The sequence below is a fragment of the Gemmatimonadales bacterium genome (genome assembly GCA_036500345.1).
Classification (GTDB): Bacteria; Gemmatimonadota; Gemmatimonadetes; order Gemmatimonadales; family GWC2-71-9; genus Palsa-1233.
On sequence record DASYCE010000031.1, the window covers coordinates 1 to 57,671 of the forward strand.

The 57,671-nt window shown below is 67.3% G+C and carries 55 protein-coding genes and 2 tRNA genes (1 of these 57 running past the window's edge); 4 read left to right on the forward strand and 53 right to left on the reverse strand.

Annotated elements, in window-relative coordinates; all coding sequences use genetic code 11:
• The 17 genes from VGM20_13315 to alr all read right to left on the reverse strand — a co-directional run.
• A partial coding sequence (locus VGM20_13315; protein ID HEY4101847.1) for a hypothetical protein occupies positions 1–539 on the reverse strand: 539 nt, incomplete at its 3' end.
• The gene (purM, locus tag VGM20_13320; GenBank protein HEY4101848.1) at positions 536–1,558 is read right to left on the reverse strand and encodes a phosphoribosylformylglycinamidine cyclo-ligase; all 1,023 of its coding nucleotides are present in this window, start codon (positions 1,556–1,558) and stop codon (positions 536–538) included. The genes purM and VGM20_13315, both read right to left, overlap by 4 nt.
• Positions 1,555–2,472 carry a PfkB family carbohydrate kinase gene (locus tag VGM20_13325; protein ID HEY4101849.1) on the reverse strand — a complete coding sequence of 306 codons (918 nt, stop codon included), beginning with the start codon at positions 2,470–2,472 and terminating at the stop codon, positions 1,555–1,557. The genes purM and VGM20_13325 overlap by 4 nt, the downstream gene beginning before the upstream one ends.
• 4 nt (positions 2,473–2,476) lie before the next feature.
• Positions 2,477–4,108: an arginine--tRNA ligase gene (gene argS, locus VGM20_13330; GenBank protein ID HEY4101850.1), complete on the reverse strand. Its 1,632-nt coding sequence runs from the start codon at positions 4,106–4,108 to the stop codon at positions 2,477–2,479.
• Positions 4,105–4,443, reverse strand: coding sequence for an FmdB family zinc ribbon protein (locus VGM20_13335; GenBank protein HEY4101851.1), 339 nt, complete (start codon positions 4,441–4,443; stop codon positions 4,105–4,107). The genes argS and VGM20_13335 overlap by 4 nt, the downstream gene beginning before the upstream one ends.
• Before the next feature lie 83 nt (positions 4,444–4,526).
• Complete coding sequence (locus tag VGM20_13340) at positions 4,527–5,189, reverse strand: hypothetical protein (protein HEY4101852.1); 663 nt, start codon at positions 5,187–5,189, stop codon at positions 4,527–4,529.
• Positions 5,170–6,735: a methylmalonyl-CoA mutase family protein gene (locus tag VGM20_13345; GenBank protein ID HEY4101853.1), complete on the reverse strand. Its 1,566-nt coding sequence runs from the start codon at positions 6,733–6,735 to the stop codon at positions 5,170–5,172. Before VGM20_13345 ends, VGM20_13340 begins: the two co-directional genes overlap by 20 nt.
• Positions 6,732–7,751, reverse strand: coding sequence for a class 1 fructose-bisphosphatase (fbp, locus tag VGM20_13350; GenBank protein ID HEY4101854.1), 1,020 nt, complete (start codon positions 7,749–7,751; stop codon positions 6,732–6,734). Before fbp ends, VGM20_13345 begins: the two co-directional genes overlap by 4 nt.
• Before the next feature lie 19 nt (positions 7,752–7,770).
• Entirely contained in the window at positions 7,771–10,011 is a 2,241-nt protein-coding gene (locus tag VGM20_13355) for a DNA internalization-related competence protein ComEC/Rec2 (protein HEY4101855.1), read from the reverse strand.
• 5 nt (positions 10,012–10,016) lie between these two features.
• Complete coding sequence (locus VGM20_13360; protein HEY4101856.1) at positions 10,017–10,283, reverse strand: late competence development ComFB family protein; 267 nt, start codon at positions 10,281–10,283, stop codon at positions 10,017–10,019.
• Positions 10,280–11,590, reverse strand: coding sequence for a tRNA (N6-isopentenyl adenosine(37)-C2)-methylthiotransferase MiaB (miaB, locus tag VGM20_13365; GenBank protein ID HEY4101857.1), 1,311 nt, complete (start codon positions 11,588–11,590; stop codon positions 10,280–10,282). The genes VGM20_13360 and miaB overlap by 4 nt, the downstream gene beginning before the upstream one ends.
• Before the next feature lie 44 nt (positions 11,591–11,634).
• Complete coding sequence (locus VGM20_13370) at positions 11,635–12,828, reverse strand: hypothetical protein (GenBank protein ID HEY4101858.1); 1,194 nt, start codon at positions 12,826–12,828, stop codon at positions 11,635–11,637.
• Positions 12,829–14,022 carry a hypothetical protein gene (locus VGM20_13375; protein ID HEY4101859.1) on the reverse strand — a complete coding sequence of 398 codons (1,194 nt, stop codon included), beginning with the start codon at positions 14,020–14,022 and terminating at the stop codon, positions 12,829–12,831.
• A complete protein-coding gene (locus tag VGM20_13380) occupies positions 14,019–14,402 on the reverse strand; it encodes a cytidine deaminase (protein HEY4101860.1) in 384 nt (127 codons plus the stop codon). The genes VGM20_13375 and VGM20_13380 overlap by 4 nt, the downstream gene beginning before the upstream one ends.
• Positions 14,399–15,565 (reverse strand): phosphopentomutase, encoded by a 1,167-nt coding sequence (locus VGM20_13385; GenBank protein HEY4101861.1) that lies wholly within the window; start codon positions 15,563–15,565, stop codon positions 14,399–14,401. The genes VGM20_13380 and VGM20_13385 overlap by 4 nt, the downstream gene beginning before the upstream one ends.
• Positions 15,562–15,813: a DUF1844 domain-containing protein gene (locus VGM20_13390; protein ID HEY4101862.1), complete on the reverse strand. Its 252-nt coding sequence runs from the start codon at positions 15,811–15,813 to the stop codon at positions 15,562–15,564. The genes VGM20_13385 and VGM20_13390 overlap by 4 nt, the downstream gene beginning before the upstream one ends.
• Positions 15,810–16,892, reverse strand: coding sequence for an alanine racemase (gene alr / locus VGM20_13395; GenBank protein HEY4101863.1), 1,083 nt, complete (start codon positions 16,890–16,892; stop codon positions 15,810–15,812). The genes VGM20_13390 and alr overlap by 4 nt, the downstream gene beginning before the upstream one ends.
• Positions 16,893–16,921: 29 nt before the next feature.
• Between alr and mazG the strand changes: the two genes are divergently transcribed.
• Complete coding sequence (gene mazG, locus VGM20_13400) at positions 16,922–17,686, forward strand: nucleoside triphosphate pyrophosphohydrolase (GenBank protein ID HEY4101864.1); 765 nt, start codon at positions 16,922–16,924, stop codon at positions 17,684–17,686.
• Between the two features lie 19 nt (positions 17,687–17,705).
• Here the strand turns inward: mazG and asnS are convergent, their stop codons facing one another.
• From asnS to VGM20_13415, 3 genes are all read right to left on the reverse strand, one after another.
• Positions 17,706–19,007: an asparagine--tRNA ligase gene (asnS, locus tag VGM20_13405; GenBank protein HEY4101865.1), complete on the reverse strand. Its 1,302-nt coding sequence runs from the start codon at positions 19,005–19,007 to the stop codon at positions 17,706–17,708.
• A 12-nt stretch (positions 19,008–19,019) separates the two neighbouring features.
• Entirely contained in the window at positions 19,020–20,021 is a 1,002-nt protein-coding gene (locus VGM20_13410) for a hypothetical protein (GenBank protein HEY4101866.1), read from the reverse strand.
• 109 nt (positions 20,022–20,130) lie between these two features.
• Positions 20,131–20,445 carry a DUF3175 domain-containing protein gene (locus VGM20_13415; GenBank protein HEY4101867.1) on the reverse strand — a complete coding sequence of 105 codons (315 nt, stop codon included), beginning with the start codon at positions 20,443–20,445 and terminating at the stop codon, positions 20,131–20,133.
• A gap of 223 nt (positions 20,446–20,668) precedes the next feature.
• Between VGM20_13415 and VGM20_13420 the strand changes: the two genes are divergently transcribed.
• Complete coding sequence (locus VGM20_13420; GenBank protein ID HEY4101868.1) at positions 20,669–21,172, forward strand: ferritin-like domain-containing protein; 504 nt, start codon at positions 20,669–20,671, stop codon at positions 21,170–21,172.
• Between the two features lie 40 nt (positions 21,173–21,212).
• Here the strand turns inward: VGM20_13420 and VGM20_13425 are convergent, their stop codons facing one another.
• Complete coding sequence (locus VGM20_13425; GenBank protein HEY4101869.1) at positions 21,213–22,244, reverse strand: hypothetical protein; 1,032 nt, start codon at positions 22,242–22,244, stop codon at positions 21,213–21,215.
• Between the two features lie 170 nt (positions 22,245–22,414).
• Entirely contained in the window at positions 22,415–24,478 is a 2,064-nt protein-coding gene (gene recG / locus VGM20_13430; GenBank protein ID HEY4101870.1) for an ATP-dependent DNA helicase RecG, read from the reverse strand.
• An 84-nt stretch (positions 24,479–24,562) separates the two neighbouring features.
• Here recG and VGM20_13435 point away from each other — a divergent pair, with 84 nt between their 5' ends.
• Both VGM20_13435 and VGM20_13440 read left to right on the forward strand, forming a co-directional pair.
• The gene (locus VGM20_13435; protein HEY4101871.1) at positions 24,563–25,000 is read left to right on the forward strand and encodes an antitoxin Xre/MbcA/ParS toxin-binding domain-containing protein; all 438 of its coding nucleotides are present in this window, start codon (positions 24,563–24,565) and stop codon (positions 24,998–25,000) included.
• Positions 25,001–25,004: 4 nt separating this feature from the next.
• Entirely contained in the window at positions 25,005–25,460 is a 456-nt protein-coding gene (locus VGM20_13440) for an RES family NAD+ phosphorylase (protein ID HEY4101872.1), read from the forward strand.
• A gap of 13 nt (positions 25,461–25,473) precedes the next feature.
• Here VGM20_13440 and VGM20_13445 read toward each other — a convergent pair whose 3' ends face one another.
• The 31 genes from VGM20_13445 to VGM20_13595 all read right to left on the reverse strand — a co-directional run.
• Complete coding sequence (locus VGM20_13445; protein ID HEY4101873.1) at positions 25,474–26,991, reverse strand: hypothetical protein; 1,518 nt, start codon at positions 26,989–26,991, stop codon at positions 25,474–25,476.
• Entirely contained in the window at positions 26,991–27,458 is a 468-nt protein-coding gene (locus tag VGM20_13450) for a hypothetical protein (protein ID HEY4101874.1), read from the reverse strand. The genes VGM20_13445 and VGM20_13450 overlap by 1 nt, the downstream gene beginning before the upstream one ends.
• Entirely contained in the window at positions 27,455–28,375 is a 921-nt protein-coding gene (gene ftsY / locus VGM20_13455) for a signal recognition particle-docking protein FtsY (protein HEY4101875.1), read from the reverse strand. The genes VGM20_13450 and ftsY overlap by 4 nt, the downstream gene beginning before the upstream one ends.
• Positions 28,375–30,141, reverse strand: a complete 1,767-nt coding sequence (locus VGM20_13460) for a hypothetical protein (GenBank protein ID HEY4101876.1) — start codon at positions 30,139–30,141, stop codon at positions 28,375–28,377. Before VGM20_13460 ends, ftsY begins: the two co-directional genes overlap by 1 nt.
• A 15-nt stretch (positions 30,142–30,156) precedes the next feature.
• On the reverse strand, positions 30,157–31,416 hold the full coding sequence (locus tag VGM20_13465; protein HEY4101877.1) for a M23 family metallopeptidase: 1,260 nt from the start codon (positions 31,414–31,416) through the stop codon (positions 30,157–30,159).
• On the reverse strand, positions 31,416–32,621 hold the full coding sequence (ftsZ, locus tag VGM20_13470) for a cell division protein FtsZ (GenBank protein ID HEY4101878.1): 1,206 nt from the start codon (positions 32,619–32,621) through the stop codon (positions 31,416–31,418). Before ftsZ ends, VGM20_13465 begins: the two co-directional genes overlap by 1 nt.
• A gap of 22 nt (positions 32,622–32,643) precedes the next feature.
• Entirely contained in the window at positions 32,644–33,900 is a 1,257-nt protein-coding gene (ftsA, locus tag VGM20_13475; GenBank protein ID HEY4101879.1) for a cell division protein FtsA, read from the reverse strand.
• Positions 33,897–34,583: an FtsQ-type POTRA domain-containing protein gene (locus tag VGM20_13480; protein HEY4101880.1), complete on the reverse strand. Its 687-nt coding sequence runs from the start codon at positions 34,581–34,583 to the stop codon at positions 33,897–33,899. The genes ftsA and VGM20_13480 overlap by 4 nt, the downstream gene beginning before the upstream one ends.
• Positions 34,580–35,953: a UDP-N-acetylmuramate--L-alanine ligase gene (gene murC / locus VGM20_13485; protein HEY4101881.1), complete on the reverse strand. Its 1,374-nt coding sequence runs from the start codon at positions 35,951–35,953 to the stop codon at positions 34,580–34,582. Before murC ends, VGM20_13480 begins: the two co-directional genes overlap by 4 nt.
• Positions 35,954–35,997: 44 nt before the next feature.
• Complete coding sequence (locus tag VGM20_13490) at positions 35,998–37,092, reverse strand: UDP-N-acetylglucosamine--N-acetylmuramyl-(pentapeptide) pyrophosphoryl-undecaprenol N-acetylglucosamine transferase (protein HEY4101882.1); 1,095 nt, start codon at positions 37,090–37,092, stop codon at positions 35,998–36,000.
• The gene (locus VGM20_13495) at positions 37,089–38,243 is read right to left on the reverse strand and encodes an FtsW/RodA/SpoVE family cell cycle protein (GenBank protein HEY4101883.1); all 1,155 of its coding nucleotides are present in this window, start codon (positions 38,241–38,243) and stop codon (positions 37,089–37,091) included. The genes VGM20_13490 and VGM20_13495 overlap by 4 nt, the downstream gene beginning before the upstream one ends.
• The gene (gene murD / locus VGM20_13500) at positions 38,240–39,604 is read right to left on the reverse strand and encodes a UDP-N-acetylmuramoyl-L-alanine--D-glutamate ligase (protein HEY4101884.1); all 1,365 of its coding nucleotides are present in this window, start codon (positions 39,602–39,604) and stop codon (positions 38,240–38,242) included. Before murD ends, VGM20_13495 begins: the two co-directional genes overlap by 4 nt.
• On the reverse strand, positions 39,601–40,728 hold the full coding sequence (gene mraY, locus VGM20_13505; protein ID HEY4101885.1) for a phospho-N-acetylmuramoyl-pentapeptide-transferase: 1,128 nt from the start codon (positions 40,726–40,728) through the stop codon (positions 39,601–39,603). The genes murD and mraY overlap by 4 nt, the downstream gene beginning before the upstream one ends.
• Before the next feature lie 6 nt (positions 40,729–40,734).
• Complete coding sequence (gene murF, locus VGM20_13510) at positions 40,735–42,087, reverse strand: UDP-N-acetylmuramoyl-tripeptide--D-alanyl-D-alanine ligase (protein HEY4101886.1); 1,353 nt, start codon at positions 42,085–42,087, stop codon at positions 40,735–40,737.
• A complete protein-coding gene (locus VGM20_13515) occupies positions 42,084–43,529 on the reverse strand; it encodes a UDP-N-acetylmuramoyl-L-alanyl-D-glutamate--2,6-diaminopimelate ligase (protein HEY4101887.1) in 1,446 nt (481 codons plus the stop codon). The genes murF and VGM20_13515 overlap by 4 nt, the downstream gene beginning before the upstream one ends.
• Positions 43,526–45,463 carry a penicillin-binding transpeptidase domain-containing protein gene (locus VGM20_13520; GenBank protein ID HEY4101888.1) on the reverse strand — a complete coding sequence of 646 codons (1,938 nt, stop codon included), beginning with the start codon at positions 45,461–45,463 and terminating at the stop codon, positions 43,526–43,528. Before VGM20_13520 ends, VGM20_13515 begins: the two co-directional genes overlap by 4 nt.
• Positions 45,463–45,744, reverse strand: coding sequence for a hypothetical protein (locus VGM20_13525; protein HEY4101889.1), 282 nt, complete (start codon positions 45,742–45,744; stop codon positions 45,463–45,465). The genes VGM20_13520 and VGM20_13525 overlap by 1 nt, the downstream gene beginning before the upstream one ends.
• Entirely contained in the window at positions 45,734–46,648 is a 915-nt protein-coding gene (rsmH, locus tag VGM20_13530; protein HEY4101890.1) for a 16S rRNA (cytosine(1402)-N(4))-methyltransferase RsmH, read from the reverse strand. Before rsmH ends, VGM20_13525 begins: the two co-directional genes overlap by 11 nt.
• Before the next feature lie 49 nt (positions 46,649–46,697).
• Positions 46,698–46,772: transfer RNA gene (locus VGM20_13535), tRNA-Asp, on the reverse strand.
• Between the two features lie 49 nt (positions 46,773–46,821).
• On the reverse strand, positions 46,822–48,633 hold the full coding sequence (locus VGM20_13540) for a hypothetical protein (protein ID HEY4101891.1): 1,812 nt from the start codon (positions 48,631–48,633) through the stop codon (positions 46,822–46,824).
• Between the two features lie 61 nt (positions 48,634–48,694).
• Positions 48,695–48,768, reverse strand: a tRNA-Val gene (locus VGM20_13545).
• A gap of 235 nt (positions 48,769–49,003) precedes the next feature.
• On the reverse strand, positions 49,004–49,855 hold the full coding sequence (locus VGM20_13550; GenBank protein ID HEY4101892.1) for a hypothetical protein: 852 nt from the start codon (positions 49,853–49,855) through the stop codon (positions 49,004–49,006).
• A gap of 38 nt (positions 49,856–49,893) precedes the next feature.
• Positions 49,894–50,727 (reverse strand): tetratricopeptide repeat protein, encoded by an 834-nt coding sequence (locus tag VGM20_13555; GenBank protein HEY4101893.1) that lies wholly within the window; start codon positions 50,725–50,727, stop codon positions 49,894–49,896.
• Complete coding sequence (locus tag VGM20_13560) at positions 50,724–52,346, reverse strand: tetratricopeptide repeat protein (GenBank protein ID HEY4101894.1); 1,623 nt, start codon at positions 52,344–52,346, stop codon at positions 50,724–50,726. Before VGM20_13560 ends, VGM20_13555 begins: the two co-directional genes overlap by 4 nt.
• Positions 52,346–54,352: a DnaA/Hda family protein gene (locus VGM20_13565; protein ID HEY4101895.1), complete on the reverse strand. Its 2,007-nt coding sequence runs from the start codon at positions 54,350–54,352 to the stop codon at positions 52,346–52,348. Before VGM20_13565 ends, VGM20_13560 begins: the two co-directional genes overlap by 1 nt.
• 7 nt (positions 54,353–54,359) lie before the next feature.
• Positions 54,360–54,965, reverse strand: a complete 606-nt coding sequence (locus VGM20_13570) for a GTPase domain-containing protein (protein ID HEY4101896.1) — start codon at positions 54,963–54,965, stop codon at positions 54,360–54,362.
• Position 54,966: 1 nt separating this feature from the next.
• A complete protein-coding gene (locus tag VGM20_13575; GenBank protein HEY4101897.1) occupies positions 54,967–55,434 on the reverse strand; it encodes a hypothetical protein in 468 nt (155 codons plus the stop codon).
• Positions 55,434–55,787 (reverse strand): roadblock/LC7 domain-containing protein, encoded by a 354-nt coding sequence (locus VGM20_13580; protein HEY4101898.1) that lies wholly within the window; start codon positions 55,785–55,787, stop codon positions 55,434–55,436. Before VGM20_13580 ends, VGM20_13575 begins: the two co-directional genes overlap by 1 nt.
• Positions 55,784–56,542 carry a hypothetical protein gene (locus VGM20_13585; GenBank protein ID HEY4101899.1) on the reverse strand — a complete coding sequence of 253 codons (759 nt, stop codon included), beginning with the start codon at positions 56,540–56,542 and terminating at the stop codon, positions 55,784–55,786. The genes VGM20_13580 and VGM20_13585 overlap by 4 nt, the downstream gene beginning before the upstream one ends.
• Positions 56,535–57,461 (reverse strand): DUF4388 domain-containing protein, encoded by a 927-nt coding sequence (locus VGM20_13590; GenBank protein ID HEY4101900.1) that lies wholly within the window; start codon positions 57,459–57,461, stop codon positions 56,535–56,537. Before VGM20_13590 ends, VGM20_13585 begins: the two co-directional genes overlap by 8 nt.
• A protein-coding gene (locus tag VGM20_13595) for a tetratricopeptide repeat protein (protein HEY4101901.1) crosses the window boundary here: on the reverse strand, positions 57,461–57,671 show its end. It continues 929 nt past the right edge of the window; only the last 211 of its 1,140 coding nucleotides appear in the window; the start codon falls outside the window, past its right edge; it ends in the stop codon at positions 57,461–57,463. Before VGM20_13595 ends, VGM20_13590 begins: the two co-directional genes overlap by 1 nt.

The window sequence follows — 57,671 nt, forward strand, 5'->3', positions numbered from 1 at the left end:
CGCCCGCCAATGCCGAAACCGAGCGCGATCGTGCCGATCTTGTTGGCGTTGACGTCGATGTGCACATCGTGGATCAACGTTGTCGGAAGGAGTTGGGCCGACCCCAGAAGGTCAACAGCAAACTGGCCGCGATGAATTCCGGGAAAGATTCCCAGCGCACCCTCAACCAGCGGCGCCGGCGCGAACAGCTTCTGCTGCGAACCGACCGTCGTTCCTTCGCCGTTGTACGAGAAGTCGGGAATGACAACCGTCGTCGCATTGGCGCGGATCGTGACGTCGAGGTGTCCGAAACCGCCGAGCCCGTTGGTGGCGCCGAGGAACGGATTGCCACCGGTGATCAGCACGCCAGCTACCGGCGTGAAGAGCGACGCGCCATCAACCGCCGCGTTGCAGACGCGTTCGGCCTGTCCGCTGCCGAATAGCCCGGAGCCGTATGCGGCACATTGGGCGTTTCCCTGCGCGCGCATCGGGCCGGCACCAACAGCGGCCGCCGCGGCTGCCAGCGCGATGATTCCGGCTATCGAACGAAGACGTGTCACGCAAACCTCGCGGCACCGGAACCGGCGACGATCGCTCCGCATCGCCAGGTCGGGACGTCCGCAGCTCGCGCAGCGGATTCCACCGCCGCGACTGCATCGGCCGGAATGACGGCGATCATCCCCACTCCGAGATTGAAGACATCACGCATTTCGGATTCACTGATGTTGCCGCCGTCCCCGATGAGACGGAACAACGCCGGCCACTCCCACGAGTTGGGGTCCACGACGGCATCGCACGTCGCCGGAAGAACCCGCGACAGATTCCCCGCAATGCCGCCGCCGGTGATGTGCGCCATCCCGTGGATCCGGTCGAGCACCGGCGCAAGCGCCGCGACGTAGCTGCGATGCACGGCAAGAAGCGCCTCGGCCAATGTCTGCCGCAACTCGGGAACGGTCTGCTGGAGGAGGAGTCCCATCTCGTCGAGCAGCACGCGGCGCGCCAGCGTATAGCCGTTGGTATGCAGTCCCGTTGATGCATACGCGAGAAGTACGTCGCCGGCCGCGACGGCGTCGCCATGAATAGCGGCGTCTTCCTCCACCACGCCGATGATCGTCCCGGCGAGATCGAACGTTCCCTCCGGATAGACTCCAGGCATCTGGGCGGTTTCTCCACCGGCGAGCGCCATACCATGATTGACGCACCCGCGCGCGATGCCGGCAACAATCCCCTCGATCATGTCGACCGGAAGACGGTGCCCCGCCACGTAATCCATGAACGCGATCGCCCGCGCCCCGTGCACCAGGATGTCGTTCACGGAATGATTCACCAGGTCTTCGCCTACGGTGTCGAATACCCCCGCCGCCTCGGCCACAAGCACCTTGGTCCCCACACCGTCCGTGCTCATCACGAGGAGTGGGTGTCGCATCCCCTCGGGTACCCGGACCATCCCGCCGAACGCACCAACTCTTCCGGCTGACAGCGGCGTCCGCGTCGCGGCAACCAGTTCGCCGATCCGCGCCTTGGCGTCGTCCGCGGCCGCGAGATCCACGCCCGCCGCTGCGTATCTCGAACCGGTCATCCGTCGCTCCCCGCAGGAATCCTGGTCAGTTCGACGAATTCACGGACCCGCGATTCGACCGCCGCGACCTCGATCCCTTCGAATCCGCGCACGCCGAACCCGGCGACAGAGTACGACCCCATCGCCGAGCCGTACACCATCGCCCGACGCAGGTGCTCGGTATCGACCGCTCCCGCTCGCGCGAGATATCCCATGAATCCGCCGGCGAACGCATCGCCTGCACCGGTCGGATCGAAGACCTCTTCGAGCGGAAATGCCGGGATGTGAAAGGTCTGGCTGCGATCGATCAGCAGCGCGCCGTATTCGCCCTGCTTGATCACCACCCGTTTCGGTCCGCGATCGAGAATCCAGCGCCCCGCGCGATGGATATTCCAGTCGCCGGAGAGTTCGCGCGCCTCCGAATCGTTGACCATCAGCATGTCGACGCGCGCGAGGAGGGCGAGGAGATCATCGCGCTTCGACTGGATCCAGTAGTTCATCGTGTCGCACGCGCAGAAGACCGGCGACTGCACCTGCTCCAGCACGCCGAGCTGCAGGACCGGATCGATATTGCCGAGGAAGACGAACCTGGCGTGCTCCGCTCCCTCGGGGAGCTTGGGACGAAAGTCGGCAAAGACGCCGAGGCGAGTCTCCAGCGTTTCCCGGCTCTGCAGGTCGTAGGAATATTTCCCCTTCCACCGGAACGACTCGCCGGGGGCGCGCTCGACGCCGCTCCAGTCGATGCCCCGACCGGCGAGACGATCGAGTTCGTGCATCGGATAATCGTCGCCGACGACGCCGACCACTCGAACCGGGTGCAGCAACGACGCTGCGACCGCGAAATGGACCGCGGACCCGCCGAGGGCATCGGCGGTGGAACCGAACGGCGTGAAGATCGAGTCGAGTGCGACACTCCCCACGACGAGCAGCGTCATCGAGTCACATCCGATCCGGCGCGGAGATGCCGAGGAGGTTGAGACCGTTGCGGAAGACCTGCCGCGCGCCCCGCGCGAGGAGGAGCCGCGCCGCTTCAATCGCCGGTGGCTCGCCGATCACCCGGCACGCGTGGTACCAGGCATGGCTTTCGCGAGCGAGCGTTTCGAGATACGTGGTGATCCGGTGCGGCTCATGCTCCGTGGCCGCGCGCTCGACCACCGACGGAAACAGCACCAGCTCCTTGACCAGGTCGATGTCTGATCCGGTCAAGACGCCGAGATCGATCGCGCCGGCGACCGACTCCGGCTCGCGCCCCGCGTTGCGGAGGATGCCGCTCATCCGGGCGTGCGCCATCTGGACATAGAAGACCGGGTTCTCGTCGGTGCGGGACTTGGCCAGCTCGATGTCGAATACCAGGTGCGAGTCGCCGCGCCGCATCATGAACCAGTAGCGCGCCGCGTCGACCCCGACCTCTTCGTAGAGATCACGGAGCGTCACGAATTCGCCCGACCGCTTCGACATCTTCACTTCTTCGCCGCCACGCACCACGCGTACCAGCTGCACCAGCGCCACGTCGAGCCATCCCTCGGGAAGGCCAAGCGCCGCAAGTGCCGCCTGCATTCGCGGGATGTACCCGTGATGATCGGCGCCCCACACATCGATCGCATGGTCGAAACCGCGCTCGAACTTGTCGAGATGATAGGCGATGTCGGGGACGAGATAGGTGAATGACCCGTCGGTCTTGCGGAGGACGCGGTCGCGATCGTCGCCGAACGCGGAGGTGCGCAGCCAGAGCGCGCCGTCTTCCGAAAAGGTCTGCCCCGCCGACCCCAGCCGCGTCACCGCGGCGTCCACCTCGCCGGCATCGTAAATCCGCTGTTCCGACGACACGACATCGAACCGCACGCCGAAGGTCGCCAGCGTCTCGTCCTGCTCAGCCCGCTGCATCGCGAGCGCGGCGCGGCGGCACCGGGCGATTCCGTCGGCGGGATCGAGGTCGGCAAACCCTTCCCCCTCGCGCTCGAGGAGTGCGGCCGCGGCTTCACGGAGATACTCGCCGTGATACCCGCCGTCCGGAATCTCTCCGGACCGACCGACCGCCTGCTGCACGCGCGCCCACAGTGACTCGGCCAGGCGGGTGATCTGCGCCCCGGCGTCGTTGACGTAGAACTCGCGAGTGACCTCGTGGCCGGTCCATTCGAGCAGTGACGCGATCCCGTCGCCCAGCGCCGCACCACGGCCGTGTCCGACGTGAAGCGGGCCGGTCGGATTGGCCGAGACGAACTCGACGTTGATTCGGCGCCCGATGCCGGTCGCGGATCGGCCGTATTGATCTCCGTCGGCGATGATCTGCGCGAACTCCCGCGCCAGCGTGTCCTGGCCGATTCGGAAATTGATGAAGCCGGGGCCGGCGATCTCGACGCCCACCACCGACGTCGCATCACGGTCGATCGCTGCGATGATCTGTTCGGCGATCGCGCGCGGATTCCCCCGCTCGCGACGCGCAACGACCATCGCGAGGTTGGTGGCGAGATCGCCGTGCGACGGGTCGCGAGGGCGTTCGAGGGTGAACTCGAATCCTCCGCCGAACCCTTCCGCCACGCGTGCCAGCTCGGCGCGCAACCGGTCGGTCACGCCGGATCCTTCTTGCCGGAGGGAGACGAGGGCTTTGCCTCCGCGCTCTTGGGCGTCGAGGTGTCCGGGCTCTTCGCCGGCGCGTTCTCGCTCTTTGAAGCGGACTTCTCCTCACCACCAGCGCTGCCTTCCGGCGCCTTCCGGGGCCCCTTCCCGTCCTTGCCGTAGTCGGTGATGTAGAAACCGCTCCCCTTGAAGATCACGCCCTGCCCACCCGAAATGACCCGCGACGCCCGCGCGCCACAGACCGGGCACCGGGTGATTGGTTTGTCGCTCATTTTCTGGACCCGCTCGAAGGCATGGCCCTTGTCACAACGGTACTCGTAGGTCGGCATTCGGCTCCATCCGGGGCTAACTCACCGCGCGGTATAAAGATAGTCGCGCCGGCCGGAGTCGATTCTCGGCGGGTGGGAAGCGCTCAGCCGGCGAAGGTCGACAGCAACGCCCGATCGATCGTGTGACCACCCTCGAAATGGTGGACCACCACGTCGAGCCCCTCGCCGCGAAGACGCTGACCGTCCGATTCGACCCGTTCCGGAGGAACCCTGGCGTCCCGGTCGCCGACGACCAGGTGGAGCGGCTGGGGACCGAGCGTCTCGCGAAGGGCCGCGCCGTGGACGTCATCGGGGATCGCACCCGCCCAGCAGACGAGTTGGGCAACCGGTCGAGCGGGCGCGATCGACCAGCGTGCCGCCACCGAGCATCCCTGGGAAAATCCATGGATATGGAGCGCCGCATCGGGAGGGACGAGTGCCGTCACGACCTGATCGAGGTATTGCCGCTGGTCCTCGATCTCGTGGTGCAGCTCCTCGCGAGTCGTCCATGACGCACCCACAGCACGTTTCCCCTCGCTCAGTTCGTTGTAGAAACGGGAGAGCCCCTCGGGAGCGATCAGCACGCGCCCCGGTCGCGCCGCCGATCGGAACCAGTGCAGGATGCCGCGCGCGAGCATTCCATACCCATGCAGGATGAGCCACGCTTCGGTCGCTGTTTCCGGATCTCCCACGACGCCGACGCGCGCGTGTCGCTGCGTGATGAAGTGGCGGTACGCGGCCTCCATCTCACCGCGTCCCTTCGGCATGGTACGTTCCCCAGGCCGCACGCAGCGTGTCGCTGATCTCCCCGAGCGTGGCGCGGGCCCGTACGGCATCGATGATCAACGGCAGCAGCGGCGTCGAACCTTTCGCCCCGGCGCTGATCGCGGCGAGGGTCGCCGTGACGGCACCCGCGTCACGACGCCGCTTCACGTCGGCGAGGCGATCGCGCTGCTCACGCTCGAGCGCGTGGTAGTCCGGAACCGGCGGTGTCACGGGGGCGGCGTTGTCGGCGAACCGATTCACACCGACCACGGTCAGCTCCCCCGATTCCTGCGCCTGCTGCGTCCGCCACGCGCTCTCGGCGATGGCGCGCTCGAAGTAGCCGGACTCGATCGCGGCCGCGGCACCCCCGATTGCGTCGATCTCCTCGATCAACGCGCGGGCATCTCCCTCGATCCGATCGGTGAGTGATTCGACGTACCAGCTTCCTGCGAGCGGGTCGATGCTGCGCGTCATGCCGCTCTCGAACGCCAGCACCTGCTGCGTGCGCAACGCGAGCGTCGCCGACTCCGTCGTCGGCAGCGCCAGCGCCTCGTCGTAGCCGTTGGTGTGCAGCGACTGCGTTCCGCCCAGAACGGCGGCGAGCGCCTGGACGGTCACGCGCACGACGTTGTTCAACGGCTGCTGCGCCTGCAATGTCACCCCGCCGGTCTGGGTGTGAAACCGCAGCCGCGCAGTGGCGTCGTCCGCCGCGAACCGCTCGCGCATCAGGCGGGCATAGAGGCGCCGGGCCGCGCGAAACTTCGCGATCTCTTCGAAGAGATCGTTGTGCGCGGCGAAAAAGAACGACATCCTCGGCCCGAACGCCGGGAGTGGCACACCGGCCGCGATCCCACGTCGCACATATTCGAGCGCGTTGGCGAGGGTGAACGCCACCTCCTGAACGGCCGTGGCACCCGCCTCCCGCATGTGGTATCCCGAGATCGAGATCGGGTTGAAATTCATCCCCTCGGATACCACGAACCGGAAGAGATCGGTGACGAGCCGCAACGACGGTTCCGCGGGGTAGATGTACGTCCCCCGAGCGATGTATTCCTTGAGGACATCGTTCTGTACCGTCCCTCCGAGCGCCGATCGTGCGACGCCCTGCTCTTCCCCGGCCACGACATACATCGCCAGCAGGATCGCGGCCGTCGCGTTGATCGTCATCGACGTGGTGACCCGGTCGAGCGGAATGTCGCGGAAGAGCATGACCAGGTCGTCGACCGTATCGATCGCCACGCCGACGCGGCCAACCTCGCCCGCCGCCATCGGATGATCCGAGTCGTACCCCATCTGCGTTGGAAGATCGAATGCGGTCGAGAGTCCGGTCTGACCGGCCGCGAGCAACGCGCGGAAGCGCACATTGGTCGCCTCCGCGGTGCCGAACCCTGCATACTGGCGCATCGTCCACGGCCGCCGCGTGTACATCTCGGCGTACGGCCCGCGCGTGAACGGAAATGCGCCCGGTTCGCCGAGATCGCGCCCGGGCTCGCCGTGCCAGTCCGATGGATGTGCGAGCGGTGGCACGGTTCCGCGCGGGTCGGTCACGCCGGCCCCTCGACTTCGGCGATCACCGTGCTGACGTAGTCCACGTCCGCAGCGTTCCCGGCCACGAACGGTGTCCGCTGATGCAACGACGTGGGGACGATCTCGACGATCCGCGTTCGGCCGTCGGTCGCCTTGCCGCCGGCGGCTTCGGCAAGGAACGCCATCGGCATGCACTCGTAGAGGAGGCGGAGCTTGCCGTGCGGATTTCGTGAATCAGCGGGATAGAGATAGATCCCGCCGGCAATCAGGTTGCGATGGAAATCCGCCACCAGTGACCCGATGTAACGCGACGATTTCCCCTCGATCCGCTCCGGATCGTCGCCGTGAAAGCCGCGGACGGCGCGCTGCATCCCCTTGGACCACCGGCCAAAGTTCGATTCGTTGGCGCTGTAGTACTTGCCGTGCTTCGGCATCGTGATCGATTCATGCGAAAGGAGGAATTCGCCGATGGTTGGATCGAGCGTGAATCCATGCACACCATGCCCGATCGAATACACCATCATCACACTCGAGCCGTAGAGGATATACCCTGCACCGACCAGCTTCGTGCCCGGCTGCAGCACGTCCTGCATCGTGCCCTGTCCCTTCGTACTCACCCGCGACATGATCCCGAAGATGGTACCGACCGGGCCGTTGACGTCGATGTTGGATGAACCGTCCAGCGGGTCGAAGAGGACTGCGTAGTGCCCCGCGGGATAGCCGTCGGGGATCGGGATCAGCGATTCATCCTCTTCCGACGCCATCGTGCAGACGCGTCCGGTGTGATTCAATGCATTCTTGAGCGTTTCGTTGGCAAAGACATCGAGCTTCTGCTGCTCCTCGCCCTGGACGTTGATTGCGGATGCGCTGCCGAGAATGCTGGTGAGCCCCGCTCGCCGAATCTGTGCCGCGACGACCTTGGCGCCGAGGGCGATGTCGTACAGCAGGTTGGTGAGTTCGCCAGTGGCCTCGGAGTGCAGCTCCTGCTGCTCGAGGATGAAGCGTTCCAACGTCGTGACGATGGTGCGATCGAGCACGGTTGCTCCCCTGGGTGACTCACGGTCGAACGGTAAATGTCGCGGTGGATCGCGCGCCCTGCACCGTGAACGTCCTTCCATCGGTCGTCACGGTCACCAACCCCTGCTGGTCCGTTCGCCACACCGCGGCGCCGGCGTGGTCGAGGCGTGCCAGCGCGTCCGGCGACGGATGCCCGTAATTGTTGCGGCCGACGCTGACCACCGCAGCTTGGGGCTGCGCCGCGGCGAGGAACGCGTCGCTGCTGGCGGTCTTCGAGCCATGGTGGCCCACCTTCAGCAGATCGACCCGATGGAGCGCCGGCGCCATCGCCGATTCTGCCACGAATCCCGCGTCCCCCATCAACAGCGCATCGAACGCGTTGTAGCGCACTTCGAGCACGATCGAGTCCTCGTTCAGATCATCGCCCTGCCGCGCCCACGGCGTCGGCGGATGAAGGACATGAAATTCCACCCCATCGACCGACCACGCTGTTCCGGCGCGCGCTGCTCGCCATCGAACGTGATGCGCCGCCAGCGCGCCGAGCCAGCGGTCGTAGGCCGAATCGGAGAAGAGCTCGCCCGGTTCGAGCGCGACGTCGGTCGGGATTCGCGCCAGCACCGCGGATGCACCGCCGACGTGATCCCGATGTGCATGCGACAGCACGAACATGTCGATGCGGTGCACACCGTGGCTGGTCAGATACGGCACAATCACCCGACGGCCAGCATCCCAACGGTCGTCGGCCGGCCCCGCGTCAACTTCGATCCAGTGATTCCTCGGTGTTCGAATCAGCGCCGCGTCGCCCTGCCCGACATCGAGGAAAAGTAACGCCAGCGTCTGCCCGTCTCCCGGCGCATCGCCGGTGGTTTTTCCGAGGAGTACCACGCAGGTCCCGGCCGTGACCACCCACGACATCCGTCGAACCGCCTCGCGCAATGTCGTGGGGCCGTAGATCACCCAGGCGAACGACGCCGCGATGCCGATCCAGGGGAGCGCCGCGGCGAGCCCCGATGTACCAGATGGTGCGGAGCCGGGAAGGAGCGCGCCGCGGCGCACCAGCGCATCGAGAAGCACCAGGAAGCCGTTCCCCGACGCCGCCATTCCCTGCGCCACTCCCGCGAGGATGCCGTTCAATGCGATCGACAGCACCAGGAGCGGCAGCGCCATGGCAACCAACGGGATACCGACGAGCGACAGGACGATCCCGGCGGGCGCCACCTGGCCGAATGCCGCCGCGGCGAGCGGTGCCGTCGCGAGCAGCGCGCCGGTCGACGCGGAAAGCGACCGCACCAGGTAATGCCGGCTGATCGCACGATCGCTCCACCGGACGGCGAGGCTCACGCCGGCAAGGCCGAGAACCGACATCCATCCGCCGGGCGAGGTGATCGACCACGGATCGCCGATGAGCACCACCAGCGCACTGGCGGCCGCGAGTACGCTGAGCCGGACCTGTCGCTGTCGCCAGCGGCAGAACGCCAGCACCACCAGGAGCGCGGCGGCGCGCATGGCGGCTGGTGGCCATCCGAGCGCCGCGGCGTACGCCACCATCGCGGCAGCAGCAATCGCCTCCGCTGGGTGACGCGACACCCCCGCAAGTCGAAGAATCAGCACGATCCATCCGGCGAGACACGCCAGATGAAACCCGGAGATGGCAAGGAGGTGCATCAATCCCGCCGACGCAAACGCCGCCTTGAGATCGGGATCGAGCGCGCCGCGCCACCCCGCCACCATCGCATCGACGAGCGGCGCGCGCGGACCGTACAACGCTCGCGCCCTCCCGGCGAGCGTGTTGCGCAGCCGCTCGACCGGGATCGGTGATCCCCATGAGCTTCCGACGGTCGAGATCATGAGGATCCCGTCCGGGTGGCCCAGGGCGCCCGTCGACGGAATCCAACGCGCCACCACCCGCGCCGTGCGGCCGGCCGCGAGACTTTGGCCACGCGGCCACGCCGCCGTGATCGTACCGCCGCAGGTGAATGACACGATGCGGGCCCGCCCGGTTCCCTCTCCCGGATCGACAGCGTGGATGACGTACGAACTCGCGCCGAGCGGCATGCGAGCCGCGCACGATTGCCGCGCGTCAGTCACGCCGTGCTGCCCCACGACAATTCCCGCGGCAATTGCCGGAAGGGCCACGACCCACCATTCATCGCGCAACAGCCATGCAGCAAACAGGAGCACCACAATGACGCCGGCCAGGTCCGGAAAACGCGCGAGGCCGGTCGCAAGACCGGCCCCGTAACCTGCTGTCACCATCAGGATCCCCGGAGGTCGGGGCATCAGCGCTACACTTTCGACCGCGGCCGCGCGGCGACAAAGCGCATCGCTTCAAGAACCTTCACGTCGATTTCGGCGCGTTGCTGCGCACCATCGAGCGCGACCTCGGTCACCGCTTTCCCCGCGTCGGTGACGACGTAGCGCGGCGGCAGGCGATTGAGCGCGTAGACGATGACGTCCTCGCGATGCTCCGCCGAATCCGCGAATTCCTTGACCGAGGTCTTGAGGCGGTCGTACGCGTCGCGAACGTGCCGCTCCATCACATTGAGGATCATAGCACCGCGAGCGTGGACTGTTCCACGCTTCCCATGAAGGTTGAACCTGTCGTTCCCGTCAACCGGACGTCGTGATATTCCCCGACCGACGACGGCGGGAGATCGAGCAGCACGAGAAAGTTCTGGCGCGTCCGGGCCAACATCATGTCGCCCCGCTTTGCCGGGCGCTCTACCAGCGCTTCGTGCACCTGCCCAACTCGCGCGGCGTTGCGGCGACGGACCTGCGAGCGGACCAGATCGATCAGTCGCGCCAGGCGCTCGCTCCCCACCTCGTCGTCGACGCGATCGCGCAGGCGTTCCGCCGGCGTCCCCTCGCGCACCGAATACTTGAAGGTGTAGGCGTCGTCAAAACCAGCTTCCTCGACGAGGGTCATCGTTTCGGCGAACTGCGCGTCGGTCTCGCCCGGGAAGCCGACGATGATATCGGTCGACATGGTGATCGCCGGCATCGCCGCGCGAAGCTCGCCCGCCACGTCGAGATACCGCTCTCGTGTATACCGGCGCAGCATGCGCCGGAGCACCGCATTCGATCCGCTCTGCACCGGCAGATGGACATGGTCGCAGACCGCCGGCGTCGTGGCCATCGCCTCGATCACCGCCGGGGTGAAATCGGTCGGATACGGCGAGGTAAACCGGATGCGACGCAACCCATCCACCGCACCGACGGCGCGCAACAGTTCCGCGAAGTCGTGCTCGCCATCGTGGTACGAATTGACCGTCTGCCCGAGGAGTGTCACCTCGGTCGTCCCCGCGTCGGCCAGCTGCCGCACCTCGGCGACCACGTCGGCGAGTCGCCGGCTTCGCTCCGGACCGCGCGTCGTCGGTACGATGCAGAAGGTGCAGCGATAATCGCAGCCGCGCTGCACCGTCACGAATGCGGTCGGACCCGATTCACGCAGCTGCGGGATCTCTTCGTAATGCTCCCAGCTGCGGTACTCGACGTCGACCTGGCGTTCCCCTGTCCCGGCGTGCGCCAGAAGCTCGGGGAGATTGCGGTATCCGTCCGGACCGACGACGAGGTCGACCGCGGGGACTCGTTCGAGCAGTATCGGTCCCAGCCGCTGGGCCATGCACCCGACCACGCCGAGGACCGTGCCGGGCCGCTTGTGGCGCTGCAGCTCGCCAACCCGGCCGATCACCCGCTGTTCCGCATTGTCCCGCACGGCACAGGTGTTGACCAGGATGACGTCGGAACCTTCCGGCACGGGCGACTGGGAATAGCCGTCCCGCGCGAGGACGCCGAGCATCAGTTCGGAGTCCGCCACGTTCATCTGGCAGCCGTAGGTTTCGACGTAGATCTGCTTCATCTGGATGGGAGTATACTGCGGCGCGGTGGCAGACAGTGCCGCCGCTACTGGCCGATCGTCGGCGGGCGGACGGAGATCCCGACGGTAATCACCGTCGCGCCCTCGGTGTAACCGCTTCCCTGCGACCGCCAGATCCGCTCGATCGCGATATCAAAGCCGCCGCGATCGGCGGCAAACCGCCGGCCGGTACCGAGTGATACGCCGAACTCGTGAGGCTGCGGATCGGTGGCGAGCAGGAACGGGAGCGTGGTGTAGTGCGCGCCCAGGCGGAGCGGATACTTGAGCGGCTGGCGCGCGTTGCGGATCAGCTCGATGCCGCCATTGATCCCGACGGTATTGCGAGCGCCGGGCGCCCCTTCCGCCTGGATCGCGGAATCCGCGACCGACCAGTTCCGCGTGATCCCCGACGCCACCAGCGAAAGGCGTGATGTCACCGCGGCACGGATCCCGGCCGTGAACGTGGTCGGCATGGCGACCGATCCGACCGATGACGTCGGGAACTGCACCTGCCCAAGTCCGGTCGAATCGCGGTCAATCCCGACCGCGCCGTCGTGGCGAAACGATGCCGCGATCTCCACGCCGTGCACCGGATTCCAGAGCGCCCCGATGGAAACACCAGTGCCGCTGTAGGACAGTTCCGCTGTTTCCGCCGGCGAGAGATAGGTCGTGTCTTCCCAGAAGCGCCTCGATACCAACCGGTTCGACCCGGTGAGGAAGTGCACCGCGGCGCCGACCGCCAGCCTGGTGTTGACCACCCACGCGCCACCGATGCGCAGATCATCGATCCCGCCGCGCGACGACAACGTGTCATGCACCTCGACCGGCACGCCGCGTGGCGACGCCTGTCCGTCGCTGACCACCGTGAAATCGCGGTCGGTATAGAGCGAGTAGCTCACCCCGAGGGCAATGCGCCGATGAGCGACCGGACCGCCGATGAGAATCTGGGGAAAGCGGGTGTCACGCGTCGACAGCGTGCCGGCCGGATTGGTGCTGCTCCGCCAGTCGCCGCTCGAGGTGAACAGCGCCGTCGCCGTGGAGAGGGTCCCCAGCGCCGCCGGGTTGGTTGACGACTGGCCGTCGAAGATCGACTCCGCGCCTCCCAGGCCCAGCGAATACGCCGATGCCTCGCGCCCCGGAAGTCCCAGTCCGCGGATGCCAAACTGCGACGCCTGCGCGAACGCGCGCCCGGTGATACCGAGCAGGCCGAAGACAGCGAGCGTCGCAATCCGTTGCCTCATCTAGAAGCCTCCGAAGGCAAACGGCGGACGATAGGTGATCCGGAGCGTCGGCGCCCCCACCGCGGCTCGCGTCGACCGGAAGAGCGGGAAGATGAACGTGCCGCCTTCCTGCGCGAGCGACAACCGGATGACGGATGGCGTCGGTGTCTTCCCCTGCCATGCCTGTATCAGCGGGGCGATTTCGAGCGAGACGTCCTGCGTCCCGGGGAGGAGCGGTACTGCCGCGGTGAGACCGATGATCAGCGGCGATTTTGCCCCGAAATCGGTGAGCTCCGTTCCCGCCACCAGCTGCGCGGTGTCAGCCGGTATGCCGATGACCGGCGCATCGGCGTGCAGCTCCAGCGTGGCGCGGATGATCGTGGCCGAGTCCCGGAGATACTCGGGAAGTGCGAAGCGAATGAAGCTCCGCGATACCGGAATCCCGCCCACCGCCAGCAGCGTTGCCGGCGGCGGAGGGTTGGGCGCCGAGATCGTGAAGAAGTCGCTCGCAATGCGCCCCAACGCTTGCGGCTTGAGCGAGTCAACAACACCGTTCGCTTCGACATACGTGGTGAGGAGCGGCGCAAAGGCCCCCGACGCCGGAGTCCCGATCCGCGCCGCGGTAGCGGAGTCGGCGCGGACGCGTATGCCGATTTCGAGGATCGTGCTGTCGGACGGCACGAATCCCAGGCTCGCGAGCGAGTCGCCCGAGAACGTGATATGGACGATCCCGTTCGCGGCCGACACCCCCTCGGGGACCGAGGCGATCAGGTTGGCCGGCGTCATCTGGGCGTCGACATCGGCCAGCGAGGCAGTGGAGTCGAGCTTCGGCGAGAGACGGTAGATCTCGAGGACGAAATTGTTGGTCGTCGTGTCCCGTGCCTGGAGGCCGACTTCGAGCGCCACCGAATCAACCGTGAAGGTCCGGCTCGTGTCCGACACCAGCACCGAGTCGGTTCGCGGGAAGAAGCGAATGACGGCGCGATTCTCTCCGTAGACGCCGCCGCTCGATGTGAGCAGCGAGGTCAGGTTCGACTGCTCGATGAACCCGGTGAAGCTGGAATCGCCATTGGGGATCGGCGACAGTGTCGTGTCACGGAACACCGATTGGCCGCCCGGGCAGAACGACGGGCAGGTCCCGGGAGTGGTCAGGTGCTCGGTACAGGCAGCAGCGACCACTGCGGTGAGGACGACGGCAGCGATGCGCCACTTCACTTGAGCATCTCCGCCGTGAATCCGGCCGGGAGCAGCTCGCGCATCGTCCATTGCTGGCTGAGCTCGCCGGCGCAACTTTCGACGACGAGATCGGGGGCGAATTCCGACAGGACCTGGCGGCACGCGCCGCAGGGCGCCACCGGCTCCGCGGCGTCGCTCACCAGTACCATCCGGCGGAAGCGCTGGTGCCCGGCGGAGACCGCGGCGACAACCGCGCTTCGTTCGGCGCAGATCGTCAACCCGTACGACGCATTCTCGACGTTGCAGCCGGCGAAGACGGTGCCATCGTCGGTTTCGAGTGCCGCCCCGACGCGAAAATGCGAAAAGGGAGCATACGCCCGGTCGCGGGCCGCTTCGGCCACAGCTCGCAACGACGTCACGCTACCCAGATATCGCTCAGGAATGACTGCCCAGCGGCAAGCGCGGGTACGCCCAGGAACTCGGCAATGGTCTGGCCGACGTCGGCGAACGTCCGGCGTTCGCCGAGATCGATGGCGCGGACGCGCGGACCGGTCGCGAGGATGGGGACGCACTCCCGCGCGTGGTCCGTCGAAGCGGTGGTGGGATCGTTGCCATGGTCGGCTGTGAAGATAATCAGGTCCTCATCACGGGCTTCCCGCAAAAACTGAGGAACCCAGCGATCGAGATCGATGAGTCCGCCCGCGAAGCCGGCCACGTCATTGCGATGTCCCCAGCTCTGATCGAACTCGATGACGTTGGCGAAGAGGAAGCCGTGGTCGAGCGCGGCCATCTTCTGATCGATCAAGGCATACGCGTCCGGATTCGTCGCCGCGTGGGTGCTGGTGATCCCCCGCCCCGCAAAGAGATCGTCGACCTTCCCCACGCCCACAACTGGAACGCCCGCAGTGGCGAGATGGTCGAGCAGCGTCGGCCGGGGCGGCTCAAGCGAAAAGTCCTTGCGGTTGGCGGTCCGCACCCAATGCCCCGGAGTCCCGCGAAACGGCCTCGCGATCACGCGCGAGACGCTGTGCGGGCCGGTGAGAAGTTCTCGCGCCGTGCGGCACGCGGCGTACAATTCGTCGAGCGGCACGACATCCTCGTGCGCCGCGATCTGGAACACGGAGTCCGCCGACGTGTAGACGATCCACTGCCCCGTTGCGAGATGCTCCGATCCCAGTTCGTCCAGAATCGCTGTTCCCGACGCGGCCTTGTTCCCGATCACCGCGCGCCCGGTGCGGCCGCCAAATTCGGCCAGCAGCGCCGGGGGAAATCCTTGCGGATAGGTGGGGAATGGCGTCTCCAGCACGACGCCGCAGAGTTCCCAATGCCCCGTGGTGCTGTCCTTCCCGGCGCTGGTGGGCTGGGCCCAGCCATGTGCCGCCCGCGGATGCGGCGTCTCGGGAATCCCGCTGTCGCCACAGTGCCCGAGCCCGAGGGACTGCAGGTGCTGGAGATGCAACTCCGGCCGTGCCCGCATCACATGCCCCAGGGTGGCGCTTCCTGCATCGCCGTACACCGCCGCGTCGTGCGCCAGCCCCACACCGACTCCGTCGAGCACGATCAGTGCAGCGCGGCGCGTCACATGACCTTCCCGGTGGCGAAGCGGAAGCGCAGTGCGGTCAGTGCCTGCTCCACCAGGCGGCTCTCATCGGCGTCGAGATTCCCGCGCGTCTTCTCCTGGAGAGCCGCCAGCGTGTCGATCAAGGTCTGCGCGAGCTGCCGCGCGTTGGTCGCGCCGGCTTCTTCGGCTCCCGGCGGCAGCTGGCCGTCGAGCGCCGCGTTAGCCTGGCCGGCAATTCCGAGGACCAGCGATGCGAAGTGCGGATTCATTCGTGCCTGTGGTAGCGGCGTGGCAGCCGCGGACTGAGTGCGGTGAGAAGTTCGTAGCCGACCGTCCCCGCGAGCGCAGCCTGTTCTTCGAGCGTCACCAAACCGCCGAAGAGCGTCGCGACATCACCGATTGCGACCGGCAAGTCTCCCGCGTCGACGAGGATGTGATCCATCATGACGCGCCCGACGATTCGCACCCGCTGTCCGAGGAGTTCCGCCGCACCCGCATTCGACAGCTGTCGATGGATCCCGTCAGCGTATCCGATCGCGATCGTCGCGATCGTCGTCTGATTGGGAGCGCGCCAGGTGCCGTCATAGCCGATCGGCGTCCCCGCCGGGACGCGACGGATCGCCACCACCCGCGCTCGCACCGCGACAACCGGGATGCTGTCGAGTCCGGGCACGCGCCCTCCGTACAGATGGATCCCCGGTCGCGTCACATCCCCCGCGTAGGCTGTTCCGTATGCGCCAGCGCCGGACGACGCCGCATGCAGTACCGCCGGGCGCCTTCCCAGCAACGCAATCGCCTGCTGGAATCGTTTCCATTGCTGCGCCGTCCCTTCCGCATCGTGGCCGGCCGAATGGAACATGGTAAAGATGCCCTCCCATCCGGCAGCGTCGCTGAGCAGATTGCGGACCTGGGCGAGCATCTTGCCGTCGTTCCACACGAAGCCCGAGCGCCCCATGCCGGTGTCGATCTCCAGATGGAACGGGCCGCCACCGTGGGAGAGCCAGGCGTCGAGGGCGTCGAGATCACCGATGCTGGGCCGGGCGGCCACGGCGTTGACGAACTCGATCATCGACGGCACCAGCGGCGTGAAGATCACGATCGGCCGGACGATGCCGTTGACGTGCAGTTCGCGGGCCTCGTCAACCGTGGCGACGCCATATCCCCACGGTTCGACTTCGGCCAGTGCTCTCGCGACCATGAGCGCGCCAAGGCCGTAACCGTCGGCCTTCACCATCGGCAGCAGCGGAACCCGTGTCGCGGCACGGAAGGACTGGGCGTTGCGGACCAGGGCGTCCAGGTCGATATCGACCCAGGCGCGCGCGGTGTCAGGAGTCAGTCGTTTGCGCACGATGGGAGACTAGGACCCCGGGGGATTGGATGCAAGATGATTCGGCGCTTCAGCGCGCCGTGGCGATGGTGGCAGACCTGCGCGCGCGTTGCGATTGGGATCGGGTGCAGACGCGGGAGACCCTCCGGCCCTATCTCATCGAGGAAGTGCACGAACTCGATGCCGCGCTGGCGGCGAATCAGCGCGACGCGATCCGCGACGAAGTCGCCGACCTCATGCTTCACCTCGCCTGGCAGCTCGCCCTGGGCGCGGAACTGGGTGAATTCACTCCCGACGACATCGCCGACCAGCTGGTGGCGAAGATGCGTCGGCGCCATCCGCACCTCTTTGCCCAGGGCGACCGGGAAGCGTGGCAGCAGCTCAAGGCGCGTGAACGACCCCCGGGAACCGGCACCCTCGACGGCCTTCCCGCAACGCTGCCGGCGCTCCTCCTCGCCTTCCGCCTGCAGGAGCGCGCCGCCGGCGTTGGTTTTGACTGGCCCGATACCGCCGGACCGGCGAACAAGGTGCGCGAAGAACTCGGCGAGGTCGAAGCCGAACTCGGGGCGACGGCGACCGGAACCCCTCCCGATGCGCTGGTCGACGAGGTCGGCGATCTCCTCTTCGCCGTCGTCAACCTCGCGCGGAAGGCCGGCGTCCATCCGAGCCTCGCGCTCGATCGCGCCAATCGAAAATTCCGGACGCGATTCGAACAGGTCGAAGGCCTCGCCCGCGAACGAGCGATCGCCCTGGACACGGCAGGGATCGACCGACTCGATGAGCTCTGGGATGAAGTGAAACGCCGATCGCCTTGAGCGGCGATCGGCTCGGCCGTCAGGGATAGAGCCGGTGAATCTGGCGCGGGAAGGCGATCGCTTCCCGGATATGAGGAATGCCGCAGATCCATGCGACGGTGCGTTCGAGGCCGAGGCCAAATCCCGAGTGCATGAACCCGCCATACTTTCGCAGGTCGAGATACCACTCGTACGTCTTCGGATCGAGCCCCTGCTCGCCGATGCGCGCAAGGAGACGGTCGTAGTCGTCTTCGCGCTGCGACCCGCCGATGATCTCCCCGTACCCCTCGGGCGCCAGGCAATCGTTGTTCAGCACCGTGCGCGGGTCGTCGGGGTTCTCCTTCATGTAGAACGCCTTGACCTGCTTCGGATAGTTCATCACGAAGAGCGGCCGGTCGAACGATTTCGCCAGCGCCGTTTCGTCGTCCGCGCCCAGGTCCGTTCCCCACTGGATGTCGCTTCCCTCGCGCTGCAACGCGGCGATCGCGTCGGTGTAGGTCATCCGCGCAAATGGTGCCTTGACCTTTTCCAGCGGCGCGATGTCGCGCTCCAGTTCGGCAAGCTCGGCACGCCGCCGCTCGAGCACGCGACCAACGAGATACGAGACGAAATCTTCCTGCAAGCGCATGTTGTCGTTGCTGTCGGCAAAGGCAACCTCGGGCTCGCACATCCAGAATTCGGTCAGGTGGCGCCGCGTCTTCGACTTCTCGGCACGGAAGGTCGGCCCGAAGCAGTAGACCCGGCCGAGCGCGGCAGCCGCCGCCTCGACGTAGAGCTGGCCCGTCTGCGCCATGTAGGCGCGCCCAAGATCGAAATAGTCCGTGGCGAAAAGCTCACCGGCATCCTCGCCGATCGACCCGGTCAGGATCGGCGTGTCGACGCGCGTGAAACCGCGATCATAGAAAAAGTCCGAGATCGCATGCTCGATTTCATTGCGGACACGCGCGACGGCAACCTGGCGGCGTGACCGGAGCCAGAGGTGCCGGTGCTCGAACAGGAATGCCGTTCCGTGTTCCTTGGGCGAAATCGGAAAGTCGACGCTCGGCGAGGTAACGGAGAGATCGGTGGCCGTCAGCTCGTAGCCACCCGGTGCACGCGCGTCGGCGCGGACGACGCCGGTCACGACGATGTTTGCTTCCTGCGTCAGCGTGCCGAGCCGCTCCCAGGCGCCTTCGATGAGCTCGTTGCGCGGGAAAACCGCCTGGACATAGCCGCTTCCGTCGCGCAGGACCACGAACGCGATCTTCCCCGACGAGCGGGTCGTCATGACCCACCCCCGGACGGACACGATGTCACCTGGATGTGCGTGGAGGTCGGCGATCGAAGCAAAGGTCGTCGGCATGGCTGATCTTACTCAGCCGCCATGCTCCAGCGCCAGTCGATCCGCGATCGCCGCCAGATCCTCGGCGTCGCGCCATTGCCGTTCGAGCAGCTTGAGTTCCCCTTCCATTGCGCGCCGCTCGGTCTCTTCATGCGCCGCCATCTCCAGTGCCAGCCTCACCTCGAACGGCACGTCGCGCAGGATGTACTGCCGCTGGGTCGCAAAGCGGAGTGGACGGCCCACCACATACTCGAGCAGCCGTTGCTCGCTCCCCGCTGTCTCGAGCAGGCGCGTCGCTTCCGCCACCTGCGCGCGGGCAGCCGCTTCGTGATCGATCGCCGGGAGGACTCGCCCCAGCGTGGGGAGCAACGCCGCCCCTGCGAAGAGTCCGAGCGTGGGGACGTCCCGGATGCTGGGCAATGCCGCGCCACCAACGTGTTCCGCACCGCTGCGGTACGGCACTTCGAGCCGCCAGTCGCCGTGACTGTTCGCGCTCAGCGACGCGAGCATGAGCGCCACGAACGGCACGTCCACCAGCTGGTCGGTCCACGGATCGCGCAGGACACAATGCTGGTGCATGGCGCGCACCGCGCCGCCGGTGACCTGGAAGAATGGAAGCGAGTCGAACGGTCCGCTCCACAGCGCCGTCATGACCCAGTTCAGCACGCCGGCCGCGTCGGTCTCGGCGCGCGGCATCCGGCGACGGCGGCGCAGCATCGACCCGTAGCGCCACGCGGCAAACTCCGGTCGCAGCGCCGGACCGATCCGGATCAGGTCGGCGCCGCTCCGGTGGGAGGCCAGGCCAATGTGATCGGTGGAAAAGCGTGCGCGGGTATCCCGGAAAACCCGCTCGCAACAATCGATCGCTTCGAGACGGGAGTCGAACGGCACGAGGTTCCACTTGACGCACGACGTGCAGATGATCCAGAGCCGGCCGCGGCCGGCGTCAAAAGCCAGCCTGGATCCCACGGGAAGCGGCTCGATCACCTCGTTCCGCCCAAGATCGGCTTCGCAGTAAAGGCAGGTGTGATACACGGCGCACCTCCTGATCGAACATCCTGCCCGGAGATATCGTGGCGCTGGCGCTCGCGTTACACATAGGTAACAGCGGGATGACAGTAGGTCGGCCGCGGCGCGCCGGCATTCAATGCCGTGGCTTCGCCTCGCGCACCGGGCGGTGGTAGAGGTCCCGGAGTTCGTCCTTGGCCCGCTCGAGGCGGCGTCGTTGCCGCGCCGCGAGCTGCGTCCCTGCGCGATTGATGTAGTAGGTGAGCATCGACATCGCCGACTGATAGGAGCCGGACTTGCGGCGCGAGCTCCGGTCGGCGGAACGCTTCAGTGACCGGGCAATAGCCCGCGGATCCGTGAGCGCAAAGACTCCCTTATCAAGATCGAGCGCGTCGCTCGTCTCGTGGACCTGCTGCGACCACCGCGCCTTGCTCGTCGTCGCTCTCGCCATGGCTCTCGCTCTCACCGTCATGACTGCCCATCCTCGTCGAGAAACGACGAGTGATATCAATGGGACCACACTCGCGCGGCATCGGGAATTCGACGCGCCGGCAAGAGGCGAGTGAGAGCGCACCTTCATTCAACTTCTGCTGTGCACCGGAACAATTTCGCCTCGTCCCATTCGCACGTGATGTGCCGCATCGACCTTCCACATTCACTACCAGGAGCCGACCATGATGGGACCGCTGCACGAGATGTTTCTCGACGAGTTGCGCGAGATGTACGACGCCGAGGAACAGCTGACCAAGGCACTGCCAAAGATGGTGAAGACGGCGACACACCCGGAGCTCCGGGACGCATTCGAAAGCCATCTCGAAGAGACGAAGGGGCACTACGAACGGCTGGAACGCGCGCTGGAAATGCTCGGCGAAAAGGCGAAGGGCGACACCTGCGAAGCGATGAAGGGATTGGTCAAGGAGGGTGGCGCCATCATCGATGAAAAGGGTGACATGCCCGACGCCGTCGTTGATGCCGGCCTGATCGCAGCCGGCCAGAAGGTCGAGCACTACGAGATCGCGTCCTACGGGACGCTGATCACCTGGGCACGGATGATGGGGCACGACGAAGTCGCCCAGCTCCTCGAACAGACCCTCTCCGAAGAGAAGGCCGCCGACGAAAAGCTCAACGCGCTGGCGGAGCACGGGATCAATCAGCAGGCGATGGCGAGCGCCGCCTGATGGACCACGGGGCCGCCGGATCCCCGGCGGCCCCTGCAGCCTACTTGCGGGCCTTCAGTGCGTCGAGCTGCGAGTCGACGCCGCCGGTCGTCAGCCCATCGGCGATCGCCGCGAGTCGATCCGCCTCGCGCCACTGACGTTCCAACAGCCGCAGCTCCCCTTCGAGCCACCGCCGCTCGGCATCCTCGTTGGCCAGCATCTCGAGTGCGAGCCGCGGCTCCGCGCTGAGCTTCGAGAGCTTGCCGAGGGCGCGTCCATGATCGCTCCATTCCAGGCGCGCCTTGGTCACCAGCGATTCGAGCGTGATGTGCCGCTCGACCAGTTCCACGGCACCGCGCACCTGGTTACGCGAGCCCGCCGTGCCGGCAATGACCGGAAGGACGTGCCCCAGTGCCGCAACGGCATCCGCATTGGTGAGGAGAATTTTCTCCTCGATCTTCTTGCCGCGAGTCCACTTGCCCTGCAGGCCGACGCGTGCCGGGACCATGAGGCCCCAGCTTGCCGGTGGACCCTCCACACGTTGCAATCGCGATTGCTTGACATCGGCCCGGGTCAGCGTGAGCGGTTCGCCACCCTCAGGGACAAATCGCGTCGCGATGCGATGGCGCTCCAGCGACTGAAACGCCCCCTGCATCAGGAACTGCAATCCTCCGACGCTCCCCGCCAGCACCTGAAGTCCGATCATGCCGCCGACAATCGCGACGCCCGCGGTGGCACCGATCACGATGTTGCGCCGCCGGCGCGACGCAAAGCGATCACCGTAGCGCCACGCCGCAAACTCCGGGCGCAGCGCGGCACCGATCCGGATCAGCTCGAGTTCACCGCGGACACGCGCGAGGCCAATGTTGTCGGTGGAGAAGCGCGTGTGCGTGTCGCGGAAGATCCGTTCACATGCATCGATCGTCTCGAGGCGATTCTCGAACGGAACGAGGTTCCACCGCGCGCACGAGGGACAGACGACCCACAATCTTCCCTGCGCCGCATCGAACGCGAGCCTGCGCCCGACCGGAAGGAGCTCCAGGACGTCGTTGGCGCCGAGCTGGTGCGTGCAGTAGAGACAGGTCGAGTACACGCAGGAAAGTAAGGCGGCGGCGCGTGAACGGCGCTACTATCCGGTCTCCTTCTCGAACCGTTCGTAAACCTCGCGCCTCGCGCTCGGTCTGATCCGCCGGCCAACCGGCAGCGTGTCCAGGACGTCGTTGCGCCCCATGTCCCGATGGCAGTACAGGCAGGTCGAATACATCAGCCGACCCGGAAGAGGATCTCGGCCCGGGGATAGCGCGCCAGTGCCCGTTCCCGCAGCGCACGGTTCTCCCGTTTCGCCAGTAGCGGGTCGTCCTCGAGCACCGCTCGCGCCAGCGCGCGTGCTTCCGCGAGGAGATCGTTGTCGTCGGGAAAGCGCGCAATGCGGAAGTCGATGGCCCCCGACTGCTGCGCGCCGAGCAGGTCGCCGTGACGCCGCTCCTCGAGATCGAGCTCGGCGATCCGGAAGCCGTCATCCGTCTGTGCGAATGCCCGCAACCGTTCCGGTACCTGCGTCGATGCGGTGAGCAGGATGCAGTGCGATTCGCGCTCGCCGCGTCCCACCCGCCCGCGCAGCTGGTGCAACTGCGCCAGCCCGAATCGCTCCGGATGTTCGATCACCATGACACTGGCGTTCGGCACGTCGATTCCGACCTCGATGACCGTCGTCGCCACCAGCACCATGACCTCGCCGTCGCGAAAGCGCCGCATCACGGCATCGCGCTCCGGTGGTTTCAGCCGGCCGTGCACCAGCCCTACGACCACGTCGGGCCATTGCGAGGTGAGCAGCGCCGCCATCGTCTCGGCAGCCCGCAAGTCGGCGCGCTCGGACTCTTCGATCACCGGAAGGACGATGTACGCCTGTCCCCCGTCGCGGACCGCCGCGCGCACGAACTCGAAAACCCGGTTGCGGTGCGCCGGCGTGCGCAGCGAGGTGCGAATCCGGCCGCGTCCCGGCGGCTTCGCCTTCAGCACCGAGGCATCGAGATCGCCGAATCGCGTCAGCGCGAGCGAGCGCGGAATCGGAGTCGCGGTCAGCAGCAGCACGTCGGGTGCATCGCCCTTGTGCATCAGCGCGGCCCGCTGCTCGACGCCGAAGCGGTGTTGTTCGTCGATGACCACCAGGCCGAGTCGCTGAAACGCCACCTGATCCTGCACCAGCGCGTGGGTGCCGATCGCGATCCGCGTCTCGCCATCGGCCAGACGCGACCGCGCCGCCCGCTTGTCCGCCGCGCCAAGCCTTCCCAGCAACAGCTCGGGCACGACGCCGAGCGGCGCCACGAGCCGCGAAATCGAGCCGTAATGCTGCTCGGCAAGGAGCTCCGTTGGCGCCATCAACGCCGCCTGATAGCCGTTCTCGAGTGCCAGGAGCATCGCGAACAGCGCCACGACCGTCTTGCCGGTCCCCACATCGCCCATCAGCAACCGGTGCATCCGCTCGTGCTTCGTCATGTCGTCGAAGATCTCGCGGATCGCCTGCTTCTGGTCGGTCGTCAACTCCCACGGAAGATGTTCGCGCAGCGGCGTCGTCAGCGTGCGGCGGATTTCGAATTGTGTGCCCCGCTGGCCGTGCCGTGCGACGGCGCGCGCCCGCGCCAGCATCAGCTGCAGATCGAGGAGCTCATCGACGGCGAGGCGGCGGCGGCCGAGTTCCGCGGCAGCCACGGTGGTGGGACGATGCACCGCGAAGAGCGCATCGCGGACCGACGGCAGCGCAAACCGCTGGCGCAACGCGTCAGGCAGGAGATCAGCCGCCAGCGCCGCCATCGCGTCAAGATGCTGCGTGATGACGGCACGAATCTGCTTGTGCGACAGCCCCTCGGTCGCGGGGTAGACCGGAATCACCCGCCCTTCGGACTCGACGTCATCCGCGTCGCCCAGCATGACAAGTTCGCGTGGCGCCATCTGCCTGCCATGGTAGAATCGCACCGGCCCGGCGACCAGGACGAGCTGCCCCGGCACGACCACCCGGTCGAGGAACGCCTGCCCCGGCCAGGCACACTCCAGTGTGCCGCTGGCGTCGCGCAGCACGGCGTGGAAGATCCGCAGCCCTTTGCGCGTCGGAAGCACGCCCGTACTGACCACGGTCCCGACGCACGCGACGTCATCGCCGACGCGGACGCGGGCGAGCGGCGTCACCGTCGATGCGTCGATGTAGCGGTGCGGCAGGTGGAAGAGGAGGTCCTGCACCGTGGCCACGCCGAGCCGTTCGAACGCGTGCGCGCGCTTCTCCCCGATCCCCTTGAGGAATTGCACCGGCGTGTCGAGACGGAGTGGGGGCACCCCGAAAACTACAGGGCCTCGCCGGGATTGCGCGGTCGCGACTCATTTGAGTAATTTCAAAGCGTCATTTGACGGGATGGCCCGATGGCGTCAACAGTAGCTTCGTTCCTCGGCGGGCGGCGGGTGCTTCGCGAATCGGTCACTTCCGACCTCCAGCTCGCCGCCCTGGTCCGCGCCGGACTCCCCGCCGGATCGCTCGACCACGTCCTCGACGAGCTCTCCCCCTCCGTCGCACCGCAGGCCGACATCTACCGCGTGGTCGGCAACGCCCGGACGCTGCAGCGGAAGCGGACGGCGAAGACCAGGCTCTCCCCCGACGAATCCGATCGTCTCGCGCGGCTGGCCCGCATCGTCCTCCGCACCGAAGCGGCACTGGGGAGCACCCCGGCGGCGCACCACTGGCTCGCCCGGCCCAATCGCGCCCTCGCGGGCAAGACCCCGCTGTCGCTGCTCGACAGCGACGCCGGCTCGCTGGCGGTCGAGCAGGTCCTCGGCCGGATCGAACACGGCGTCTACAGCTGATCCGATGCTCTGCCATCGGATCTGCCGGCGCCGGCATCGGGCCCTCGACGGCGAAGGGGCCCGCCTCTACGGCGGTCGATGGAATTCACCCGGTCTGCCGGCGCTCTACACCTCGTCGACGATCGCCCTTGCCGCCCTCGAATACCTCGTCCACCTCGACAGTGACGAGGCGCCGCACGACCTCATCGCCACTCGCATCGACGTCCCCGACGACCTCCCGGTCACGACCATCGAGCCGAAATCCCTTCCGGCACGCTGGTACCGCTACCCGGGCCCGGCGGCGTGCCGTGCGATGGGCGATGCGTGGCTTCGCGAGGGAAAGACCGCGGTCCTCTGCGTGCCGTCCGCGCCGGTACCCGAGGAGTGGAACTACCTCATCAATCCGCGCCACCCTGATTTCCCCAGAATTCGCCGCGCCGGTGCCCGCGCCTTCGCCTTCGATCAACGACTGATCCGCTGACCGATCGACACCATCACGCGTCCATCACCGCCCGGATGTCGGCATCGAGATCGGTCGCGGCGTCACTGCCTGTCACCCACGACACCACGAAGAAGGTCAACATGGAGAGGACGAGCGCGAGTCCCGACGCCGTGACGCCGACGGGAAATGAATAGATCCTGAGGACGTTGAGTGATTCGAAGAGCAGCGTGATGGTGAGACCGACGACCATCGACGCGATGGCGCCGGCACGCGTGGCACCAGGCCAGTTGAGCCCGATCGCCAGCGACGGCACCAGCGTCGACGCGAAGAGCCCCCAGCCGAAGATGCCGAGGACGGCGACCAGCGCTCCGCTCCAGAGCGCCAGCCACGCGGCAAGCGCCGCGATCACCACCGTCGCGATCCGGCCGACGAGGAGTTCATTCCGGATCCGGTGGCCAAAGGCGATCGGAAGATCGTGCGTGATCGCGGCGGCACCGACGTTGAGGAAGGCGTTGACCGTCCCCATCACCGCGGCGGCGATCCCGCTGAAGACGATCCCGGCGAGAAGCGGTGCGGTACGCTGCAGCAGAAACGCTGGTGTTGCGTCATCGGCGTGCGCCAGCGGTGCCATCGCACCGGCGAAGACGCTCGCCTTGACGCCGATGCCGATCCCGAAGAAGAGGAGCAGCGTCACCAGCAGCACGAGCGTCATCAGCAGCGGATACCAGCGCAGCTGCACCGGGTCGCGCAGCATGTAGTACTTGCTGATCACGTGCGGCTGTCCCAGGGTGCCGAGGCCGAAGACGAAGAAGAACGACAGCGCGGCGAGCGGTGCGAAATGTCCCCATGGCGCCAGGAATGCCGGGTCGTGCGTCATGATGACGCGCGACATCGCCGCAAGGCCGCCGCCGCGATGGAGTACCGAGACGAAGACGAGCACCGAGGCGAGCGCCTTGATCGTCCCCTGAAAGACATCGGTGTACACCCCGGCGAGAATCCCGCCAGTCGCGGTGTACGCCAGTACCACCAGGGTGCCGATGATCACGCCCTGCGCCAGCGTCATTCCGAAAATCGCATCGAGGACGAGGCCGAGTGCGAGGAGGTTGGTCGCCACGTAGCCGATCGTCGCGACCAGGATCGCGGCGGCACAGACTCCCTGCGCGGCAGGCGAGCGGTACCGCGCCCCCACGGCATCGGGCACGGTGATCACGCCGCGCACTTCGCGAAGCAACCGCATCCGTGTCGCCAGCGACCACGCGCTCATCGGCGTCGTGATCGAAGCGGAGAGCGAGATGAACAGCGCGCCGATTCCGCCGGCGTACAGCAGCCCGGGGCCGCCGATGAAGATGAACCCCGACAGCGTCGCGGCCATGGCGGCGAGCGTCATCGTCCAGAGGCCGATCCCCGGTCCCGCGACGAAAAAGTCTGCGGCGGTACGGGTTCGGCGCGCTGCCCACCACGCGATCCATCCGCACACGACGAAATAGATCGCCGCAATGACGACGATCGCCGGCGCGCTCGGCGCGGGGATCGCGTGGGTCTGCGGAAGCAGCGACAGGTGCGGCAGCATTACTCCTTGCGGAGTCGTGCGCAGCGCGCGCGGAAGGCCGCGAGGGAGGCCTCATCCAGCCCACCGGCGCGGAATTCCAGCGCGAAGAGTCCCGGGAGGATCACCAGCGGGAGCAGGCCGACGCCGACGACTTCGATCGCCGCGCGGCGCGGCAGCCCGAAGAGGAGCGGCTCGGGCGATGTCGCCGGAAGGAGCAGTGCTGCGCCAAAGCCGCCGACAATGACGATCAGCAGGAAGATGACTGCGACAGCAACCAGCGGGCGACGGACTCGCGACCGCGTCGCCCCGATACCGATCATTCCCGCCATCGCGCAGGCGGATCCGACGATCATGCACCACACTCCCCACGTCGGGGCGCCGCCCGGCAACCACGCTGACGCGTCGGCCAGGGCAATGAGCGCCACGCCCCCGACCAGGATCGCGAACGACATCGGCGCATGGACACTCTGCGCAGCGTGATCGCTCATTCGTCTTCGCCGAGGAGGATCGTCGCCATCCGTCGCGCATCGAACGGCTCGAAGTCGTCGACCGACTCGCCGGTCCCGATGTACCGCACGGGAATGTTCAGTTCACGGCGCAACGCCACCACGGCGCCACCGCGTGCGGTGCCGTCGAGCTTCGTCACGATCAATCCGGTTGGTGTGACAACTTCGGCAAAGAGTCTTCCCTGCTGCACGGCGTTCTGTCCCACCGACCCGTCGAGGACCAGCAGAACTTCGTGCGGTGCGCCGGCGATCTTCCGGCCAACGACGCGCACCACCTTGCCGAGTTCGGCCATCAGGCCGTCCTGCGTGTGCAATCGTCCGGCGGTGTCGATGAGCACCACGTCCATTCCGCGCGCAACGCCGGCTTCGGTCGCGTCAAATGCCACCGCCGCGGGATCGCCGCCGGCCCGCCCCGAGACACACGGAACCTTGAGTCGCTCGGCCCAGATCTCGAGCTGCGCAACCGCGCCGGCGCGCCAGGTGTCGGCGGCGCCGAGAAGGACGCGGCGTCCTTGCGTCGTGAGGCGATGCGCGAGCTTCGCCACCGACGTCGTCTTGCCGACGCCGTTGACGCCGATCACCAGAACGATCGCCGGCCCTTCCGCCGGTTGCGCCAGCGCACCCGGATCCGCCGGACCGCCGAGCATCGTGGTGAGCCGATCCATCAGGGCGGCGCGGAGATCATCTTCAGTCTTGAGCGTGCCGCGACGAACGCCGCCTTCGAGCGCCTCGACCAGATCGAGCGTCGCGGGGACGCCGAAGTCCGCTTCGATGAGCAGTCGTTCGATCTGTTCGAGGTCGGCCGCGTTGAGCCCGCGAGCCAGCGCGCGGACGTCGGTCAGCGCGAGTCGCTTGAGGCGCGACCAGAGCGACAGCTTTTTCCCGCCAAGACGATCCACTAACGCAACCCCATTCGTCGCCGCAGCATCCATTCGGTGCCAAACCCCGCGATCGCCACACCGAAGAGCCAGACCAGATCGCGCAGCGGACGTCCCGGGCCACCGGGACGCAGCGACGCCGGACGGCTGCGAAGCGTGACCGGCGAAGGGACAAGTTCGTCGGCATAGGGCTCGACCGCAAAGGTCCCGGTACCACCGCCACCGAGCGTGTAGCGATATCGCCCCACGTCGAGCGGCAACGTCGCGTCACCGGCGGCGTCGAAGCGCAACGTATCACCGCTGGCCGCGCGCGGACCCGCGAGCGTGATCGCCACCGGGACCGGCGCACCGCGTCCGATCCACCGGAAACGGACCGGGCGGCCGCGCTCCGTCACCGGATCGACGGGGCGTGCGCGCGCACTGTCGCTCTCCGGCGCAGCAAGGAGCCACGACACCATCCCGGAAACCATCGTCCGCCAGGCCTGATTCGCGACACCACCGTGCAACGGCCACCGATACCATCCGTCTGCGGCGATCGTCACCGTCCTCGATGTGTGGTCCTCTCGACCGCCGATCACCGGGACCGGTGTTCCGCGCCGGGACCGGCGGGCCGTCGCGCCGATCCAGCCGCTGGTCGAATCGACGGCAATCGGATGGATCGCGACGAGCGCCGGAAGCGAATCGGCGTCCACGCCGGCAAAGGCATCGGCGATCGGCGAACCGTTCGTGCCACCGACATACCAGTCGCCGGGCTGATCGGCCGGTGGCCAGAAGAGGCGAGCGCGGCCATCCGTTTTCCACGGTCCCGGGTCGCCGCGCACAGCAAGCAGATCGGCATGGCGGGCCGCGTCCGCGACGACGTCGGAAGTCACCGGCGACAGATCTTCCATTCTCCGCCAGCGCCCCGCCTGCAACTGCACGAAACCGCGCACTGGAAGGTTTGCCACGTCGACGAGGGAACGGTACAGCGCGCGCGCGTCAAAATCAGGGAGCGCGGCGAGCACCGCGATGCCGGGTGTGGGTGTCACGGTGAGCCGCCACCAGCGCACGTCATCGCCCGGTTCGTCGTCCGCCGTACCAACCCTGGTCACTTGCAGCCATCGCTCACCCGCGTAGCCGTGCGGAAGCGGCGTACTGAGGCGTACTTCCGCTCGGTGACTTCCGCTGAAGCGAAGCATTCCGTGCATCAGCGTCACCGTGCTGTCGCGCACGGCGATCTCGATCGAGTCGGGTGCACCTGATGTCCGAGTCGCCTCGATTGTCATCGCCAGCGTATCGCCAGCCGCCAGCCTCAGTGGGGCGCGGACCGCGGTGAGCGCGACATCGGGTCCCACAGGTCGCGGCAACGCGCGGACGCTGACCTGGTCGAGGAGATCCGCCGGAATCGTCGAGAGATCGGGGATTTCGCCGTCAGTGACGACGGTCACCGCGCGCCCCGAGCTGACCGCACCGGTGAGGACGTCGAACAACGCCGACCGATCGCCAGGGATGCCCGAAGCGAGTTCGCCAAAAGTGGTTGTGTCGCCGATCGACGCCGCGAGTCTGCCCGCCTCGGCGGCTCGGCCGCCTGCGGCATGCATCGAAATCGAATTGTCGAGGAGTACGAGTGGCCGGCGTTGCGCCTTTCCGGCACGGATCGTCGGATCGAGGAGGAGAATGACGAGCGCGACGACGCCGACCCCTCGCGCCAGTACTGCAAGTCGAGCTCGTCCATCATGCCATCGGTCGCGCCAGCTCCACCATGCCAGCGCCGTTGCCAAGGCCACGGCGAGGACGAGCTGCAGCATCGATTCTGGAACGCCTTATTCGGTAACTGGCGTTACTGCGGCGGGCGGACCACCCAGGAGTTCCAACAGAAGCGTGCGATGGCGCTCGAATTCGGCGAGTTCCGAGCGGGGAAGTGGCGCACCCGGCTCGGAATGGATCGATCGCGGGTCACGCGCCACGCCGTTGACGCGAAATTCATAGTGCAGATGCGGGCCGGTGGCGAGACCGGTCATCCCGACCAGCCCGATCTCCTCGCCCTGTGAGACGCGAATTCCCTGGTGAATGCCGAGGCCGATCTTGCTCAGGTGCCCGTAGCGGGTGACGATCCCGTCGCGATGTTCGATCTCGATCATCTTGCCGTAGCCGCCCGACCATCCTGCCACCCGGACCACGCCGTCGCCGGCGGCGCGAACCGGTGAGCCCTGCGCGGCTGCGAAGTCGATTCCCTCGTGCTTGCGAAAGAGACCAAGAATCGGATGGAACCGTGACAGCGAGAAGCCGCTGGAGATGTAGCGGAAATCGACCGGCGACATCAGGAACGCGCGCTTCAGCGCGGCGCCGTCGGCGTCGTAGTACGCGTCGTGACCCTCAGGACTCGGATACGAGAACGCCTGATAGACCTTGCCGCCAACCGTGAACCGGCTCGCCAGCACTCGCCCGAACCGGACTTCGCCGTCCTCGGAGATCTGGCGCTCGACCACCGAAGCGAACGGATCGCCTGGTTGCAGGTCGCGGGAGAAATCGACGGTGTATGCGTTGACGTCGGCGAGCTGATAGACCAGACGCGTGCGCTCGTTCTTGTCGAGCGTGAGGTCGGAGACGCTGCGATCGAGCGCGTCGTACAGATTGGTGCGAATCTCTCCGTTGACCACGATCGTGTCGGTTGCCCAGTGAATCGGAATCGCTTCGCCGGTCCAGCCGGCCGCGGTCCGCACGAAGCGCAGCCGCTGATCGGCGCTCGGCCGGAACTCGAAGTGGGTCGGCGAATCGGTCGCGGCATCACGTCGAACCGAGAAGACGAGTCCCGCCTGGATCTTTCGTGGATCGAATCGGAGGAGCGCGCCGAGGGCGCGCAGATCGAGTCCGGTAATCCCCTGGCGGCGGAGAAGTGTCGTCACGCTTTCGCCGCGCTGCAGTGTGTCGCTGATTTCGCGGAACGAGGTGGTCACCAGCACCGGGCGCGCCGTTGGCACGTCGGAGAGCCGCGCCCACGGCCAGTTGCCGCGGATCCCGAACGTCGCGGTCAGGACCAGGACCGCCAAGCCGAAAAGAAAGAACGTCGCGCGGCGAATCATCAGTCCATCTGCCGCCGGATGAAGGTGGGAATTTCCATATCGGAGACATCGGGTGACGCCGGACGACCGGGCGCGGGTGCCGGGCGAACGAACGGCTGCTGCGGTACCGGTCGCGTTGGCGGAGCGGCAGGGGCGGCCTGCATCGCCGGCGGCGTTGCAGGTGCGGCAGCGCGCCGCGGCGTGAACGGCAGCACCTGCGGGTTCGCCGCACGCTCGACCACCGGCTCGCCGGTGACGGCCCGGTCGAACCCCGTCGCGATCACCGTCACGCGGACTTCCCCTTCCATTCGCGAATCGCTCCCCGCACCAAAGATGATCTGTGCCTCGTCGCCGACGGCGTCATGAATAATCTCGCTGATCTGCGTCGCTTCGCCGAGGGTCAGGTCGTGTCCGCCGATGATGTTGATCAGGACGCCGCTGGCGCCCTGGATCGAAACATTGTCGAGCAGCGGCGACGAGATCGCCTGCTGTGCCGCCTCCAGCGCCCGGTTCTCCCCGCGGCCGATTCCTGTCCCCATCAGCGCTGCCCCACCATTCTGCATCACCGTCCGGACGTCGGCAAAGTCGACGTTGATGATCCCGGTGCTGGTGATCAGCGACGCGATGCCTCGCGTGGCGTTGAGCAGCACCTCGTCGGCCTTCTTGAGCGCATCCTGGAATGGAATCCCCTTCCCGACCACGGCCAGCAAACGCTCATTCGGTACGACGATCATGGTGTCAACGTTGCGGCGGAGCTCGGTGATCCCCATTTCGGCCTGCTTCATCCGCTTGCGGCCTTCAAAGAGGAACGGCTTGGTCACGATCCCGACCGTCAGCGCGCCGATGTCCTTGGCGATCTGCGCGATGATCGGCGCCGCCCCGGTGCCGGTACCGCCACCCATGCCGCAGGTGACGAAGACAAGATCGGCTCCCTGGAGATGCTCGAGCACCTCGTCCCGATTCTCCTCGATCGCCTGGCGCCCGATTTCGGGGCGGGCACCGGCGCCGAGACCACGGGTCAGCTTCTTCCCGATCTGGACCTTCACGTCCGATCGCGAGCCGGCCAGCGCCTGGGCATCGGTATTGACCGAGATGAATTGGACCCCGGCGAGGTATTCCTCGATCATCCGGTTGACGGCATTGCCGCCGCCGCCGCCAACGCCAACCACTTTCATCCGGGCATTCTGCCCGGGTTGTTCTTCCAGCTCGAACGTCATGTCTGACATGGTGAGCCTCCCCGAGAGGCGTTCAGAAAAAGTCCTGCAGCCAGCGCTTTACCGGTCCCAGTACACGATCAACCGCCGGCGACGCGCGGCCGCCAGCGCCAAAACCGGAGCCGGTCGCCACCTGGCGAGCGCCCCAGAGGGCAAGCCCCACCGGAACCGCGAGTCCCGGTGCTGCCACCCGGTCAACCAACCCCCGCAAACCATCGGCCGGAAATCCTACTCGAACCGGCGCCGCGAAAACATCCCGCGTCAACTCGACGATCCCCGGCGTCGACGCACCACCACCAGTCAGGACGACGCCGGCAGGGAGCCCCGCCATCCCCCATCCGGCCCGGCCGACTTCATCGGCGGCGAGTTCGAGCACCTCCTGAAAGCGCATTCCCATGATGTGGGCCACGAGCTTGCGCGGTGCCCGGCGAGCCTGCAGCCCGCCGGTTCCCGGCAGTTCGATCATCTCGACCTCCGGGACCATCGCCTCGTAGGCGCTCCCGAAGGTCTCCTTGATCCTCGCCGCTTCTGCCTGGGTAATCTGAAGCCCATGAACCAGGTCACTGGTGACATGGCCGCCGGCGAATCGCAGCGCCGCCGTGTGCCGGAGCTTCCCTCCCTGAAAGATGGCGACAGAGGTACTCCCCGCGCCAAGCTCGACCAGGACCACGCCGGCCTCTCGCTCCGCCGACGTCAGCACTGCCAGCGACCCGGCCAGCGGTTCGAGGACAAACTCTCCGACGTGCCATCCGGCCTTCTCGATCGCCTTGCGCTGGTGTGCGATGGCACTGGAGCGGACGGTGACGAGATACACCTCGGCCTCGACCCGCTCGCCCGACATGCCGATCGGGTCGGCGTACCCCGGCGCGCCGTCGACGCGGTAGTCATGCGGAATGGCGTGGAGCAGTTCCTGGTCCTGTCCGAACGAAATCGCGCACGCCACGTCGTTGACCCGGGCGAGATCGACGGTGCGAATCTCGCTGCCCGGAATACTCGCGACGCCATGCGAGACGCGCTGTGCCGCGTGCACACCGGAGACGCCGCAATACACCGTGCCGACTTCGAGACCGGCGATCTGCTCGGCGCCCTTCATCGCGCGGGTCACGGCGCGCACCGTTTCATCAAAATCGCGGATCGCGCCGCGGCGCATGCCAACCGACTCCTCGATCGCCACGCCCAGCACGCGCAGCCCCCACGATCGTCCGTCGCCGGTCACTTCGCCAATGAGGCCGGTGATCTTGCTGCTGCCGAGATCGACGGCGGCGACGAGTCGCTGCACCGGAACGCTCACGTGGCCCCCGTCCGTACGAAGATCCGCGACTGGTACCGCGCGTCGATTTCTCGCCACGCAAGCCCGTGCTGCGTCAGGTAACTGCGAACGCCGATCACTGCGCGAAGCATGTCATCATCGGCGCCGGGGCGATAGCGCACGGTGCGGGCACCCTGCTGGACCACCACGTCGCCGTGATCGCGGCGGGCAGATTCCGCGGCGTCATATCCATCAGGATCGGCGCGGCGCAACCGGTCGAGGAGTGCGGCGGTGAGCGAATCGCGATCGGCGATCGGCAGCGACGCCGGCAACCGCACCGGATCGAACGGGAGCACCCGACCGCGCGCATCCATCAGCGCGAGATGGTCGCCCTGCGTCACCAGCGCCACCGGACTTGACTCGTCGACCGTGACCCGCAGCGTCCCGGGAAAGCGCCGCGTCACCCGGGCACGAATGACACCGGGAATCGCGGTGGCGGCACGTTCCATTGGCGCGAGCGGGTCGAACATGCTGGTGGTGTGGCGCACGCCGAGGCGCCGCGCGACGTCCACCGGATCGAGGTATCGCGCCCCGACCACTTCCACCGAGCGGACCTGGAAGAAGCGCAGCCGCCTGATCGCGCGTGGCGCGAAGACCGCTATAGCAACGACCACTATGGCGACGATCCCTGCCGCCGCCCAGCGGCGCATCGCGGTCACCGTCACCGTGCCTCCAGCAACTGACGCACTTCGGCGCCGACATGCGTGATGTCGCCGGCGCCGAGGGTCAGCAGTACGTCGCCGTCGCGGAGGACCGCCGTCACCTCTGCCGCGAGTTCAGTGCGTCGTGGTTCGTAGAGCACGAAGCCGCCCGCCGCGACCGCCGCGTCGGCCACCAGCTTGCCGGTGATCCCGGGCTCGGGCTGTTCGCGCGCGGCATACACGTCGGCCACGACCACGACGTCAGCCGCCGCCAGCGCCTGTCCCATGGTGGCGCCGTGTTCGCGCGTGCGCGAGAAGAGGTGCGGCTGGAAGACCGCGACCAGGCGCCGATCCGGGAATGCCTGCCGCGCGGCGGCGAGAGTCGCGCGAAGCTCGGTCGGGTGGTGGGCGTAGTCATCGACGAAGGTTACGCCGTGCGCGTCGCCGAGGCGGTCGAAGCGGCGGCCGACACCGGTGAATCCCGCCAGCGCGTCGAGAACTGCGGCAATGTCGCTGTCGAGTGCCACGGCGACGGCGAGCGCGGCTGTCGCGTTGCGGAGGTTGTGCATGCCCGGCACCTGCAGCCGCAGCGTGACGGTGCGCCCGCCCGGAAGGGTGATTTCGGCGGTCGAACCGGTGGGCGCGAGGTCCTGGGCGGTGATCGTGAAATCAGTCGCCGCAGTGCCGAAGCGCCAGGTCGGGGTCCGCACGGCATGCGCGACCCGGTCGCTGCCGGCGTCGGCGGTGCCGATGATCGCCCGTCGCGCGCGCGCCGCGAAGTCGACGAACGCCGCTTCGAGCGCGTCGACCGAGCCGTAGCATTCGAGGTGGTCGGCTTCGACATTGTTGACCACGGCGATCGTCGGGTGCAGGGTGAGAAACGCCTGGTCGTATTCGTCGGCCTCGACGACGAACACGCGGTCGCCATCGAGCCACGCGTTGCCGTGCCACGCGGTGACGCGGCCGCCGGCCAGCCCCGACGGGTGCAATCCGGCTGCGCGAAGCACTTCGGTGGTCATGACCGTCGTCGTCGTCTTGCCGTGCGTGCCGGCGATCGCGACGAGCGTCGTTCCGTTGACGAGATCGGCGAGCGCGTCCTTGCGGCGGACCACCGGAATCCCGGCCGCCCGCGCAGCGGTAATCTCCGGGTGATCGTCGGGCGCAGCCGCGGTGGCGATCACGGCACGCGCCCCCGACAGATGGGCGGCGTCGGATCCTTGCCAGACTGTCGCACCGGCAGCCGCAAGATCGGCAAAAGCCGTAATATCGGGATCGCAGCCTGTGACGGCGACGCCGCGACGACGAGCGGCGAGCGCCAGCGCGCTCATCCCCGCACCGCTGATGCCGAGGAAGTGAATCGGACGTGAATCGTCGGGATCGAACAGGCCGGCCACAGGGGCAAGATAAGAAGCCGTCGCCCCCTTGGGGAGCACGGTGGTTACGCCGAACGCGCCAGCGCGCTGACCCGCAGCGCGATCACTTCGGCCGCGTGCGGGCGACCGCGCTCGCGCGCAGCAGCTGCGATCTCTCCCCGGCGACCGGGATCAGCCAGGAGCGTGGTGACGGCGGCAATCAATCCCCCACCGGGAAGGTCGTGCTGCGGGACCGTGACCGCGGCACCGGCGCGCTGCATCGCGAGCGCATTGTGGGTCTGGTGATCGGCGGCCGCGGTCGGCAGTGGCACCAGAATCGACGGAATCCCCCACGCGCACAATTCCGCGAGCGTCATCATCCCCGCGCGCGCAATCGCGAGATCGGCGACGGCCCACGCGTCTGCCATCGGATCGATGAAGGGAATCACGTGAACGTTGGGCGGGTCGTGGAGCGCGGCGAACTCCGGATGCGTGCCGCGGCCGGTGGCCCAGATCAGCTGCACCCCGCTGGCGCCGCCGCTCGCTATCCATTGCGCGATCGCCCGATTGACCGCCAGCGCGCCCTGTGATCCGCCGGTGACGACGACCACCGGCCGCCCGCCGCGGATGCCGAAACGCCGCACGGCGGCGGCGCGGCGCGCAGGATCCGGGACCTCGATCGGTGCACCGGTTGTTGTGGCGTGATCGCGCGCCGATCGCGGCAGTGCGTCGAATGCCTCGGGGGCAGCGAGCCAGACGTCACGCGCCCGTCCCGCGACGAGGCGAGTCGCGAGCCCGGGCCGCACATCGAGTTCGAGGATGCCGGTCGGAATCCCGCGACGGGCGGCGCGACGCAGCACCGGCGCACTCACGTAGCCGCCGGTGCCGACCACCACTGCGGGCTGCTCCAGATCGAGGACGGCGTCGATCCCGCGATTGAGGGCGGGGAGGAGGAATGGCCATCGGACATTCTTCCACCATTGGCGCCGATACAGCGGGTGGAACGGCAGCAGATGGTGACGCAGGTGTCGCTCCGGAAGGACCGACGCTTCGATCCCCCGCTCCGCCCCGACAAAGACGCATTCCCATTCCGGATGCAGCCTGCGTGTCGCGGCGGCGACCGCGAGCGCCGGCATCAGGTGACCGCCGGTCCCGCCCCCCGCCAGAAGAATCGTCGTCACGACGCGCGAGCGGGACGGCCGCGCCGCTGGCCGATCGAGACGAGCACTCCGGCAGAAAAGAGATAGAGGATCAGCGAGACGCGACCGACCGACATGAACGGCAGCGTGAGGCCGGTTGGCGGCATCAGCCACGTCACCACCGCGGCGTGCATGAACGCCGTCACCCCAACGGCGACGGTGAGTCCCGCCGCGAGAAAGGTCCCGAATGGATCCTTCGCGGTGCGGGCGATCCGGAATCCCATCCAGCAGAAGATGACATAGCAGAGCGCCACGAAGGCGACGCCGAGGAACCCCCACTCTTCGCCGATCACGGAGAGGAGAAAGTCGGAATACGCTTCGGGAAGGGGCCCCAGCTTCTGCGTCCCGCGACCGTAGCCCACACCGATCACGCCGCCGTTGCCGAAGCCGATCAGCGATTCACAGGTCTGCTCGACGGTGCACTGGATCGACGCCGTGCGAAACGAGCGTTCACGCTTCGACCGGACCGCATCGAACTTGAGTACCAGGAACACCGCGGCGCTGGCGAGTGCCGCGACCGCGATCAGGTGAGGAACCCGGGCTCCGGCGGTGAAGATGACGGCGAGGCCAATCACGGTGAGGACGATCGCCATCGACATGCTCGGCTCGAGGTAGACCAGTACCGCGACGCCGCCGATGATCGCCATCAGCGGCGCAAACCCATCCCGGAAATTTCGCACCTTGGTGCCGAGCGACGCGGCAAATGCGGCGACCCATGCCGCCATGGTGAACCGCGCCAGTTCGGAGACCTGCACCTGCATTCCGACCTTGATCCACCGATGGGCACCGTTGAGATAGGGAAACATTCCGTCGAGCGCGCCCGTTGCATGCCGGCCGCGCCAGATGATTCCCACCATCGCGAGTGCGACGAGACCGGCAAGCGTGAGGAGAAAGAGCGGCAGCGCTGCGCGGCGCCAGATCTGATAGTCGAGCCGGGCCACAACCAGGAAGACGACCCCGCCGATCAATGCGGCGACCGCCTGCTGCGACGCCTCGTGATACCACGCCGCGAGATAGGTTCCCGAGGCATAGCAGCTCGCGATCCCGATCGCAGTGAGGAGCAGCGTCGTCACCGCGAGGAGACGGGTCTCCCATCGGTATTCGCCGGGGTGACGCACCGCTGGCGTGCTCACATCCCCTCCACGAGCGCGCGAAAGACCGCCCCGCGCTGCTCGTAGTTGTCGAACATGTCGTAACTCGAACAGGCAGGCGACAGGAGCACCGCTCCCCCCGGCGGCGCGAGCACCCGCGCCTTCGCCACCACATCCTCGAACGTCGTTCCGCGCACCACGCGAATGGCGGGAGACAGGTCCTGCTCGATCAGGTCACCCGCCTCGCCATAGGCGATCACGGCAAGACCGCGCGCACAGAGCGGCCCGACGAGATCGGTGTACGGCTCGCCCTTGTGCCGGCCACCGAGCAGCAGGATGAACGGCCGATCCATCGCCTGGATCGCCACCCGCGTCGACGCGACGTTGGTCGCCTTCGAGTCGTTGATCCAGAGGACCCCTTCGACCTCGCGCACCGGTTCCATCCGGTGGCGCAAGGCACGGAAGGTCGCCAGCCCGTTCGCAATCGATCGGCGGTCGACGCCGGTGGCGTGAACGGCGAGCGCCGCCGCCAGCGCGTTGGCCACGTTGTGGTCGCCGAGCAGCGGCAGGTCGTTCCTCGCCAGGAGCGGCTCGCCCGCGAGCATCAGTTGATCCGCGTCGCGATCAAACCACCCGTCGGCGCGCACCAGCGTCGAGAACGCGAGGTGACGACCGGGAACGCCGCGGATCATCCTCCGCGAATCGATATCATCGAGGTTGGTGACCCAGATCGACGCGGGACCGGCGTTGGCGAAGAGCCGCGCCTTGTCGGCGTAGTACGCATCCAGGGACGGATAGCGGTCGAGATGATCGGGCGCGAGGTTGGTCAGCACGCCCACGGCCGGGGCGAGATCGGGAGCATCGTGCAGCTGGAACGACGACAGCTCCACGGCGAGCCAATCGGGAAGCGGATCGGCCAGCGCGACCGTCGAGAGCGGATGACCGATATTGCCGGCGGCAACACTCCGCCGCCCGCCGGCGCGGAGCAGGTGCTCGACGATGGCGGTGGTGGTCGTCTTGCCATTGGTGCCGGTCACGACGATCGCCGGGATGTCGGCCATGGCACCGAGCCCCAGTTGCGCCTCCGCGAGCACCGGAATGCCGGCCGCTCCGGCCGCCTCGACCACCGGGGATTCGGGCGGAATCCCCGGCGAGAGGATCAGGGCGGCACTCCGGGCCACCCGATCAAGGTCGTGGCGGCCTATATCAACGGATACCACAGCGCCGCCGTCCGCGGCCAGCGCGTCCGCCGCGGCGTGCAGCACGCCGGTGTCTCCCTGATCGGAGAGGTAGACCGCGATCCCGTTGGCGCGCAGAAGATGGGTCGCCGCCAGGCCGCTCCGCGCCATCCCGGCCACGCTGACCTCGCGTCCCGACGCGCGCCATGACGCGAGACGGTTCATCGCAGCTTGAGCGTGGTCAGCGCCACGAGCGCGCAGAAGATTCCCAGGATCCAGAACCGTACGACGACGGTCGATTCCTTCCAGCCGAGCTTCTCGAAGTGATGATGCAGCGGTGCCATGCGGAAGACGCGATGCGCGTCGGCGTACTCCCGGCCCCGAGTCCGCTTGAAATACTTGTAGGTGCCGGTCTGGAGCATCACCGACACCGCTTCGGCGACGAACACGCCGCCGATGATCACCAGCAGGAACTCCGACTTGAGGAGAATCGCCACGGTGCCGAACGCGCCGCCGATGGCGAGGCTGCCGGTGTCACCCATGAACACCTGCGCCGGATAGGCGTTGAACCAGAGGAATCCCAGGCAGCCGCCCATCAGCGCGGCGCAGAAGATCGCCAGTTCGCCGGCGCCGGGAAGGTAGAAGAGATTGAAATACGTGGTGGCGTCGACGCGGCCGAGGACGTAGGCGAAGAGCGCGAAGCCGGCCGCCGAAATCAGCGACAGGCCGGTCGCGAGACCGTCGAGGCCGTCGGTCAGGTTGACGGCGTTGGAGAACCCGGTGACAACGCCGGCGACGAAGATCACGAAGACCGCCGGCACGAACACGACCACGAGGTACTTGAAGAACGGCACGGTGGTCGAGGATGCCGGCATCGTCGCCGGTGAGACGACCGGCCAGACCAGGAGCATCACGCCGAGGGTCACGCCGAAGGAAACCTGCGCCACCAGCTTCCACTTGGCGACCAGGCCGCGCGATCGTCCTTCCACGACCTTGAGGTAGTCGTCGACGAATCCGATCGCGCCAGTCCACAGCATGGCGACGACGGTGACTTCGATGAACCGGTTGTCGAGTTGCGCCCAGAGGAGCGTCGGGATCACCGTGGCCGCGATGATGATCACCCCGCCCATCGTCGGCGTGCCGCGTTTGACCTGGTGGTTGGCCGGCCCTTCGGCACGAATCACCTGCCCGACCTTGAGCGCTCGCAACCGGCCGATGATCCATGGCCCCACGGCAAAGGCGATGATCAGCGCCGTCACCATCGCTCCGGCGGCGCGGAACGAGATGTACGTGAAGAGGTTGAAGAGGAGATGTGTTTTCCCGAGCGGGGCAAACAGATGATAGAGCATCCGTCCTCAGGGTGTCGTGGCCGCGCGAGCCAGGATCGCGGGAAGAATACGCTCCAGAGTGACGCCGCGTGAACCCTTGAGGATCACGAGCTCGTCCCCGCGGAGGGAATTCGCCAGGAGTGGGGCCATCGCATCGGCGTCGGGAGCGGTGAGGAGTTCGCCGCGGAAGTGATCACGAACCGGCGCAAACGCGTCGACGAAGTCTCCCACCAGCGCCAACACGTCGGGGGCGAGATCGGCGAGTGCTACGGCCACTTCGTGATGCAGCGTCACCGAGTGCTCGCCGAGTTCGCGCATGCTCCCGGCCACGAAGACGAGGCGCCGGCCGGTGCGGAGTTCGGATGCGAGCGCCATCGCCGTGGCGAACGACTGGGGGTTGGCGTTGTATCCGTCGTTGATGACGGTGAGCTCGCCGTGTTGCGACCATTCGCCTCGGCCGCCGGGGACGGTGAACTGTTCCAGCGCGCGCGCCGCCGCCTGGTGATCGAGGCCAAGCTCCCGCACGATCGTCCAGGCGAACATCGCGTTGCCGGCCTGATGGCGGCCGCGTGCCGCGAGGGTGAAGGTCACGTCGTCGACTGTCACGCGAGGGCGACCGTCGGGCATCATCGTGACGCTCGACGGGCCCGCGTCGGCGCCGTCCAGCCCCGCAGTGATCACCCGGCGGGCAAGCGCGCGCCCTCGCGGGGCGAGCGATGGCGGGGTCGTCCCGATGATCGCCAGCGGAACGTCGCGCGCGAGCGAGAGTTTCTCGCGGATCACTCCTTCCACTGACCCGAACCCTTCGAGATGTCCCGCGCCGGCATTCAGTACGATCGCGATGTCGGGGTCGATGATCTCCCGGTACCGCGGAATCTCGCCGGGGAGATTCGCCCCTGCCTCGACGACAAGCGCTTCAGTGCCGGGCGGCGCTTCGAGGATGGTCATCGGGACGCCGACCAGGTTGTTGAGGTTGGCGCGGGTCCGGTGCGTCTTCCAGCGCGTCCCCATCACGGCTCCGACCATCTCCTTGGTCGATGTCTTGCCGTTCTGCCCGGTGATCGCAATCACCGGCGCGGCGAAGCTCTTCCGACGCAGCGCGGCCAGATCGCCGAGGGCGCGCAGGGTGTCGGCGACGTGATAGAGCTCCAGTCCCGGGACCGGCGGCGTCCCCGCGCGAACCACGGCGCCCGTGGCGCCGGCATCGCGCGCCTGCGCCAGAAAGTCGTGCGCGTCGAATCGTTCGCCGGCAAGCGCCACGAACAGCGAATCGGGACCGAGGGTGCGGCTGTCGGTGACGATCGCGTTGTATCCGATCGCCTTGTGCCCGGGGAGTGACAGCGCGCGGCGAACCCAGCCGTCGTCCAAGCGCCACGTCATCGGAGCAGCGCCTGCACGATTTCCCGTTCGTCGAAGTGGCGTTTGACGTCGCCTTCGATCTGATATGTCTCATGACCCTTGCCGGCGAGGAGAACGGTATCGCCCGGGCGCGCGATTCGCAGGACGTGCGCAATCGCTTCCTCGCGATCCGAGATGCGGTCGTACGAGTCGCGCGGCATCTCTGCCACGATGTCGTCCATGATCTGCTCGGGATCTTCGTGTCGCGGGTTGTCGGAAGTGATGATGACGCGGTCGGCCATCTGCGCGGCGAGGCGCCCCATGATCGGCCGCTTTCCCTTGTCGCGATCGCCACCACAACCGAACAGCACGAAGAACTTCCCCGGCACGAGCGGGCGGAGCATCCCCATGACCCGCTCATAGGCATCGGGAGTGTGCATGTAATCGCGGAGTACGACGAACGGCGCGTCGGCGAGCCGTTCCATTCGTCCGGGGACCTGTGGTGCCGATGCGAGCCGGTCGACCACGGTGTCGACCGGCAGCCCGCAGCCGAGGGCGGCGACGGCCGCGCCGACCGCGTTGGCGACGTTGAATTCGCCGAGGAACGGCACCGTGACCTCGCGAATCCCGAACCGCCCGCCGATGGTGAACGTCGAACCAGCGGACGTGAAGATCTGATCTGCGACCGTCACGTCGCTGGCCGGCGCGGTCCCCCAGCTGATCGCCCGCCGGTCGGTCGCGAGCGGCGTCCACGCGGGATCGTCGGCGTTGATCGACAGCACGCCGTCGGAGGCGACGAGATCGGCAAGACGGAGCTTTGCCGCGTGATACTGCTGCATCGTCCCATGGTAGTCGAGATGTTCGCGCGTGAGGTTGGTGAAGACTCCCGCGCTGAAGGAGATGCCGTCGAGCCGCCGCTGGTCGAGCGCGTGCGACGACGCTTCCATCGCGACATGGCGGACGCCGTGATCAAGGAGACCGCGAAAGGTCGCCTGGAGATCGAGTGGTCCCGGGGTCGTCAGTGCACCGGCCGACGACGCAACCATATCCCCTGCCCCGTCGAAGGCGCCGAGCGTTCCGATACTTCCTGCATCACCGGCGACGTTGAGCAGGTGGCGCATGATCGCGGTGGTGGTCGTCTTCCCGTTGGTTCCGGTGATCGCCACGATGTCGAGACTTCGTGCAGGAAAGCCGTACCAGACTTCGGCCACGACCTGCGCCGCGCGCTTGCCGTCGCGGACAACGATGACCGGCACCTGGGCATCGACCGCGTTCTCGGCGATCAGCGCCGACGCCCCGCCGGCGAGCGCTTGCGAGATGAAGCGGTGGCCATCGGAGACGGACCCGCGGATTGCGATGAACAGCGTCCCCGGCGCCACGGCGCGCGAATCGACGTCGATCGCCCGGATTTCGACATCGGCCGCGGGCTCGCGCGCGACGAGGTCGTGACTGCGGAGGGCGCGAACCAGTTCGGACAGTTTCACAGGGACGAATCGGCGTAGAGGGTCACCGTCGCGCCGTGAGGCAGCGAATCTCCCACCGCCGGCACGGTGGACCGGACGCGTGCGCGGCCGACGAGGCGGACTTCGAATCCGGCGCGCTGCAAGGCAACGACCGCGGCGCGGAGATTCAATCCGGCAATCGCGGGGACCGCCATCCGATCGGATGGCGGCACGGCGGGCCGCACGGGCAGCGTCACCGTCTGCGTCGAGACGCTTTCGGCGGCGACCGGTCGCGATTCGGCGATGTTGACGTGCGCCGTGAGCCGACTCCGGTCGAAGAGGGACTCCGACGATGCCAGCGCTTGCAGGATGATCGACCGCACCGCCGGCGCTGCCACGTCACTGCCGAAAAAGACGCCCTGGGGATGATCGATCATCACGTAAATCACCACCTGCGGATTGTCTCCCGGAAAGATCCCCGCGAACGAGCCGCGATAGCCGTGGTCCTTGGTCTTGGCGGTCCCCGTCTTTCCCGGCACGGCGTAGCGCACCAGCTGCGCCTTCTCCCCGGTGCCGCCGCTATCGGTCACCATCTCCAGATATGCCATCAGTTGCCGGGCGACGCCTTCCGGTACCGCGTGCCGCAAGGTGTCGAGACGATGCCGCCAGAGCACCGCGCCACGGTCGTTCCGCACTTCGGAAATCAGCGCCGGAGCCATCACCACGCCGTGATTGGCGATGACACCGTACCCCGCCGCAAGTTGCGCCGCGGTCGCTTCCCATTCGTATCCCTGGCCGAGTGACGGCTGGGTGTACTCCCGATTGGCCCAGAGCGACGGTCGCTGCAAGAGCCCGGGCGCTTCGCCGGGAAATCCGGTCGCCGGCGCGGCGCCGAACCCGAAATCCCGGATCGTCTCGTACTGCTCGGCCGGTGTGAGTCGCATCGCGAACTGGGAGATCGCGATGTTGCTCGAAAAGCGAACGGTTTCGCCGAGGGTGACGGGGCCGTGCAATTTGTGTTCGTCCTGGATGCGACGCGTGGTGCGGCCGATCGGCATGCGCCAGTCGCCATCTTCGCCGTTGACCGGCGTGGTGTCGCGGTTGGCGCGCAGCAGCGCAGCGATGGTGAAGAGTTTGGATGTCGAGCCCGGTTCGTTCGGTTCCACGAATGCAGACGACGTCGAGACTTGCTTCCCCGACACGGTGTCGGTTCGCACCGATGCCACCGCGAGAAACTCGCCGGTTCGAACGGCCATGATGACCACGTCGCCGCCGCGCGCGCGGCTGGTGTCGATCGCATGACGCAACGCACCCTCGGCGATCGCCTGGAGGTTCGCGTCGATCGTGAGATAGACGTCGTCGCCGGCCACCGGTGCGATCGCCGGCGGCCCCGGCGCTTCGAGGCGGTTTCCCTTGGCATCGAGGAGGTAGTGCGTCTTCCCTGGCCGACCCTGCAGCAGCGTGTCGAGCGCCTTCTCCATCCCTTCGATGCCGCTGGTCCCGTTGTCGTCGAGCCGGCCGAGGATCCGGTCGGCGAGCGTTTCCATCGGATAGATCCGGCGGTACACCACCTGAAGCGACACGCCGCGGATCGAGCGGATCGGCTCGATCGCCTCGGCGCTGAACGGGCCGTTGAAATAGGGATAGTCGTTGCGGAAGGCGGCGTCGACCCGGGCGGCCGGAAGATTGAGATCGCGGATGAGATGGGTGCGCAGGCCCGCGGTATCACGGACCTGATCGAGGGCGATGGAGACGCGGTATTGCTCGCCCGTCACCGCAAGCGGATGTCCGTGTCGATCGAGAATCCGTCCACGGCGCGGCGCGACGATCCAGTCACCACTCCGTCGCTTGCTGGCGCGCGCATGCCAGGTGGCGTGCTGCAGTACCTGCACCTGAAAGCTGCGCCCGAGGACGAGCAACGTCGCTGCACCGAGCATCGCTTCGAGCACGAGGATCCGCGCGGCGGGTTTCGCCATCAGTGCCCGCTGGCGATCGGCAGCTGGATCATTTCGGTATCGAGCGCCATGCGGAGCCCGAGCGGCCGCACGCGCGGCGCGAGCTCCTGTGCCGTTTCCAGCGCGGTGATGCGCGCCTGCAGATCACCTTCGCGGCTCTGCAGCGCCTTGATCTGGTTGTCGAGCTGATCGAGACGACGCTGCGCCGGAAATCCCCGGTCGTCGCGCCAGACCACGACGCCAACTGCCGCGAGAAAGACCGCAGTCCAGGCCAGAACGAGGTAGCGTCCCTTAACCCGCATGATCAATCCGGAAGAATCGGAGCTTGGCACTGCGTGCGCGTGGATTGGCAGCGATCTCCGCCGCGAGCGGGATGATCGCCTTCCGAGGCTCGGCCCGGCCGAACGGAGTCTTGCCGCAGATGCATTGCGGCAGCCCGGGCGGGCAGGTACACCCCTGCTCCCAAGCGCGGAACTCCTGCTTGACCAGTCGATCCTCGCCCGAATGATAACTGATCACGGCGAGGGTACCGCCGGTCGGCAACGCCGACCGAAAGGCCGGCAGGGCGCGTGCGAGGCCGCCGAGTTCGTCGTTGACGGCGATGCGGATCCCCTGGAAGATGCGGGCGAAGTCCGGAGGACCGCTACGGGGGCCGAGGACGGCGCGGATGGCGTTGACCAGATCATCGCTCGTGGCAAATGGAGCGTTCGCCCGACGGCGGATGACCTCCCGCGCGAGCCGGGATGCGCGTGGCTCGTCGGCATAGTGACGAAGCGCTGTTTCCATGTCGCGTTCGTCGGTTTCGGCGAGCCAGTCGGCGGCCGTCGCGGCGTCGGGGCCCATCCGCATGTCGAGCGGCGCCCCTGGCCGGAAGGAGAAGCCGCGAGCGCCGTCATCGAGCTGGCGCGAGGAAACGCCGAGGTCGAGGAGGATGAAGTCGGGGCGGAAGGCCGCGACAGCCGCGATCGCTGCATCCGAACCGTACGGCGACTGGAGGAATGTCACGGCACGCCCGGCAAGCCGGTCGCGCGCCGTCGCGAGCGCGTCCGGGTCGCGATCGATGCCAAGGAGTTCGGTGCCGAGGTCGAGGAGTGCCGCGGCGTGACCACCGTGGCCCAGGGTGGCGTCGACGACTCGGCGGGCGCCGCGGGCGCGTTCGATGATCGGGGTGAGAAGAACCGGAACGTGAAAGGGCGCGTCGGGCATCAAGGTTCCGGAAACAGATCACCCCGTCCGATCTCGAACGGGGTGGATACGGGGCTGACGGGGCTCGAACCCGCGACCTCCGCAGTGACAGTGCGGCACTCTAACCAAACTGAGCTACAGCCCCTCAACGTCCGGACGCGAAGCTAATCGCGTCCGGCAGCATTGGGGAGGGGTCAGGGCGTCTTGCAGAAGGCCGACTTCATCGCCGGAATCTGCGTTCGTTCCTGCTGAATCGGGGCCACGAATGCCGTGCCGAACGCCGCGATGTTTTGATTGGAACTCGCCGCGATCGCCGTCACCGACGGCTCGAGGAGGTCGAGGAACGCCACATACTTGTTGACGGTGTCACATGACTTGTCGCTGCGCACCTGTTGCGACAGGACCGACAAACCTGGACGCAGTCCGAGGACGATGAAGTAGTTGGCGTATTCCACGAGCTGCTTGTTCGACGGGCTGATGTCGAGCACCGCCTGGCTCAGGTGGACCATGGTGGAATCATCGCTCGCCGTGTGCTTGGTCGAATCGGCCGCGCGTACCGATGCCGAATCGGCGAACTGGATCAGGAGGCCGGAATACTTGTTCTTGGTATCGTCGTCGGACTTCTTGATCTGCGGCACGAACGCGAGCGCGGCGCTGTCCCGGTGCGCGTTCAGCAGCGACAAGGTGACGAGCAGCAGGGGCTTGGTGTTCGTCGGGTCGAGCCGGACCAGCAGGTTGGCCAGGCGAACGGCAGAGTCGATCTGCCCCGCCCCGGCAAAGAGCTGCATTTCGAGCTGGAGCGGATCGGGGTTGTTGGGATACTTCTTCACATACCGCTGTGCGAAGGTCATCGAGTCCTGACGGGTCCCGGCGACGAACTCGATCTTCTGGAAGAACAGGGTGTCCGCACGTTCGGGGTCGAGCTCGTACTCATGGGCAAAGGCATCGAAGGCGCACTTGTACTTCGCCTGCTGCTGTGCCGGAACCGTGTCATTGGCGCCTTGTGCGGCGCAGGCATTCCCCTGCAGATCAGGCCAGTCCGGGTTGGTCGGATCGAGCTTGCTCTGCTGATCGACAACCTGGGCGGCCGCTTCGGGGTGTCCGTACGCCGTGAAAATCCGGATCGCGTCGTTGGCGAGCTTGGTGTTGGTCGGCGCGATGGTGATCATCTGCTGGTAGTCGCTGACGACGGCCGAGGAGTCGTGCTTCCGGCTGTCGATGGTGGCGAGCTGGAAGACTGCCTGGAGCGACATCGGGTCGGCGGTGACGGCGTTCTTGAAATGCTGCAGCGCCTCGCCCGATGACGAATCCTTCGCCTGGGCGATTTCCCCGAGGCAGAATTCCGCCGTGCCGAAGCCGGGGACGGTCTTGAGCGCCTTGTTGGCGGACTCGATCGCCTTCGACGGATTGCTGGTCTGGTTGTCGTTGCAGGCCTTGGCATCCGCGTACGCCTTGAAAAGGATCGTCACCTGGTCGGCGAGCTTCGATCCCATGTCGTTGAGCTGCTGACCCGCCGCCTGTGTCGACTTGATCACATGACCGGCGCCGTCGTTGGAGCCGCTGAAGCGCGTGTTCGCGACATACCGGCCATCGGCTCCCTTCGAGAGGGCCGTGCTGACCAGGACGCGGGCGCTGAGCTGATTCTGGACGGTGCGGGCCAGCTCGGGCGGCAGGAGCGCGTCGGCGCTGTAGCCCCACTGCACCAGCGAGTTGTTCATCTGCAACCGGGTGATGACCTGCCAGTCACCGCCGTCAATTGCCCGTGCCAGCTTGTCGCGCAACCCATTGCCGAGGAGCACGGCGTTGGTCGAGTCGGTCGGCGAGGGGGGATAGACCGACGGGAACGGCGTGGCGACGAGCACCTTGGTGGCGGGGATGGCGATCACCGCGGCGCAGTTCACGCAGGAACCGGCGCGAATCCCCTGCGATGACGCAGGCGGGACCGCCATGGCGGCCAGTAACGAAATCGACAGCACCTGTTGCAGCATCCCAAGGACCCCCGTCAAGTATTTGCTTCAAGTGAGTACGTCCCGCACCCTCGCGGGGCTGAGGCGCTACGCACGGCGATGGGCGAAGAGGGACTCGAACCCCCGACATCCTGCGTGTAAGGCAGGCGCTCTAACCAGCTGAGCTATTCGCCCGACGTCAGGCCAGCAACGCCAGCGGAAAGAGCACGCAATACCCAACCACCAATAGGACGGATGCCGCCTCCGCAGCCCCACTCCCGGAACTCAGTACCACATAACCTGCGGCGATGGTCAGCACCGCCGCGCCAAGCAGGGCGAGGTTGCGACCCCCGAACTGCCGGGGCCGGGCGTCTTCAGTCGGATTGGTGGGTGGCATTGCTTTGGACGCTAGCGCCTCAGGTGCGGGCGGTCAAGTTGAATGTGGTCCAACCTCTTGAATCGTAATCGTTTCGTCATCTTCTGGCGGTTCGGGCCACCCCTCGTCCAGCGCGGCACGCCGCGGTGCGTCACGACCGCGCCGAGTCGCTGCGGCCCAGCTCAGCAACACCGTCACCACCAACCAGAGTCCGCCAGTCGCCAGCCAGACCACCACGTTGTAGCGCCCGCGAACCGACCGCTGCCACGCCTCCTCGAACCGATCGGGACTGAGCCCGGCGCCGATCGAGAGCGCGCTGTCAAAGGGAACACCCCGCTCCAGCAACGCCACGAATTCGCTCAGGTGCCCATTCCGACTTCTCCGTCCCACCTCAGCCACCGCCGACCCGGCAAGCGCATACGCCGTCTCGGCGTCCAGGCTGCTTCCACGTAACGCCCCGTCGAGCGCGCGGAGTTCCGGGACATGGCCGGTCGCGACGGCAAGGTTCAGTCGAAGGACGGCAAAGCGATCGTATTCCTGCGCCGCAAGCACCGCGTACCCCTCGTCAAACCAGAGCGGCACTCGTTCAGTGACCGACTGGTGCAGGACGACGTGCGCGAGTTCGTGACGCAGCGTCTGGTATGGGTCGCCGGCATTGAGGCGGATGATGACGACGTGGCTCGCGGGAAAGGTGACCCCGGCCCCCCACCCCGGCACCCGGCCACGGGAGAGCCGCATGAAGTCGTTTTTGTCGCGGGCGAGAAAGATCAGCAGCGGCCCGACGTCTGTCCTGCCGATTGCCAGCCAGTCGTGTGGTTCCGATGCGGCTTCGGCGAGCGCGGTTCCGAGAGCGAGGTGGGCGGAATCGGCAACCACCGTGATATCACCAACGGTGACGTGACGCACCGGGTCAGCGGGGCTGCCAAGCTGCAGCAGGAGTCCGATCAGGCGAAGGGCGAACGTGGCGGAGTCCCTCCGGCCGCCATGGTGTCGAGCAATTCCCGGCACCGCGCCGCGTGAGGCGAATGACGGATCGCCGCGCCGACGGCCCACGCTTCACGTGCGCCGTCATGCTGGCCTTTGCGCCAGAGGGCGCGCCCGAGTTCGGCCCACCCTTCCGCGAGGTTCGGGCCGAGTGTCACGGCGCGCCGCAGCATCTCGATGGCATCGGAGGGCATGTCGCGTTCGAGGTAAGCCACGCCGAGCCAGAAATTGGCGTAGAGCGCAGCGCGCGCATCACCGCTGCGTGCCGCCGCGCGCGAGAGATGCTCGATCGCTTCACCGAGAATTCCCTTGCGCAGGCAGATGGCACCCACGGCAACGCGCGCGAGCCCGTGCTCGGGTTCCCGCAGCAACACCTGCAGACATAGCTGCAACGCCTCGTCATTCCGGTTCTGATACATCAATGCCCAACCCAGCAACGCTTCCGCAGTGGTACTTGTCGCGTCGAGCGAGATGGCGTGCCGCAGTTCGGCCTGCGCCGTGGTCCAGTCGCCGCCCGCGAGTGCCGTCCATCCCCGCTCCACATGTGTCGAGGCGCCGATATGATCGTGCCGTGCCGTCGCCGCGCCGTCCTGGGGCAACGCCTTGAAGCGCTCGACCAGTTCCCGGATCCGTTCCTTGAATGCAGCGAGGTCGGTGATCGTCGACTCGGTCCGCTTGAAGAGTGCGACGATGGCGCCCCGGACCGCCGCGCGATCGGCGGGCGCGACCGGCTGGCGCATCGCTTCCTCGAGTCGATCGAATTCCTCCTGCAGCGCCGGAAACTCGTCGCTCATGCAGCGGCTCCGGCGCCGGCGAGGTTGGACCGCGCCAGGGCGTGCTCGGGGTTGAGTCGGATCGCCTCTTCCCAATGCCGGCGCGCCGCCGCGAGGTCCCCACGCCGGCACGCGAGATTGCCGAGCTTGAAGTAGATGTCGTCACCCAGGCCCGGGGCGAGCTTGGTGGCGCGATCATACGCCTCTTCCGCCTCGTCCCAGCGCCCGGCACGATAGAGGAGGTCGCCGAGATTCTTGGAGATCTGCGGGATCGTCGGATCTTCGCCGAGCGCGTGACGGAGATGTGCTTCGGCTTCGCCGACCTCGCCGGTCCCCTCGAGGAGCACGCCGAGGGTCGTGCGGAGCACTGGATGATCGGGAAAGGCCTGTACTCCCTCACGCATCGTCGCGACCGCATCGGGCCACGCCTCCGACAGCCCCTGGGCCCACCCGCATCCCCAATACCACCGCGCCGGCGGCTGCGCCGCGCCGAGGAGGTCACGCGCCCGCGCAAAGCGTTCGAGCGCGTGGGCCGGATCGACGCGACGAAGCGCGAGGAGGCCGAACGCAGTCCACAGCCGCGGATCGTGAGTGTTGCGCTGCAGCGCTTCGGTGAGCGCCGCTTCGGCGTCGTCGAGCCGGCCCGACGCTTCGAGTGCCAGCGCGAGATTGTGCAACACCGCGACGCGGGAGGAATCGCGCTCCGCCGCGCGCTGGAAGAAGTCGACAGCGTCGGTCCACCGCGCCTGACGCAGGGCGATCAGTCCGAGGTAGAACGGCGCCATCGCATCGGTGGGGCGCAGTTCATTCACGCGACGGAACTCACGCTCTGCTTCGGCGAGCATCCCGGTGCGATAGAACGCAATGCCGAGATTGCGATGCTCGTCGATCCGCGACAGGTCTTCCCGGGGCGGCGGCGGCGGTGCCGTCGAGACGCGCCGCAGGCGACCCGCGGTGAGCAGGCCGAAGAGGACGCGGCAGATTTCGAATTCGCTGAGGCCGGTGCCGTCAACGATCTCACGAACCGTGTTGATCCCGTTGATGAAAGGGAGGACTCGCCGTTCCGACTCCACCAGCTGGGCATCGTCGTCGACCGCGGCGCGCGGCTCGCCGTCCACGGCATAGACCGCATCGACAGTGGTGATCTTCTTGGCGATAACGCTCCACTCGTCGACACGTCGCGCCCCCTCGAGGAGCAACCCTTCCGGATTGAGGCGGAGCACGGCATCGGGGACGTCGGGATCGGCGCCAACTTCGAACGAGAAGGTGCCACTGGTCCATGAGAAAAGCGTGTAGATGCACTCCTCGACCTGGCGACGGAGTTCGCTCTCGAGTTCGCCGGCGGTGACCAGCCCGAGATGGACCAGCATCTCGCCGAGACGTCGTCCCGGCATAGCGACCTGTGCCGCGATCGCTTCCTCGAGCTGCGCGGCGGTGATCCGGCCCGCGGCGACAAGCCGCTCGCCGATCCGGTCGATGCGTGACACCATCCCCGCGAAGGTGATCCATCCTTCGTCGAACCAGATCGAGCCGAAGTTGTGCTCGCTCGCCACCGAGAGACATCCGGTGCGCCGCCCGAGGAAGAGCAGCTGCACCACATCGGGAAGCGACGCCTCCTTGAGTGAGCCCTTGATCGCCATCAGCTCCACTCCTCGAGCATGCGTTCGGCGATATCGGGCCACGTCGCAATCATCTTCTCACGCGAGCGGATCGCACCGCTTCCCGGCGCCAGCAGTCCGCTGCCGCGCCGATGCGGGCGCGAGGACGGCGTCGCGGTGCCGTCGAGCAGCGTGCGCGCCAGCTCGACCGTGAGCGGGGTCTGGCGATCCTCCGCGGCGCCGATCAGGCGCTGGACGAGTTGCTGCACCTCGCGCAGTGAGGCGGCGGGGCGCGACGCCACGAAGTCGACGAGGTCGGGATCGACCGGCGCCGGCCCTCCGCCGAGCAGCCGTTCAACCTCGAAGATCCGCGCTTCGCGGTCGGGCGCACCGAGCTCGAGGACCAGCCCTCCGGAGAGACGCGTCGCAAGGCGCGGTTCGATGCCGGGGAGCTGCGCGGGGGCGGCCGGCGCGGTGAACGCCATCTGCAGGCCGGCCTCGAGCATGATGTTGTAGAGCTGATACAGCTCTTCCTGGCTGCGTTCCTTCCCCGCCACCGCGCTGACATCGTCGATCAGCAGCGCCTGACAGCGGCGCAGCCGCTGGCGCCACCGCCCGATCGACCCGCTGCCGAGCGCCGTCACCAGGCCGTCGACAAATTCCTTGCCGTCGAAGACCGCGACCCGCGTCAATCCCGCCGCGCGCAACGCGTGAGCAAACGCGTGCAGCAGGTGGGTCTTGCCGACCCCGGGGCGGCCGACGATCACCAGCGGGTTGTATCGCTGGCCCGGCGCGGCCGCGGCCTGGCGAATCGCCTCGACGACGGGCCGGCTCGACGGACCTTCGGCGAATTGCGCCAGCGCATAGCGCGGCGACGGGCCCGGCAGTGGATCCCCTGCTTCGCGCGCCTCAACCACCAGCAGCTCTGCCTCGGCGACCCGGTCGGGATCGTGCAGCACGGTTTCGACCAGGAGCGATGGTGCCACGATCTCGAGCTCGTCCTGCAACTGGCGCAGTGCGCTCACATCAGCATCGAACGCCGCCAGCGCTTCCGCCGGATCGACCGCAATTTCTTCGGCGAGGATGGCGTCGAGCCGCGCGGTGTGAAATCCCTCTCCGCGATACCTGAGCGCGGCCTCGGTGACGCGCTGCCGCCAGCGATCGACCTGCTGCGACACGGCGTTCGATACATCGGAAAGGAACGCATCGAATTCGCCGTCCATCGTATCGCCGCGCGCCGCGGGCGGCCGTCCCTCCGGCGCGCCGCTCGACCGCTGCGTGGCGACAGTGCCGGCAGACGGACTTGCTGGTGCGACGGCGCCCGGCGGCTCGTGATGCCCGAGGGTCGCGAGGACACGCCGCGCTTCGTCGGCGGTGATCGGCGACGATGCCACCGCCTGCTGGGCGATGAGCCGATTGAGCGCTCCGAGCAGCTCGCGGACGGTCCCGATTCGCAGCTCGGCTACGGCCGCGAGGACCTCCGGAAAGAACTCGATCTGCCGTTCGCCGGCGCGGCGCGACAGAATCGCGAGGCGCGTCTCGTAATCCGGCGCCCCGATGTCGATGACGAGGCCGCCGGCAAAACGGCGGATCAATCGTTCATCGAGCGACTGGATCTCTTCGGGCGGTCGGTCGCTGGCCAGGACGATCTGCCGGTCGGCCGCCATCAACAGGTCGATGAGCCGCAGCAATTCCGATTGCAACTCTCGCTGGTCACTCAGCAGCTGCGCATCGTCGACGAGGACGAGATGGGCTTCGGTGAAGCGGCGTCGATATGCCTCGGCCTGCCCCGCGGCGAGCGCCGCGTGATACGCCTCGACGAAATCGTCGACCGTGACGTATTCGACGATCCGCGCCGCGTCGATCGACTGCGCTTCGTGGCCGATCGCGGTAAGCAGGTGCGTCTTGCCGAGACCCGGCCGCGCGTAGAAAAAGAGCGGGTTATACGCGGCCCCCGGCGCCTCCGCCACCGCCTTCGCCGCGGTCGCCGCCAGTCGATTGGACGATCCGACGACGAATGAGGCAAACCGCGCGTGGGGATTCAGCATCGGCATCTCAGCGCGACCGGGCGCGTGCCGGCGCGAGTTGCCGCATCATCAGCATGATCGCCGCGTGGAGCGCTTCGAGGACCCCATCGCCCCGAAGCGGCGAACAGGGAAAGCTTGGCTGGCCTTCCGGATTGAGTTCGGCGTCGAGCGAAGCCGGCGTGAGCAGCAACTCTTCCGGCAGGTCGCGCTTCGTCTGCAGGAAGACGATCGGGACCGTCCGCGGATGGCCGTCGTGATCGTCGAGATTCTCCCGCAGCGACGCGAGTGCGGTGATGTTTTCGGTGAGGCGTCCTGCCTGCGAATCCGCCGCGAAGAGCACCGCGTCGGTGTCGGCGAGAATCAGGCGGCGCGTGGCGTCGGCGTGGCGTTGATCGGGAACGGCGTAGAGGTGCACGCGCACGCGCCATCCTCCGATGGTTCCGAGATCGAGCGGAAGCCAGTCGAGAAGCGGCGCCACCGACACGTCGGTGCCGAGCGGCGTGAAAGCGCCGCGGCGCTCGGGCGCGACGCGATCCTGAATGCAGTGGAGGATCGTCGTCTTCCCGGATTGCGGCGCGCCATACACCACCAGCGTCGCGGCGATCTCCTGACGGTCGGTATCGAGGCGCGCCACGTCAGTGCGCTCCGAAGAGTGCGCGGAGCGAGTCGTCGAGTTCGCGCTCGAATCCTTCGGCCAGCACTTCGCGCACCGGGACTGTCGGCGGCGTGGCCGCCACGATCTGTTCGGCAAACCGGGTGAAGAAGAGCCGCACCAGGCCGACCGACGACTCCCCGCCGAAGACCACCAGGCCGATCCAGCGCCCGCGCGGCGTGTCGAACCCGGCGAGCCACACGCCGCGACCGATCCCCTGATGCACCACAGCACCGAACCCGTCGCGGGTCCCGAGCAGCGTGGCGAGCTCGCCGGTCGTCGCGAGAATGCCGGCGCCGAGCGCGGCAGCAGCCATGACATCGAGCGAGCGCGTGAATCCATGCTGCGCAATGACCTGCCCGGAGCTGGTCATCACCAGCGCGACGCGCGCCGACGATTCGCGGAGAAACTCCGCCAGCGGTTCACCCACCCACGGTTCGAGGACGCGCATCAGCCGAGGGCACCCGCGAAGTCTCGCAACAGCACGCGCAACCGGCCGAGTTCCGCGTCGGGTCGCGCGACCGCCACGAGCCAGAGCGGCACCACGCCCGCGACGGCGAAGATCGCACCACCCTCCGCGACGAACTGCACCGACGTCGGCGCCGATCCGTCCACGCTGGAGGTCGCGCGGCCGGCGCGCGCGATGATGGCGGCAGCGAGTGCGGCAACATCCGCTGTCGCGAGATCGTCCATCGCGGTTTCGGCGACGATCAGCCCGTCGTCGGACGAAATGACCAGCGCGCCGCGGACACCGGGAATTCCGGTCACCTCGCGCATCGCCGCATCCCATGGGGCAGCCGTCACCGCATCGTCCCCAGCCATTGCCGCGCCGCAAACATCGCGCGTTCGCCGTGCGCGAGAAGCCGGCCGATCGGAATTGCCGCCGGGCGATGCAGGATCAGAGCAGCATCGTCGGTGACCGGGAGCATCGCGATCGTGGCGCTCGGCGACTCGATGGCGACGTAGCGCACCACGCCCAGCTCGAGCAGCCGCGCCGCACGGCTGGCTTCGCGCGTGAGTCCCGCACCTTCGGCCGCAAGGAGATCTGCATCCGATGCGTCGTCACCCGCACCCCCGCCGGTGAGCCGCATTCCCTGCGTGTCGTATAGCAGCGTCCCGTGCATCGGATCCGCGAGGCGCGCCGGCTCGTCCACGCTGGTCGATGGTCGCAGGGCGCGGACCCGGTCGAGGGCGGCAAGTACCGTGGCGTCATGCGGTGCGCGCATCGCGGCGAGTTCGAGATGCCGCTCCGCCGCGCCGAAGTCATGCGCCCTGAACGCCACGAACGCGAGCCCCTTTCGCGCGCCGATGTGGGCCGGATCGCACTCGAGCGCTGCACGCCATGCCGCGACCGCGGCCGCATCGTCTCCCTGATCGGCGCGAATCCGGCCGAGGAGATCGTGCGCATCCGCGACCGACGGATAGTGCCCGAGGCCCGCGAGCGCGACCGCCGCGGCCGCGGCAAACTGACCACGCTGGCGCAGGCGTTCGCCAAGTTCGAGGAAAGCCAGCCGCTGCGGAAGGGAGTGGGTGGTGCCAGGAAGGGAAGCGTCAGTCACGGGCGTCGCGAAGCGCCTCCATCATGGTCCGGGCCGCCTGCATCAATGCCGTCGCCTCGTCGCGGCGATCCGGTTCGTCCTGTTGCCAGCTGCGCCACGCGTCGATGGCATCTTCGAAGCGACCGGCCCCGATCTCGGCCAGCCCGAGCGCGCGCCACGACTCGGCGTCGTGCGGATGCGCCGCGAGACGGTCGCGAAGGAGCCGCGCCGCTTCTTCGTACCGTCGAGCCTCGAGCGCCATCCGTGCTGCCAGCAGCGGGTTGCTCCGTGCCGGTCGCAGCTCAAGTATAGTGGCGGCGCAGAGCGACTGAATCCGCTCGGCCACCTCTTCCAGTGGTTCGTCGAGCGCCGCAGCAAGCTCCGAGAGATCGCGAACCCCGTCCACGCGATCCAGAATGCGCCAGTCAAGCGGCACCAGTGCCGGCACCGCGCCCGCCGCCAGTTGATCGGCCGGGACGAACGCCGGCACCACGTGGAATTCATCGAGGACCGGCGCCAGCTCGACGCGGCGGGTTTCGGCCGCGACCAGCGCGAAGACGAGGTCGTCGGTCGAGATCGAGAGCGCACCATCGGCCGGCGCGGTCTCCTGGAAATCGAATCGCCCGCGATGCCAGTGCAGCATCGCCGTGATCGCGCGGTGCGCCAGCCGCGTCCGCATCGCGCGCGCCCGCGGACGCCGCAGGACCTCCGCATCGTCGCGCGCATCGGTCGATGTGATGACGTGACGATCGATCAATGCCCGGCGAGTCGCCTCGTCACCGGCATCCGGTTCGACCGCCACGATCGCCCCGTCGGTGATCCGCAGCAGGCACGGCGGATCGACGTCGCTTCGGCTGACGCGCAGCACACCGCTGCGCTTGCCGCGTTCGAGCAGCTGCAGGACCTCGATCAGACCGATCTCGCTCAATGGTCCGTGCATCAGGCCCCCGCGAAGAGCGTGGCGAGTTGCCGCGCCGATCGTGCGTGGCGGCGGCTGGCCAGACCGAGATCACCCGCGGGATCAACCCGGCCCACGGTGGCCCAGTCATCAAACGCTTCGTCGTAGCGTCGCAGCTTTGCCAGCACGACCCCGCGGTGGAAGAGCGCGGCGGTCTGTGACGGCTGATGGGCCAGGACCTGATCGAACACT

What these genes read in the sequence shown, in the direction of transcription:
- VGM20_13445 (HEY4101873.1), bottom strand. Translation starts at nt 26,991, where the DNA reads ATGCTGCCGCACCTGTCGCTGCTTCCGCAGACCCACGCGATCCCCGCG.
- VGM20_13555 (HEY4101893.1), bottom strand. Translation starts at nt 50,727, where the DNA reads ATGAGCGACGAGTTTCCGGCGCTGCAGGAGGAATTCGATCGACTCGAG.
- VGM20_13590 (HEY4101900.1), bottom strand. Translation starts at nt 57,461, where the DNA reads ATGCACGGACCATTGAGCGAGATCGGTCTGATCGAGGTCCTGCAGCTG.
- purM (HEY4101848.1), bottom strand. Translation starts at nt 1,558, where the DNA reads ATGACCGGTTCGAGATACGCAGCGGCGGGCGTGGATCTCGCGGCCGCG.
- murD (HEY4101884.1), bottom strand. Translation starts at nt 39,604, where the DNA reads ATGAACCGTCTCGCGTCATGGCGCGCGTCGGGACGCGAGGTCAGCGTG.
- VGM20_13340 (HEY4101852.1), bottom strand. Translation starts at nt 5,189, where the DNA reads ATGCCGAAGGGACGCGGTGAGATGGAGGCCGCGTACCGCCACTTCATC.
- miaB (HEY4101857.1), bottom strand. Translation starts at nt 11,590, where the DNA reads ATGAAGCAGATCTACGTCGAAACCTACGGCTGCCAGATGAACGTGGCG.
- mazG (HEY4101864.1), top strand. Translation starts at nt 16,922, where the DNA reads ATGCAAGATGATTCGGCGCTTCAGCGCGCCGTGGCGATGGTGGCAGAC.
- mraY (HEY4101885.1), bottom strand. Translation starts at nt 40,728, where the DNA reads ATGCTCTATCATCTGTTTGCCCCGCTCGGGAAAACACATCTCCTCTTC.
- VGM20_13460 (HEY4101876.1), bottom strand. Translation starts at nt 30,141, where the DNA reads ATGCTGCAGCTCGTCCTCGCCGTGGCCTTGGCAACGGCGCTGGCATGG.
- VGM20_13525 (HEY4101889.1), bottom strand. Translation starts at nt 45,744, where the DNA reads ATGCGGGTTAAGGGACGCTACCTCGTTCTGGCCTGGACTGCGGTCTTT.
- VGM20_13575 (HEY4101897.1), bottom strand. Translation starts at nt 55,434, where the DNA reads ATGCGCGTCCTCGAACCGTGGGTGGGTGAACCGCTGGCGGAGTTTCTC.
- VGM20_13335 (HEY4101851.1), bottom strand. Translation starts at nt 4,443, where the DNA reads ATGCCGACCTACGAGTACCGTTGTGACAAGGGCCATGCCTTCGAGCGG.
- asnS (HEY4101865.1), bottom strand. Translation starts at nt 19,007, where the DNA reads ATGCCGACGACCTTTGCTTCGATCGCCGACCTCCACGCACATCCAGGT.
- VGM20_13435 (HEY4101871.1), top strand. Translation starts at nt 24,563, where the DNA reads ATGGCGTCAACAGTAGCTTCGTTCCTCGGCGGGCGGCGGGTGCTTCGC.
- VGM20_13370 (HEY4101858.1), bottom strand. Translation starts at nt 12,828, where the DNA reads ATGAGGCAACGGATTGCGACGCTCGCTGTCTTCGGCCTGCTCGGTATC.
- VGM20_13360 (HEY4101856.1), bottom strand. Translation starts at nt 10,283, where the DNA reads ATGATCCTCAATGTGATGGAGCGGCACGTTCGCGACGCGTACGACCGC.
- ftsZ (HEY4101878.1), bottom strand. Translation starts at nt 32,621, where the DNA reads ATGTCAGACATGACGTTCGAGCTGGAAGAACAACCCGGGCAGAATGCC.
- VGM20_13465 (HEY4101877.1), bottom strand. Translation starts at nt 31,416, where the DNA reads ATGATTCGCCGCGCGACGTTCTTTCTTTTCGGCTTGGCGGTCCTGGTC.
- VGM20_13560 (HEY4101894.1), bottom strand. Translation starts at nt 52,346, where the DNA reads ATGGCGATCAAGGGCTCACTCAAGGAGGCGTCGCTTCCCGATGTGGTG.
- rsmH (HEY4101890.1), bottom strand. Translation starts at nt 46,648, where the DNA reads ATGCCCGACGCGCCCTTTCACGTTCCGGTTCTTCTCACCCCGATCATC.
- murF (HEY4101886.1), bottom strand. Translation starts at nt 42,087, where the DNA reads ATGACGTGGCGCTTGGACGACGGCTGGGTTCGCCGCGCGCTGTCACTC.
- VGM20_13520 (HEY4101888.1), bottom strand. Translation starts at nt 45,463, where the DNA reads ATGGCGAAACCCGCCGCGCGGATCCTCGTGCTCGAAGCGATGCTCGGT.
- VGM20_13325 (HEY4101849.1), bottom strand. Translation starts at nt 2,472, where the DNA reads ATGACGCTGCTCGTCGTGGGGAGTGTCGCACTCGACTCGATCTTCACG.
- VGM20_13415 (HEY4101867.1), bottom strand. Translation starts at nt 20,445, where the DNA reads ATGGCGAGAGCGACGACGAGCAAGGCGCGGTGGTCGCAGCAGGTCCAC.
- VGM20_13420 (HEY4101868.1), top strand. Translation starts at nt 20,669, where the DNA reads ATGATGGGACCGCTGCACGAGATGTTTCTCGACGAGTTGCGCGAGATG.
- VGM20_13390 (HEY4101862.1), bottom strand. Translation starts at nt 15,813, where the DNA reads ATGAATCCGCACTTCGCATCGCTGGTCCTCGGAATTGCCGGCCAGGCT.
- VGM20_13440 (HEY4101872.1), top strand. Translation starts at nt 25,005, where the DNA reads ATGCTCTGCCATCGGATCTGCCGGCGCCGGCATCGGGCCCTCGACGGC.
- VGM20_13355 (HEY4101855.1), bottom strand. Translation starts at nt 10,011, where the DNA reads ATGCCCCGACCTCCGGGGATCCTGATGGTGACAGCAGGTTACGGGGCC.
- VGM20_13450 (HEY4101874.1), bottom strand. Translation starts at nt 27,458, where the DNA reads ATGAGCGATCACGCTGCGCAGAGTGTCCATGCGCCGATGTCGTTCGCG.
- VGM20_13565 (HEY4101895.1), bottom strand. Translation starts at nt 54,352, where the DNA reads ATGCTGAATCCCCACGCGCGGTTTGCCTCATTCGTCGTCGGATCGTCC.